This window comes from Arthrobacter ipis (assembly GCF_014694315.1).
Taxonomy (GTDB): Bacteria; Actinomycetota; Actinomycetes; order Actinomycetales; family Micrococcaceae; genus Arthrobacter; species Arthrobacter ipis.
The window spans coordinates 115343-161652 of record NZ_JAAOXD010000004.1 but is presented as its reverse complement, the minus strand read 5'-3'; the positions used below and the strand labels follow the sequence as shown (position 1 = coordinate 161652).

Here is a 46310-nt window from a genome sequence, read left to right as displayed (position 1 = left end):
CCCATATCCCGGAGGATGTCGAGCCCGAGTGGCGGCTCCTCCTGGCGGCCATGACGGCGCGGAACCCGGAGGACAGGCCGTCGACCACCGAGGTGAGCCAGGCCCTGTATGAGCTGTCCCTGAGCAGCCGCGGAAAGCACAAGGTGGACGCCACCGTCATTCCCGCCGACGAGGCAGCCCGGATGGAGGAAGTGCGTCGCTACAGCATCCTCGACACTCCCCCGGACGGCGCCTTCGACAGACTCACCGCGTTGGCTGCCAGGCTGTTCTCGGTGCCGGTGGCCATCGTGTCGATCGTGGATCATGACCGGATCTGGTTCAAGTCCCACCACGGCCTGGACGTTCAACAGATCAGCAGGGACCCGGGGCTCTGCGCATCGGCGATCCTGCAGGACGATCTCTGGGTGGTGGAGAACGCACCGGAGGACCCGCGGGCGCTGCTCAATCCGCTGGTCGCCGGCGAATTCGGCCTGAAGTTCTACGCCGGCGCTCCCCTCAAAACGCGGAACGGCTACAACCTGGGCACTCTCTGCATCCTGGACTTCGAACCCCGCACCATGACCGACTCGGACAGTGCAAACCTGCGGGACCTGGCCGCGGTGGTCATGACAGACCTGGAGCTGCGGCTTGAGGCGGCCTCCGGGCTGCCCCGCACCGCTTGATACCGGCGTCGTCACGTAAGGTGTGCACAGCGCCGCCGGAGCGGCCTATGTGAGGACATGCGCTTTATCGACGGCGGTCCCAAGCTTTCCCTAGGCTCCAAGCCCAACCATGGGGGCAGTCTGAAAGCGCAATTGGGGGCGAACATGGACTTGCACTTCAGCTTAACCTCGGTCCCCAGCACACTGGGAGGTCGGGCGTGGCTATTCTGGACATCCATATCAACGACGGATTCGTTCCCATGGTGGACGGATCGCTGGTCTACCACCGTGGCTTCGGGGACCGCCGTACCGCGGTTAACGATCAGAACCCAGCATTGGCACTGAGCCCGAGGGTCATCACCGCCAACGGAAGAGTGGTGGCCAGCAGGACCTACCCGCTGGGCGCCCCGCTGCCTCCACACGGGAGGCCCCAGCCGCTGCGGCCGGACCCTGCGCTCCCCCGACAGTTCCTTGCCCGACGCGGGTACTGGGCCAGTTTCTTTCCGCCGCGGACGCTGATCGCCGAGACGGGCAGCACCGTCGAGATCATGGTGCACAACAACCTCGCGCAGCCGCACGAGATGCGGTTCCACCGTGCCGGGGCAGGCGGGGCCGACGTCGGATCCGGACCGGTAGCGCCGGGGAAATCCAAGCTCGTGCGGTTTCCCGCACCGCGGCCGGGAACTTACCTGTACACGGACCCGGGCAACCAGCCGGTGGAACGGACCCTTGGCCTGTACGGCGGCCTGGTGGTAATCGATCCCCGCAATGCATGGCGGCTTGCCCCGGGCGCTGCCGAGTTCGAGCGCCAATGGCTGTGGCTGTGCCACGACGTGGACTCCAACTGGGCGCGCATCGCCTCGAGGGACCAGACAGTCGATCCGCTCGCCACCCCCGCGGTGCCGGACTACTTCACCATCAACGGGTTCGCCGGGTTCCAGTCATTGGCCGTCACCACTGATCTGGAGTTCAACGAGCGGCGGCACGAGGACACGCTGCCCTCGGGCCATCCGCGGGAGACCGATGTGCGCAACTTCAGCGCCTCCCCGGCGGCCGGAGCCATCCGCACCGGGCACCTCATGCGGATGCTCAACGCCGGGATAGTTGACCATCAGCTCCACTACCACGGCAACCATGTGTGGACGGTGCGCGCCAACGGCATTGATTTCCCACGGTCGCACGGCCGGGTTACGGCCCAGGGCGACGTCGTGCTCCAGCAGTGGGAGGACACCATCCAACTGCAGCCGCTGGAACGCAAGGAGGCCATCCTGCCGGTCCGGCGGCCGCCGGAGGTGATCGACCAGGTATGGAATGCACGGAACGAGGACTGGACCTACCCCATGCACTGCCACGCGGAGCCGTCGCAGACAGCCCGCGGAGGGCTGTACCCGGGCGGGCTGGTGGCGGACTGGGTGCTGGCCGCCCAGCCCGCCCCGGTGCAGGGGACGCCCCCTACGGCCGCGGATCCGCACCACACCTTCAGGAGCCAGGTGGACTTCTCGTCTGACCAGCCCCATGAGGGCAGCCCGGAAACCGAGTTTCCGCTGAAGCCCGACGTGTTCCTCGAGATGGACTTCTTCAACAGGAAGTTCGTGTTCCCTGACGGCTCCGAGCATGAGATGTGGAGCTTCGAGGGAAACGATTTCGGGCGCCAGATCCCCGGGACCACGGTGCGGATGCAGGAGGGCCAACTGTTCCAGTCCACCATCAAGCCCAGCAAGAGGGTGCACACCATCCACTGGCACGGCATCGAACCGGACCCGAGGAACGACGGCGTGGGCCACACCTCCTTCGAGGTCACCGGGCACTACACGTACCAGTGGAGGCCGGACGCTGCAGAACGCGGCAACCCCAACCGCGGAGCGGCGGGAACCTACTTCTACCACTGCCACGTCAACACCCCGCTCCACGTCCAGATGGGCATGTTCGGTGCGATCGTCGTCGATCCCCGACCCAACCCCGCTGCACCTGCTCCGGCCGGCACCCGCCGCCATACCTTTGAAGGTCCGCTGTATGACATCGCCACCGAAACCCTCGTTGCGCCCTACTCCCTCGACCCGAGGTGGCATGAACTGAACCACGCCGCGGGGCTCAACGGCGAGGACGCGGGGCTGAACCGCTTTGAGCCGAGGCACTTCTTCCTCTTGGGCGGCAACATCCCCAACCGGCCAAGGGGCGACGACATCGTCTGGGCCGTCTCCCAGATGCGCGCCAACGTCGTGCGGAACGGCAAATACCCGACGCTGGTGCGCATGGTGAACGTCGACTACTTCCCAACCCTGACAAGGATCACGGACGCGGCCGGCAGGGCCGCCAAGATCGCCGAACTGATCGCCCACGACGGCCGGCCGTTCTGGAACACCCCCAGCCCCACCGCCCCCGCGGTGCAGCCCTCGACAGCCGGCCAACCGCTCCTGACCAACATCATCAAGTCAGGCGCCGCCGAGAAGTTCGACTTCCTGCTGCGTCCTCCTGCCGCGGGAAAGTACACCATCAGCATCGATTTCCTGCACTGGATCACGTCGGAGGTGCTCGCCACACGGACTGTCACAGTCACGGCTGCCTGACCGGTCCGTTCGGACCGGTCGTCAAAGCTCGACGGCGGGTGGACGCCAGCGTCGCCGGCCGCCCGTCGTCGGGGTCACCAGCTAACCGCCAACGTGGTGGATGGTGAACGCGCAGAGGAAGCCCACTGCGGCCACCAGGCCGGTGAGGTTGTGGTGCTCCTCGAAGGCCTCGGGGATCATCGTGTCCGCGAGCATGGCCAGGATCCCGCCGGCGGCGACGGCGGTGATGAAGGCGACCATGCTGTCGGGCGCGGTCTCGAGCGCCGTGTAGCCAATCAGTGACGCGAGCCCGGAGAGCAGGGCGATGCCGCCCCATACGCCGAAGACGTACTTGGCACCGCGGCCGGCCTTCTTCATGCCTGCCGTGCTGGACAGCCCCTCCGGGACGTTGGAGATGAAGACGGCGGCGAGCATGGCCGGGCTCACCGAGCCTGCGGTGATGAGGCCCAGGCCCAGGACCACCGACTCAGGAATGCCGTCCAGGAGTGCCCCGACGGCGATGGCCGTGCCGCTGCCCGGATCGTCCTTTTCGGAGGGCTGCTGGTCCTTGGAGCGTTTCCGGTGCTTGGCCCCGGAGCGGGCCAGCAGCGCATTCGCGCTGACATAGACCACCGCGCCGACGAGGAAGCCGAAGACAGTGGGCCAGAGTCCCCCGCCCTGCACAGCCTCGTCCACGAGTTCGAACGCCAGCGCGGAGATGAGCACGCCGGCGCCGAAGGCCATGATCGAGGAGACAAGCTTGGCGGGGATGTTCCACTTCCAGGACAGTCCCGAGCCGAGAACCAGCGCTCCGCCGGCCAGAGTTCCCCAAAACAGCGCCTGGGCCCACATGGGCATGGATGTCCGCCTTCCCCGGCCGCATGGCCTCGATGAGCTTCGTTGAGCTGAAGGGGCGGCCTTGTTCAGCTACGCCCGCCCCAGTCCACAAGCATTCTCGCAGACGCGAAGTATGAACCCGTGGCGGCAGGCCGCAGACGGGGCAGGTCAGTTATCGCCCGTCAGTTGCGGGGGCGGAGCCGGTGCCAGCCGCGGGTGATGCTTGCCCAGATCGCCCACATGGTTGCCGCGGCTGCGGCGAGTGTCAGTGCAGCGGTGACGGTCTGGCCAGCCGCGACGTACCTGATGGTCAGTCCCGTAAGGTAGGCGAGCCCGACGGCGGCCGCCGCGCCCAGTGCGAACAGGACCAGCCCCGCTGCGGTGCGGAATGCGCGCTTCGCGGCTCCCGGTGTGGCGGCCGCGTTCGGTTCTACGCGCTCAGCGTCTGAGCGCCTAATTTCGGAGCGCTCAAAGTCGGGGAGCTCAACCTCGGTCCGGCTCAGCTGCAGCATGTCAGCGCTGCCGGCCCGGGCGGTCCCGCCGCCGTCGGCAATCAGGTGCGGGCCGCCGTCGGATATTTCAGCTTCCGGGCCGGAGTCGGTGCGGACGCGACGGCCACGGCGGCGCTTGCCGACCGCCGTCGTCGGCCCTTCCCAGGCCTCGGCCAGAGTGGTGAAGCCGCGGCGGGCGGCGATGGCGAGGACGATCTGGGCGCAGGCCAGTGCGTGTGCCCGCGGCTCGTGCCGCTCAACGGGCGGAAGTTCCAGCGCGGCCAGCGCGTCGCTGAGGCGGGGCCGCGGCTGGGCCAGGTGGTCCTCCGCGAGGTGCAGCGCGCAGTAGAAGTCCTTGGCCGGCAGGTCCAGGTGTTGGTGCTCGGTGGCTGTGCGCATCACGGAGGCGTCGTAGGCGGCATCGAAAGCCACGATCGGGTCCTCGGAGACGAACTGCAGAATGCCCTCGAGTGACATCTCCCAGTCGGCGGCGTTCTGAACGTCCGGTTCTGTGATGCCGTGGAGCTCCACGTTGATGGGATCGAAGTCGTCGATGCCGGGCGGTGGCTTGATGAGCCACGACGCCGTGTCCACGATGTGCCCGTCCCGGACCTTCACCAGGCCGACGGCGCATGCCGAGCCGCGGTGGCTGTTGGCCGTCTCGAAGTCGATGGCCGTAAAACTGATTCCTGACATCCTTGCCTCCCCAGGGCATTGCACGGGAGGTCCCAAGCGCCGTTGCTTGTGACCTCCCGCACATGACTTCGTTATTCTTGCAGAATGGATGCCGGATTACGTTCTCTCTGCGGAAATGTGACGTGCAGCATTCAGCCAATGGAAGGGCTTGCCGAAACTACCGACCCGGGTTCGGATCCACACCCTCGGTGGTCCCCAATCCGCCGTCGTTCTCCGCACCGGCAGCGCCCTGGCCGTCGAACGTCGGAGTTGCCGCCTGCGTGAGTGGCTCATCGTTTTGCGGTTGGTCCTTGTGTCGGGCTTCCTGAAGGTGCTGTTCCAGTTTCTCTTCCGCGTCCCGGCGCCGCTGGCCGACGGTGCGCATCTGCTGGGTGGTGGGTGCCGCATGCGCGTGCAGGTGCGGCCCATGGTCCGGAAAAAACTCGCTCATAGTTGAATCGTCCCACCGGACGGGCCGGGTGACTACCCATCTGAAGCCACCCGCGCGCTGGTGAAAAATTCCGCCGTTGCTGGCCGCAGCGCGGCCTGCCATTCTGGGTAAATCCCGCTTCCGACGGCACCGAAAGCCAAGACCATGCCCCTCTATCTATCCAGGTTCAGTTACACCCCGGAGACCTGGGCACGGCTGATCAGCAACCCGGAAGACCGACGAAAGGCCGCACAGGCCTACATCGAATCGGTCGGCGGGAAGCTCCACGGATTCTGGTACGCCTTCGGAACGCATGACGGCTACAACCTCTGGGAGGCTCCGGACAACGTGTCCATGGCGGCGGTAGCACTGGCAATCAGCGGAGGCGGAGCGCTGGGCTCATTCGAAACCACAGTGCTCCTGACGGTCGAGGAAACGATGGACGCAATGCGGCAGGCAGCGCAGATCAAGTACCAGCCTCCCGGCACCCCACAGCAGCCCGAGGTAACCGTCGACTGAGCCCGGCGCCGTAGGTGGAGCAGGCTCAGCGCTCCGGGTTCAGGTCCTTGCGGAAGATCACGGCGCCGTTCGCGTTGCGGAGGGTGACGGCGAAGACGTCGTCCTCGCCAAGGTCCACATGGCCGAAGTACTGGCTTTCGCCGCTGCGCGGGGACTCGCCGGCGTAGGCGCCGGCCTTGGAGAAAACCACTTCCGGGCCGAAGGTACCGTCCATCTGGTTGGGCCCGAAGCTTCCGGCGTTGATGGGCCCGCCGACGAACTCCCAGAAGGGGTCGAAGTCCTGGAAGAGGGCGCGCTCCGGCGAGTAGTGGTGGGCGGCGCAGTAGTGCACGTCCGCGGTGAGCCACACGATGTTTTTAACCCGGTTGCGCTTGAACGCGGACAGTACGCGCGCGATTTCAAGCTCCTTGCCCAAGGGAGCGCCGGCGTCGCGGTTTGCGAGCGATTCCTGCGCTGCGGGCCCGTCCGGGACGATGATGCCGAGCGGGAGGTCCGCGGAAATCACCTTCCAGGTGGCTTTGGACTTGGTGACTTCACGGATGAGCCAGTCGGCCTGCTCCTGGCCGAGGATGTGGGTGAGGCGCGTTTCCTTGCCCTCGGTGTTGGGGTCCTTGAAGGTGCGCATGTCAAGACAGAAGACGTCCAGCTGGGGGCCGCGGGAGATCTTGCGGTAGATGCGGGCCGGTTCGAATCCGGTGCTGCCGTCGCTGAGCTGGGCGATGGGCTGGTATTCCTGCCAGGCCTGGCGGCCGCGGGCGGCGAGGACGTCCACCCGGCGCTCGGTGTAGCGGGAGTCGGTGAGGATTTCGCCGGGGTACCAGTTGTTGGTGGTTTCGTGGTCGTCCCACTGGGCGATGACGGGAACCTCGGCGTAGAGGGCGCGGATGTTCTTGTCCACGAGGTTGTAGCGGTGCCGTCCCCGGTACTCCTCGAGGGTTTCCGCAACCTTGGAGACCTCTTCGGTAACGAGGTTGCGCCAGATCTGGCCGTCGGGCTCGGTGACCTGGGCGGCGATGGGGCCGTCGGCGTAGATGGTGTCGCCCGAGTGGATGAAGAAGTCCGGATTGGTGGCGAGCATGGCCGCGTACCCGCGCATACCGCCGATCTCCTCGTTGATGCCCCACCCCTGGCCGGCGGTGTCGCCGGTCCAGACGAAGTTCTGGCTGCGCTTCGTCCCACCGCTGCGGGACCAGGGACTGTTGGCCTTCGAGCCGGGCGGAGTGCTGAATGAGCCACGGGCGGTCTCGCCCGCGTTGCCGTCGGGGTCCTCGAAGTGCATGGCGAGGGCAAAGCGGGTGCCCGACGGCAGGTCGCGGGCGCGGATCTTCGAGGTGAAGTCGGTGGCATCGCTGGCTGTGGTGCCGCGCAGCACGCGGCTGAAGGCGCGGCTGCCGCGGAGTGCGCACCCGTCCTCGTCCACCGCCAGCAGGTTGGCCACCAGCCGGCCTGCGCCTGACGCGCGGGACCAGAGGACGCCCGAGTTGGTGGTGACATCTCCGGTGGAGATGCCGGACGGCAGGGTCAGCCGGTTGCGGACCAGTGGAACCGCGGACGGCCGGGCGGCGTGGGCGGGGACCACCAGGGAAGGCGCGACGGCGGCGGCACCGGCAGCGGCGATGGCACCTTTGAGGACGTTTCGGCGGGAGAGTGCAGTCATGAGGCCCATGCTCGACGGGCAGGGTTACGGGCTAGCGACGGCGGGGTGAACGGGATGAAGCACGGCGGTGACAACGCGATCGAAGTCCTTGACAAATAATGAAATTGTCTTCCCATGCTTGAGAAGAAGGGTCTAATATCCTGCACCTAGGCATTAATCAAAGAAGATAATGCCGAGAGCTGACCCTTACTTTGAGTTTGGGAAAATGAGTGGGAACTAGACATGCGGCGCTTTTCCCGTGGCAACTCATGTGCGGCTTCCCAATGGAAGAACCGCTCCGACCTGATATTCAATGCTGAGTTTCACGCCCCTAGCTTCCAGCGCGCAATTGGTCCGTATTTGGCGTGCGCGCTTTCGCAAACAGATTAGGAATAGAAATTGCCATGAAAAAGCTTATAGTTTTTGCTGCCGTTTTGCTTGGCTTAGTTATGGGCAGTGGGCCTGTTACCGCGGCCCCGCCTGCGCCGGCGGACGTCACCTTTATCAACAGGGACTGCGGTTTCCGAGTGGAGGCCACGGTTACGGGCGGGTCGGGTGTAAACGAACTCCCCGGCGGGGCCGCGATCATCACTGCACCTAATCAGCGGGTGACCCTCACAAACGTCAGAACTGGAGAAAGCGTGACCTATGTGATTACGGGAGCAACCCACATTGACACAAGCGACCCGGGGCTGTTGACCGTGACGTCTACCGGAAGAAACGTCCTCATCGTCCCTGAGGGTGATCGAGAAGGACTGTTTCTCACCCAAGGGACAGTAACCTTCGTATTGGACGATAAGGGACGTCAGGTCAGCGCATTTGAAGGACCTGGGCAAGTTACTGACATTTGCGCTCTTCTTGCGTAATTCATAGAACCGAAGTGCTCCTTGAGCGAAAACGGGTGGCTGACATTCGTGCCAGCCACCCGCCGTCGTGCGTTCTTGAAAAAAGGAACCTCAGCGCGACGGGACCTCATCCACGAACGCCACCGGCGCTACGGCTTGCTGGTAGAGCTTGAGGGCGTCGGCCACGGCGAGGTTGCCGAAGCTCAAGGACAGTTGCAGACCTTCCAGCTGGGCATTGGCACTCTCGGCGGCACTGACCTTCTCGCCCAGCGCGCGGGAGTTCGCGAAGTTCGTGGCCAACGCGGCGGCGACGGAGAAAATCACGGCTGCCAAACAGAGGAACCGCCACACTACCGAGTCTTCCTCCAGCCGGAAGATTCCCTGAATTGCCTCGGTGAACCCGGTGCCTCCAACGGCCGGGCCGGCGGTAAGCATGGCGGCCAGGGCGCTGCCCACGATGCTGATGTTCGAAAGCCTGTTCCGGCGCGGCCGCTCTCGCCCCAAGTAGGCGCGGATGGCCTGCTGCTTCTGGTCAATGCGATCGGACAGCCGTTGACGTGTATCCGCGGATTCGTCCATGGTCTGCTACAGCCTTTCTCCCCCCGGTCGACGTTTGGTTCAGGATCCCACCGCCCTGAAATCCGGTCCAGAGTCGGGAGCTTCGGGGCGAGCCCCGGCGGCGCCCAACGGAATGATCCGCCAGTTCGCCGGAACGCATCGGCGACGCCGGAAGCTTCCGTCATCCGGGCAGGTCTCCCTCGAATTCGTGGAGTGGTGCGGGGCCAAAGCACCGCCTCGACCGCGTCGGACTAGGGAGACAACTCTGTCTCCCTGTCGGGCGCAGGCAGGCTTGTGTAGCTTAATCCCACGGGACTGCAATGGCGCAGCCTGAGCTGGGGCACGGGATGAGAGGCGACGACTATGGCAAAGACGACCGGAGCGGCACCAAAGCTGGCCAGGGCATTGGCCATCGTCCTTGGCACCGGGGAGTTCGGGACGGGAAAAGCGGGCGCCGACCAGATACCCGTCCGGCTGCGGGCCTGGGATGGCTCGGAAGCCGGTCCCCCTGACGCCCCTCTGATCGAGTTCACCTCCCGCCGGGCGCTGCGGCGGATCCTCTGGTCGCCCGGGCAGCTGGGCCTGAGCCGGGCGTACGTCGCCGGTGAAATCACCGCCCACGGCGATATCTTCGAGGCCTTCGCCGCCCTGAGTTCCGCCGGCAAGTTCGCCGAACCGGGCCCGTTCAGCCCGCCGACGCCCCGGGAAGTCTGGACACTGCTCAAAACCGGTATCCGGCTCGGCGCACTGGGCCGCAACCCCGCTCCCCCGCCGGAGGAAGCGAAGGTGGAAAAGCACGGCCGCAGGCACTCGAAGACACGGGACGCCGCCGCGATCTCACACCACTACGACGTCGGCAACGACTTCTACCGGCTGGTCCTGGGCCCGTCGATGGTGTACTCCTGCGCAGTCTGGTCCGATGAAAGCAGAAGCCTGGAAGAAGCCCAGGAGGAGAAGCTCGACCTGGTCTGCCGCAAGCTGGGCCTGCAGCCGGGCCAGCGCCTTCTGGACGTCGGTTGCGGCTGGGGCAGCTTCGCCCTGCACGCCGCCGAGCGGTACGGCGTCACCGTTGTGGGCATCACCATCTCCACCGAACAGGCCGAGCTGGTCCGCAAGCGGGTGGCCGAGGCCGGACTGACGGACCGAGTGGATATCCGTGTCCAGGACTACCGCGACATCGACGACGGCCCGTTCGACGCGATCAGTTCCATCGGCATGTCAGAGCACGTGGGCCGCGAGCAACTGGATCGCTACGTCTCCCAGCTCCACGGCCTGCTCCGTCCGGGCGGTCGCATGCTTAATCACGCCATCTCCTGGAATGCGGGACCCACCGAGGACGATCCCGATTCCTTCATCCCCCGCTACGTCTTCCCCGACGGCCAGATGCTCAGCCTCTCCGAGGTCATGACGGCGCTGGAGGGCGGCGGCTTCGAGGTGCTCGACGTCGAGGCCCTCCGCCGGCACTACGCCCTGACGCTGCGCGCATGGGTCAAGAACCTGGAGGAGAACTGGGACGAGGCCGTGCGGCTAACAACTGACGGCCGCGCCCGCATCTGGCGGCTGTACATGGCGGCGAGTGCACTCGGCTTCGAAGGCGGCCTGACCGGCGTGAACCAGGTGCTGGTGCAGAAGCCGGGCGGCCAGGAGCCGCCGCTTCGGCTGAGGGAATGGCTTGCCGGCTAAGCCTCTCGAAGCCAAGAAGCCCGGTCACGCGAGATCTCGAAAAGCTCGATCAGCGGCTGCGTCGAAACCAAGAAACCCACATAAGGAGCAAGGACAATGGCTAACATTCTGATGGTCGTCTCGGCGGCCGATTCGCTGACCATGAAGGATGGCAGCCAGCACCCCACGGGATTCTGGGCCGAGGAACTGGTGGTGGCGCACCGGACCCTGCAGCAGGCCGGGCACAACGTGGACTTCGCCACGCCCGGCGGCGTCAAGCCCACCGTCGACAAGCTCAGCCTGCAGGCGGACATGGTGGGCAGCGAGGAGCGGGCGGAGGACTTCCGCACCTACCTGGAGATGATCGACGTCGACCTCTTCGCACCGCTGGTGCTGGCCGACGTCGACATGTCCGGGTATGACGCCGTGGTCCTGCCGGGCGGCCACGGCCCCATGGCGGACCTCTTCCAGGACAGGGATCTCGGCCGCATCCTCGTGGAGGCCGACGGCGTCGGCAAGATCATCGCCCCCTTCTGCCACGGCCCGGCGGGCCTACTCAGCGCCACGGCCGACGACGGCGCGTTCGTTTTCGCGGGCCGCAAGCTGACGGTGTTTGCCAACTCCGAGGAACTGGGCGGCGGTACCGGGGAGAACACGCCGTGGCTGGTGGAGACGGCGCTGCGGGAGAAGGGCGCCAACGTGGAAACCGGACCGGACTGGGCAAGCCACGTGGTGCGTGAGGGCAACCTCATCAGCGGCCAGAACCCGCAGTCCAGTGAGGACGTGGCCAAGGAGGTTATCAAGGCCCTCGTCGAGTAGGTCAGACAGCAACGCGGGGTCCGATATCGCCCGATCGCGGCAACGGATTGGGCGATATCTGACCCCGCGTTGGATTAGAACGGTTGGATTAAAAGGCCGGCGCCCTCAGTCGCTCATGCCGGGCTGGACGCGCACGAAGTCGACCTTGTTTCCGGGGTTGGTCCGGCTCTTCTGGTAGCGCGAGAAACCCTTCGCGTCCAGATTGTTTTGTTCGCGGAACTCGGCCAGGGCTTCGTCGTAGGCCTGGTTGAGCCGCTGGCCGGAGACATTCTCCACCGAGCCATCGGAAAAGGTGATGGAGACCAGGACGCTGGCCGGGAAATGCCTGTTCATCCGGATGAAGCCTTCGGAATCCTGCTGCAGATTGATCAATGTGTTCCGCTTTCTTGTCGAGAAGTACCAGTCTGCCGCACTTTGCCCAGCAACAGACAAAAGTACGACGGCGGGAGGCCGGCAGATCTGCCGGCCTCCCGCCGTCGTACTTAAGACAGTGGCGCTAACCGGCCAGCCCGGCCACGGCAAAGATGGCTGCGGAGATGCCGAAGCCCATCACGCCGATCAGGGTTTCCATGACGGTCCAGGTCTTCAGCGTGGTCTTGACGTCCATGCCGAAGAAGCGTCCCACCATCCAGAAGCCGGCGTCGTTCACGTGCGAGGCAACGACGGATCCGGCGGCACAGGCGATGACCAGGGCGGCCACCTGCATGCCGTTCATTCCGCCGGCGGCAACACCGGGGGCAATAAGGCCGGCGGTGGTGGTGAGGGCCACGGTGGCGGAACCCTGGGCGATGCGCAGGATCGACGAGATCAGGAATCCGGCCAGGATGAGCGGGATGCCCATGTTGCCCAGGACGTCGGCCAGCGCGTCCCCGATGCCGGAGGTGCGCAGCACGCCGCCGAACATCCCGCCGGCGCCGGTGATCAGGATGACCGAGCAGACCGGGCCCAGGGAGGTTTCGAGCAGGTTCTCGATGACCCCGTTGTGGATTCCGCGGCGGGCGCCGAGGACGAACATCGCCACGAAGACCGTGATGAGCAGAGCCACCGGGGTCTCGCCCAAGGTGCGCAGGATCTGGAACCACTGTTCGTTCTTGGCGGACGCAGGCAGCACGCCGGAGGAGGCCAGGGTATTCAGGCCGGTGTTGATGAAGATGAAGAGCAGGGGCAGGAGCAGCAGGCCCATGATGGTGCGGAAGCGCGGCGGGTGGGATTCGGCTTCGGGGGTGGCGTGGCCGAGGAGTTCCGGGACCGGGAGGTGCAGCTTCTTTCCGGTCCACAGGCCGTACAGGTAGGCGGTGAGGTACCAGGTGGGGATGGCGGTGATGAGGCCGGCGATGGTCACCAGGCCGATGTTCGCTTCAAAGAAGGCCGACGCCGAGACCGGGCCCGGGTGCGGCGGCAGGTAGATGTGCATGACGGAGAACGCGCCGGCGGCGGGGAGGCCGTAGCGCAGCACTCCCCCGCCCAGGCGGTGGGCCACGGCGAAGACCACGGGGAGCATGACCACGAGGCCGGCGTCGAAGAAGATGGGGAACCCGAAGATCAGGGAGGCCAGGCCCAGCGCGAACGGTGCGCGCTTCTCACCGAAGATGCCGATCATGTAGTCGGCCAGCACCTTCGCGCCTCCGCTGGTTTCCACGATGCGGCCGAGCATGGCGCCCAGGCCGACGAGCAGGGCCACGGTTCCGAGGGTCGTCCCGAAGCCGTTGATGAGCACCGGAACCACCTGGTTGGCGGGGATTCCGGTGGCGAAGGCCGTGGCGAGGCTGACCAGGATCAGTGCCAGCAGCGCGTGCATGCGCAGCCTGATGATCAGGAACAGCAGGACGCCGATCGCAACGGCCGCGATGAGCAGCAGCGGTCCTGCGCCCAGCGTTTGTGTCCATCCTTCGATGGTCATGGTTCTCCTTTGAAGCAGATTTCTTGGGGGGGTGGGTGCCGCGCCTACGGGCGGCATCCCGTGGTGCAGTTAGTTGGCGCCGTGCGCCTGGTTGGAGGGGCGCTCCTTCGCGGGGAGCTGCAGCGCGGCCAGGATGGCGGCGATGAGTTCCTCGGGCGAGCGGGTGATGTCGAGGCGGAGGCTTCCGGTCTCAAGCTCTTCGGCGGTCAGCGGTTCCAGGGTGGCCAGTTGGCTGGGCAGGAGCGTGGGCGGCATGAAGTGGCCTTCGCGTCCCTGCATCCGCTGGCTGATCAGCGCAGCGTCGCCGTGCAGGTGGATGAAGAGCACGCGGCCTTCGGCTTCGGCCAGCAGCTTGCGGTAGCTCTGCTTGAGCGCGGAGCAGGTGAGCACGGTGCTGTGGCCGGAGCGCGCCTGCCCGGTCATCCAGCTCTGGATCTGCTGCAGCCAGGGCCAGCGGTCCTCGTCCTGCAGGGGAATGCCCTGGCTCATCTTGTCGATGTTGGGCTGCGGGTGGAACTCGTCCGCCTCCGCGCTTGCCCAGCCGAGGTGCTTGGACAGGGCTGCGGCGATCGTGGACTTGCCTGAACCGGCAACGCCCATCACCACCAGATGCGTGGCTGGATACTGCATGTTTACCTCCGAAGAAGACGTCTTTGGCTTGTGGAAGAAGCTCAATCTGCAGCCCGGTTCGAACTGCGCTGGAGATAAGGTATCACCAATTGAGCTGAAAGATACTATCTTTGAGTGTCACAAGTCATACCTTTGCCGCCTACTTCCGGTACTCTGGAGGAGCGCCTCAGCGCAGAGGAAAGGCAGGATCATGTCGACGGCGACAGAAGACCGCGCGGATAACGCGTACGACGGCGGGTCGTCACCCGCCATGCACGAACGCGTCCTTGACGCTGTGGGCGTGGCTATCGCCTCCGGCGCACTGGCGCCGGGAAGCCGCCTGACCCTTGAAGGGCTCCAGCAGGAGTACGGCATATCGCGGACGCTGGCGCGGGACACCATGAAGGTTCTCGAGTCGATGAACCTGGTCTACTCACGCCGGCGGGTGGGGATCGTGGTGCAGACCCCGGACCTCTGGAATGTCTATGACCCCAAGCTGGTGCGGTGGCGCCTCGCATCCGATCGCCGGGCGCAACAGTACGCCAGCCTCACGGAGCTGCGCATCGCCGTTGAACCTATTGCCGCTGCCGGCGCCGCACGCCGGGCCAGCGCCGCGGAACGCAGCCAGCTCGTGGCACTGGCCGCGGACCTGCGCCGGTTGGGTGAGGCGGGAGAGCTCGAGGGGTTCCTGGCGGCCGACATCGCCTATCACCGGCTGCTGCTGAAGAGCTGCGGCAATGAGATGTTCTCGTCGCTCGAAGGCATGGTGGCCGAGGTCCTCACCAGCCGCACGCATCAGGGACTCATGCCGTTCAAGCCGCGGCCCGAGGCCCTCGACGCCCACGAAGAAGCGGCCGCGGCGGTCGCGGCCGGGGACGCGACGGCGGCAGAGAGCGCCGTGCACCACATCCTGGACGAAGTGCGCGAAGCGATGGGGCTGCATTAGGCGCTGGTTGAGCCTGGCCCCGCTGGTTGCGCCTGTCGAAACCAGATGGCATGTTCGCGGCCTACAACCCGGACCTCAAATGCTCTAAGTAGCCCGGGATAGCGGTAGGCCGGCAGTTCTGTCGGCCTCCCGCCGTCGTTCTCCCGGCCCTACCAGAGCCGGGCGCTTGAGTAGGGCACGCTGGGCAGGTCTCCCGCGTTCCACGACTCATGGGAACGAACACTCGGATGGTGTCCCCGGCCGTCGGTGAGGACGGAGCGGACGGTGGCGGTGACAGCCCAGAGTCCGGTGAGAAGCAGGATAACGAGCAGTGCCATGATGTTTGTGCCTCGAGTGGTTGTGTGCGGATGGGGTGATTTCAGTGTCCGCGGCCGCCGTGTGAGCAATCGTGTGAACGCCCGCTGACGCCGCGTATCGCCGGGACTAAAATGGCGCGTATGGCCGACAGCACCATTCGGCTCCTCGGTCCGCCGGCGATCGAGTCCACTGGCACCCCTCCCCCACAGCCCAGGGGCCGCAAGGCCTGGGCCGTGCTGGCCTACCTTGCGCTGCAGCCGGACGGCACCGGACGGTCGCGGCTGGCAACGCTGCTTTTTCCGGACGCAGCCGACCCCCTCGGCGCCCTGCGCTGGAACCTCTCCGAGTTGCGGCGGACGCTGACCGGTGTAATGCTCGACGGCGATCCGCTGCGGCTGGCGCTCCAGCCGCCGTGGCGCTGCGACGCCGTCGAACTCGTCGGGGCGGGTGCCATCCCCCGCCCCGACCCGCACAGCCTTAACGGCCAACTGCTGGAGGGGCTGTCCTTCGCCGATTGCCCAGTGTTCGATTCCTGGCTAGCGGACCAGCGCTACCGGCTTGAGAACTGTGCGCAGTCCCTGCTGTACGAGTCCTCGGTGTCCGCACTGGCTTCCGGTGATCCCCGCGAGGCAGCGGAGCTGGCTACCCGGGCGCTGCAGCGGGACCCGTTCCACACCGACTGCAACGCCGTGCTGGTCCTGGCGCTGGTGGCAATCGGTGAGCACCGGCATGCCCGCGAGCACGTAGCCAAGTGCGCCAACCTTTACCGCGACGAACTGGGAATGCCGCTGCCGCCGGAAATCCGCCGGGCATTGTCGGGTGCGGCCCCGGAGACCGACCCTGGGATTCCCGCCACAGTGGCCACGGTGCGGTCCTATCTCGACGCCGGCGGCGCCTCGCTCTCGGCCGGAGCCGTGGACCGGGGTCTGGATCAGCTGCGGCTCGCCGTCGTCCTGGCCCAGCGCACCCCTGACCGGCACCTCCTCGCCGAGTCGCTGGTGACGCTGGCCGGGGCGATGATCCACCAGGCGGGCGGCCGCGGGGCGGAGGTGGCGGATTTCCTGCACCGGGCGCTGTCGGCCGAGGCACCTACGGCGACGGCGCCGTTGGAAAAGTACGACGGCGCGTCCCCCACTACGGCGGCCGCTTACCGGGAGCTGGGGTACCTGTCCGTCCAGCGGGGCGTTCCGGACCGCGCGGCGGGCTGGCTGGAGCGGGCCGGTGCGGCCGCCGCGGGGTTCCCTGAGGAGCAGGCCCGGGTGCTGGCGATCCAGGGAATGCTGGCGTCGGACACCGCACGTTATGGCGACTCGGTGGAGGCGCTGACCGCGTCCGTCAGGCTGGCCAGGGAGGCACGGAACCGCCGGCAGTTGGCGTTCAGCAGCGCGCTCCTTGGCCGGGTGTGGCTGCTCCGCGGCGAGCTGGAACCGGCGGCGGAGGCCCTGGACCGCGCACTGGGGTGGATCCTCACCGAACACTGGACAGCCTTCGAGCCGTTTGTGGCCGGGGTTCGCGGCGAAACGTACCTGGCCGCGGGAGACCTCGAGGCCGCCGCCGAAATGATCGACCGGTCGTGGGTGATGGCGGACCTGGCCGGGGACCACTGCTACATGGCTCTCGCCGCGGGGGCAGAAGCGCGTCTGTTCCTCGCGCACGGCGACCTTGCCGCGGCACAGCACTGGGTGGACCGAGGGATGGAGCCCAAGCCTTGGTACCTCTGGTACTCGGCCCGGCTGCTGGACGTTGCGGCGGAGGTGGCCATCGCGGCAAGGTCCGAGCGGGCCGCCGAAGTGGTTGAGCGGCTCGGGGCGCTTGCCAGCCGGAGCGGGATGCGCGAATTCGTAGTCCGGGCGCAGTCCCACCGCGCCCTACTCGGTGACGAGGCGGCGGCCAAGGCCGTCCCCTGGTTGGCGAAGGAGATCGACAGCCCAGCGCTGACGGCGTTTCTGGCAGCCCGCGGCCAGCTCTGACAGCCGTCCCGCTGGTTGACCTGTCGAAACCACGGGCACCGCTGGTTGAGCTAACGCCCGCTGGTTGAGCCTGTCGAAACCGAGGGGATCAGCCCGCCTTGCTCAACCGGCGGCGACAAGCTCAATCGGCCGCGACCGGCTCAAATCACCGCCTATCCCCCGTTGAGCATCCCCTGCACCTGAAGCAGGAACTTTCGGCCGCCGTCCATCAGCACCGGACGGTCGAAAAGCGGTCCCCGGGAGCCGTCAGTTGCAGGCAGTCCAGGGTCCAGCGGCTGTGGAGGTACATGTCGTGGCCAAGGTCCAGCGGGATGGGAGCCCCGTTCCTTGTCCGGAACCCTTCAACGTTGAGGGCGTCGGCAACCACCCGTGCTCGCTCGTCCCAACGCGGCGTGGTGCCATCGAGCAACCAATGCACCAGAAGGCCGTTCACCGTGACTGCCGCTTGCTCCGGGAGGATTGCCGACGGCGTCGGCGAGATAATCCCATAGGGGACGGCCGCCGTCGTACATTTTGCGGCCGGCGGGCGTGAGCAGCAGCCGGCCCTTTGGACTTCCGGAGGAGTTTCCAGGCCTGCAGCTGCTCCCGGAGCCGCAGGACGGGCGGAGTCTGGACCTCGCGGTTAGCCTTGCCGGGCCATCTGTCACCGAGGCCGAGGGCTTCAAAGGTTTCCCTGACGAAGGCCGGTTTGAGGTAGCCGTCCTGGGTCAGCGGCAGTCCGTCGGCGGGAACCTGGGCCAGGAAACCAGTGGACGGAATGGACGACGGCGTCGATCTCGCCGTCCGTGGGCGGCTCAGGCCACAGCTGCAGGGCGAGCTCGTCCAGGCGGGCGTTGAGCGCGCTGGCGTCGAACACGGTCGGCGCAAACGTTGTGGCGTCCTCGCCGGTGGCGTACTTGTACCAGCCCGCAACATCCTCGTATTCCGGGTGCCCGGGATCGCCCAGGACTTCAACGATCCGCCGGTAGCCGGATGAACCGCCTGAATCTTCCACCGGGCCGCGGTTGGCGCCGTCTGTGCAGCGCACGGTCTTCTCGGGAAGCTCTGCGGGCCCCATCAACTCGACGGTGTGCGTCCAGGCATCACCGAAGTCGTATTCGTATTCGAAGTCGGAGGGTCCGGTCTTCTATGCATCCAGAAGTTCGAACAGCGCGACGCGCGACGCCGGCTCAGCATCGATGTCGTCGGCCGCTTCGTCCGGGCCAACGATGACGCGCCGTTCTCCGCGGAGGTCAGTACAGCGGATCCCGTAGAGGTGCCGGTTTTCCCACCCGAAGGCGGCCTGAAGGACACGGTGGAATTCCGGGACGGTGACGGTTTCCGGGAGCTGCAGCCGCCGCCAGATCTCGGGTTCGGTGCCCTCGACGCTGATGCGCAGGTCGAAGGCGGGGACGGCGTCGGTTGATTGCATGATGGCCATTGTTCCAGAGCCCGGAGGGCGGGGCACCAGCGTTCCAGCACAGCCGGGTTAACAAAAGCAGGGCCCGTCATAAGACGGACCCTGCTCGAAACCTAACGGTCCCGGTTCTCTAGAAAATTAGAGAGCCTGGATGTTGACGGCCTGGGGACCCTTGGGGCCCTGCTCGGTTTCGAAGGAAACCTTCTGGTTCTCTTCGAGGGAGCGGAAGCCGCCGGAGTTGATCGCGGAGTAGTGCGCGAAAACATCCTGCGAGGAGTCATCGGGGGAAATGAAGCCGAAGCCCTTTTCAGCGTTAAACCATTTGACGGTACCAGTAGCCATTATTTTTGTCCTTCGTGAAGGTGGAGGAACTGTCCCGACTTTCGGGTCCTCCGGTGTGGGGTGTTCAAAACCGCTACTTCAGAAGAACGCGGACTTTCGACCGCGCGTACTGCCTGAACTACACAATGCAAACACAACAACGAAATCAACTGTACAGGACAATTACCCGGCCAGGTGACAAAGTTGAGCCAACAACCTTTCAAGACCCAGCCAGGCCCGTCGGCGGAACCTACTCCTGCCCGCTCCCGTCCAGCGCCGGACTGTACGCCGTGTACCCGCGCCGCAGCCGGACCGACCGGTCGCCGAGCACCGCGATGTCCTCCCACATCACAAAAAAGGATCCGCGGTGCCGCCACCGCAGCAGCTGAGGCAGCGGCCACGGCTGCGTGAGACTGTTCCGCTCGTAGCCCATGAACGACGACCAGCTGTGCGGGCTGACCACCAGGCCCAGCAGCCGGGCGTCGGCCATCAGCCGGTGCGGGGCGCCGTCCACCACAAACCGGGCGTCGGCCACGCGCCCCAGCCGCACGCCGTCGTCGTCATGCACCGGAGTGCCCAGCAGGTCACCGAGGATCACGGCGGCCTCCCGGAATCCGGGCGATGATCTTGTCGCGGACCCAGCGCTCCACCCAGTCGGCGTCCAGGCCCTGGCCGCTGACGCCGAGCTGGACCACCACGCCGACGCTTGCCACGTCCGTCCACGGGATCCGGATCAGACGCGACGACGGCGGCCTGCCGCCGAAGATGCGCGTCCCCAGGACGGGACCGGTCAGCAGTGCGGTGAGAACCGGGGCCGGTGTTCCTGGAGGGATCACCGTCCCCATCGGAGTCTCAGGTTCGCCCTCGGGAGCGCCGAGTTCGAGGTCGTCCACGGTGGTGACGGGGACGCCGCCGCTGTCCAGGACCTGGCGGTCCAGCAGGTGCAGCTGGGCGTCCAGAGTCTGCCCGGCGACGGGAGGAACCGGGGCCAGGGGAACAGAGCCCAGCGGGCGGGGCGTTTTCATGCGCCGGCTCCTGTCACGATCATCAGGGGTATGGCCGCCAAAGAGGCCACGAGGATCACCACGAGGTAGACCATGGCCACCACGTTCACGCCCCGGCCGTTGACGTGTTGGCCCATGTACTGCGGATCGTTGGCGACGATCAGGATGGGCAGGTACGTCAGCGGCAGCGCCACGGCGGAGAACACCACGGAGTATTCGGTGACCAGCACGGGGTCCACGCCGGTGGCCAGCACCCCGAGGCCCACCAGCAGGCAGATGATCATGGCCAGATGGAACCGTGCCGCCTGCGCCGGTGCACGGAACTTGCCCCAGGACCAGCCGAAGAACTGCGCCAGTGTGTAACCGCTGGACAGCGTCGTCTCCAGGGCGGCGCCAAACGTCGCGGCCACAATGCCCAGAAGGACGACGGCGAGCCCCAGTTTCCCGGCGCCCTCCGCCACCGGGAGGATCACCTGGGAGAGGGACGTGACGGAGATTCCTGCCGGCAGGAGCACGACGGCGGCGCACCCGGCGATCGCGACGGACAGCAGCCCGCCCAGCGGGAACCCCACCAGGACGTTGATCCGCGACTGGATCAGGTCCTTGATCTTCCACCCTTCCTCCACAGCGCCGGAGGAAAAGAAGAACACCTCGTACGGTGTCATGGCGGCGCCGAACAGGGCGATGGCGAAGTACCAGTAGGTGGCGCCGGTTTCCTCGGCCGGGACGGCGGGGATGGCCTGGCTGGCCAGGTTGCCCCAGTCCGGCTTGAGCAGGAACAGTGCCACTGCGAACACGATAAGGGTCAGGCCCAGGAGCCCGGTGACGTTTTCCATGATGGAGAACTTGACCCGCCAGATCACCAGCCACACCGCCACCGCCGCCAGAGGAATCCAGAGCAGGTAATTGACGCTGCTGGCCAGCTGCAGGGCCAGGGCGATGCCGCCGATTTCCGCGGTCACCGTCATCAGGTTGATGAGGAAGGAGGCGGACAGGTTCGCCAGGCCGGCGCGCGGCCCCAGCCGTTCGCGGATCACCTCGAAGGTGGCCCGCCCGGAAGCGGCCGCCACCCGCCCGGACATGTTGGCGAACACGCAGATCCCCACGACGCCAACCACCACCACCCAGATGAGGGACAGTCCGAACCGGGATCCGACGACGGCGTTGGTCACCAGGTCGCCGATGTCCACAAAGCCGCCAATGGCGGTCAGAATGCCGAGTGCCACGCCGAGCAGGCGCTTCATTTCCCGCCCACTTTCGACTTGAGCTGAGACAGCGCGTCCTCTGCCGCGGCGAGCGCCTGCTCCCCGTCCGTAAGGGAGGGCCCGCCGTCGTCGGACGATACGGCGTTACGCGCGGTGGTGAGGCCGGCGGCCGAACTGTCCAGAACCTCCAGCGCATCCTCCCGCACCTGCCGGTCCTCGGGCGAGGCGGGTGAGAGACGCAGAACGGTGTCCCGGCTGGTCTGCACTTCCTTGAGGGCGTCCTCGAAGGCGGTGGAAGTGGCGGCGCGGGTGAGCTTGCCGTCTGCGTCCTGCCGGATGGCGAGCCGGGCGGTGGCGATGGCGGAGGCGCTGTCCTCGGCGGCCGTGGACACGGTGTCCGTGACAGTGCCTGAGCAGGAGGTGAGGACGGCAAGCGCCCCGAGGCAGGCAACGGCGAGGAGTGCCCGGCGGCCCGTCCGCGCTCCGGCTGGCCTGGTCAGCACCTTTCCTCCAGCCTCCGGGGCAGGCCCGGATCGTCCGAATCGCCGCACTGCAGACAGCCGCGCATTTAGTTGCCTTGAGCTAGGTATAGCACTGCGGGCCGGCAAACAGCAGAGTGGGGGGTGGTGAAGTTGGCGGGGCTCCCCGGCAGCTGGGCCGGCTCGTGACGGTGGCCGGGGCCGGCGGCCGGGCGTATGATCCGGGGCATGGGATGGCGCACGGACATCCCCACATATTCTGCACGAGCCCTGCTACCCGGAGGCGCACCGATGGAAATGCCCAAAGCGACCGAGGCTGACAAGGAGCACTTCCGGGCCGTGGTGCCTGACCATCCGGAGGTTGTCATCAAGCCGATGTTCGGCAACCTCGGGGCGTTCGTTAACGGCAACATGTTCGCCGGGCTGTTCGGGCCGACCATCGGCATCAAGCTCTCCGATGAGGACCGGGAGGCGCTCGAGTCCGGGGAACGCACTGTTCCCTTCGGTCCCCCCGAGCGCCCCATGGGCGGGTACACAGGTCTGCCGGAGATCTGGAACGAAGAGGGCGAGGGCGACGACGCGCGGGCCAGGGCCTGGACGGAAAAGGCGTTCGCGTATGTAGCCAGCCTGCCGCCGAAGGCCGCGAAGGAGCCCAAGCCGAAGGCCGCCAAGAAGTAGCCGCGTTCCCTCCGCCTGCTAAGGGCCCAGGCCCAGCACTGGAGATTCGTTGCGGCCTGACAGGGTTTTCTCAGCCCAGTGGCTGTTGGGGCGGCCCCGAGAGTTGTGTAGCAAGGCCCGAGAGCAGGATGCTCAGTCCTTGATCAAGCTCAACGTCACCGTCATACTCGGCGAGGACCGGGCCCAGTGCACGTAGGTGCGGAAATTCCTTTGCCGGCAGGCGGTGCAGACCGAGGCGGAGGACGGCTTCGTTCTCGTCCGGGTCCACGATGTATTCCTGGAGTTCGTTGAGGATGTGGCCGTAGAGGAATCCGTAGTAAGCGCGATAGACGTGCAGGGCGTCGGCTGGAGAAAAGCCTGCCGCTATCAGCAGGGCCAGTATTTGTTCGAGGGGGCGCAGGGTGCCCAGCGGACGCAAGCCCAGAGGAGTGGACAGAGGCCTGGTGACCAGCAGCGGCACGACGTTGGGGTGCCGCAGGGCCAGAAGCCGCAGATCGTGCCCGATCCGGCGAAGCTGGGCCTGCCAGTCGCGATCATCGACAAAGATGGCCAGCTCATTGAGCACCCTTTCAGTAACCCCGTCCAGCAGGGCAGCACGGTTGGCTGCGTAGCGGTAAAGGCTCATGGGGTCCCGCCCGAGTTCCTGGCCCAACCGGCGCATAGTGAGGGCCTCCAGCCCCTCGGCGTCCACCAGTTCCAACGCGGCAGAAAGGACGACTTCCCTGCTCAGGCGGGCCTTCCGAGGACCTGAACTGTTGGTGGTGCCATTTGGGGAGGTCATAGCTGAACGTCCTGTTGATCGGCGTCATCCCCTAATGCAAGGGATGACTAAGTTTGCTTATCAATGAGTCTACGGCTAAAGTCTACATCGTAGAGAAGTTGTCGACATGGTTTCAGTAGAGGGATCAGAGTTTGCATAGCCGTCCAGGCTGCTCACATCACCTTCAGGAGAACCACATGACTGCTCAAACCCACACCGGGAACTCCAGCACTGTCCGCAACGCCAATGACATCAAGATCTCCACCCGGACCCTTGAGTTCGCTGTCTACGCCGCGGCAGTTATCGCCACCATCATTACCGCTGCAGTTGTTGGGGACAATGCAAGCGAAAACGGTGTCGACGTTTTCAATGCCAATGACGCGATGCAGTACATCACCTGGCTCACCGTTGGTCTGATGATTGCCCGTGGCCTGGCCAAGGCCGGCAACCGCGCCCACAACAACCACGGCTAAAACGCACCTTCCCGGCACGCAGTCGGGAAATGATTGATCCTGGCGCAGCATCCTGACCGGTGCTGCGCCAGAGTCATCTGCTTCACCTATGTACTAGCCTGCCGGAGCATCACTGAGGTCATGGTTCCGGCAGTACGCTCAATGCCCCGTGCAAGGCATTTGAGTTTCAGCCGCTGTAGCCGAACGGCGGACACCCGCACCGTAGTGAAAAGAGCCATCATGGCACATTCACAGTTCGACCAGTTCCTCAGCGAAGCCACCTGTTGTGACCGGGAGTCCGATTCGGCTCTTGACGGGGATTCCTTTTACGGCCTGTACACCAGCTGGTGTTATCTGTCGGGTAACGCTCCGAAATCGGAGCACGCATTCTGGGCCGCTATGAAACAGCGTGTCAGTCCCGGCCAGTGCCTGACCATGAAGGGCCCCGCCGCCGCGGACTTTATCCTTTCCAGTTACCAGGCCGTGGTCTGAGCCTCCGGATATGACCACAACCTCGAACACTTACATCCCTCGTGGTGCTCATCAGCCGCGGGGGAAGCAACCCTGGTGCCCCGGGTGCGATACCGACATTCATTTGTTGGTGGAATCCCCGGCCGTCACTGACGGGCGGACCGGCATTCTGGCCATCGCCCTCCACTGCTCCAATTGCCGCCTGTCCAGGGTCTTTGACACCACCGCGGAATACATCGCCACCGTTCCTCCCCGTTCGGCGTCAGAGCATGAGGATCTCGCTGCCGGTGCGGGTTCCAGATGGAGCTGCCCCGCTAAACCACCACCGGCCCCAGCGCCCTTGCGACGGGATCAACTAAAGGATCAATCATGACGAACACCCTTCACACCAAACCCCTAACCACCGCCGTCACGGGGAAAAAGACTCCCATCTGCATCGAGACTTTTGACCTCACACCGGAAGGCCTCGCCGACGCCCCGGCCCACCAAGAGGACCTCGGAAGCATCGTCCATACCGGAAACAGCTAAACACCGGCCCAGCTCGCGAGTGGGGCCCCACTGCTGACCGGCCACCCCAGGACGTCCCCGAAACGCCGGACGATGCCTCCCCGGCCCCGGAACGGTACACCGAATAATCAGCAAAACACAGAACCCACGGAGCGCGTAATGAGCACTGCCCGGACCTTCGAATCAATCGTTGTTATCTTCAACCCCAACAGCACCGGTGATGCGCCCAAACTCGCCGAGGAGCTCAAAGCCAGCCTTGCGGACCTTCTTCCATACGCTGCCGACATCGCACTCCAACCCACAGCCCACGCCGGCCATGCCGTCGAACTTGCCCGTGAAGCCGCCGGCGGCGGCCGAAACGTGCTCATTGTCTCTGTCAGCGGGGACGGCGGATACAACGAGGTTGTGAACGGCGTGATGCAGGCTGGCAACCCGAACGCGGTTTGTGCCGTCATGGCAGCAGGCAACGCCAACGACCACCGCCGCACCACCCGCACCCAACCGCTCGAGGCAGCTATCGCCGGCGGCAAGGTGCGGCACATCGACCTCCTGAAAATGACAACAGGCGCGAACACCGACGCCCCCATGGAATACGCCCACTCCTACATCGGGTTCGGCCTGACACCGGTCATGGCCATCGACCTGGAAAAAGGCAGTAAAGGCGCCCTGAAGGAGATGTTCTCCGTGATGCGCACCTTCTCGAAATTCAAACCATTCGAGATCCGGCAAACCGACGGCAAGCGCCGCAAGTTTGACAGTCTCGTCCTGGCCAACATCGCCGAAATGGCAAAGTACGCCACCCTCAGCGAGGCGGACGACGCGGCATCGGACGGGAAGTTCGAAGTAGTGATCTTCCCCCACAGGTCAAAGCTCCGCGTGCTGCTGACCGCACTGCGGGCCACCACCCAGGGCCTGGGGGACCAACCCAGCGTGAGCAGCTACCGGTTCACAACCCTCAAACCCATCCCGTACCAAATCGACGGAGAAGTGCAATCTGTCGAAGCAAATACCGCGGTCACCATTGAATGTGCACCGGCCGCCCTCGCGACGCTAGGGTAACCGCACCACCCCTCCACTTGGCAGACCGTGAAAGGACATCCGGTGCAAGCCAACAACGATCAATCCCCGGGCGATGTACCGTCTCGGATACCCCAGGGGTGGACACGCCGACGGGGTGCCCCGAGTGTCGTCACCACGGGATCGCTGACCTCCCGCGTCCACTTCCTGGCGGGCCCCCAGGGTTCCTCCGGTCCTGTCTTCGTGTTGCTGCATGGCATCGGCATGTCGCACCGCTACTACCGCAAACTGCAGGCTCTCCTTGCTGTACACGGCGATACCCTTGCTATTGACCTGCCAGGTTTCGGTGGAACACCCACCCCGGACCGGCAACTCAGCGTCGCTGACTACGCGGTCCATACCGCCGCAGTTCTTGAGAAAATGGGGGCTGGCCGCGCAGTGGTGGTGGGCCACTCCATGGGTACGCAGTTCGCAACTGAGCTCGCTTTACAGCGGCCCGACCTGGTTTCCCACGTCGTACTTCTGGGTCCGGTAGTGGATCCCGAACGCCGTACCGTTCTCCAGCAGTCCCTCTCACTGGGGCTTGATGCTTTGGTGGAAAGTCCCGTAGGGAATGCCATCGTGTTCAGCGATTACGCGCGTTCCGGGATGCGCTGGTACCTCACCGAACTTCCCGTCATGATGACCTACGACCTTCAGGCCCGGCTTGCCCTGGTGAGCCAGCCCGTGCTGGTAATTCGTGGTTCACGGGACCCGGTGGCGCGCCGCACCTGGTGCCACAAACTCACCGCCACCGCGCCGAATGGACGCTTCCTGGAAATACCCGGGAAACCACACATCGTCCACTATGGAGCCGCTGCCAGCACCGCCGCCGGCATCCTCTCCCTGAGCAAGCTAACCGCCCAGGAGTTGTCCGGTGAGGACCGCGCAACCCACCAGTTCTTAGTCGCCCCGGACCGGATGTGCCAACCAAGACCGTCGCATTTGCACGACAGTGACGTGCTTCAATCTGACTCAGGACAGATGGGATCCTTCCCGTCACCACTGCACGAGACAGAAGGGATGCCCGGCCGGGTCCAAATAGACGCGGAACGCATCAGTACCCCGTTTGAGGGACGTGGCTCCAGTCTCAAGAACCTGCCGCTCTGCCTCGTCGAGGTCCTTCACGCGCACGTCGAGATGCACCTGCTGTGGAACCTCCTGCCCTGGCCACTGTGGCGGCCGGTAGTCCTCCACCCGTTGGAACGCCAGCGCAGGTCGATCCTCGGCGTCACCGATCGTTATCCAGCCGGAGTCATCCTGAACTCGGATCATTCCCAGTAATTGCTGGTAAAACGTAGCAAGCGAATCAGGATCCGCGCAGTCAAAGACAGTGGCATGCCAGGAACCAATCATGGCCCCAATTATGGTTCTGTTGCTTCGCCTGCGCCATGGTCAAGAGAGGCCGGTCCCGGTCGTCCCAGAACTCCTGTGTGTACTCAACCAGCATGATGCCCCCGTTCTGCCGTTATCCCTGCGTTTCAACCGGTGCGGGGGCACCAACGGCTGAGTCATCGAGCCCGTGCCGACGTGCGCCTAGGACGCGTTCGGACACTTTCGCCTCTGTTGAGGCCGAGAAGGGCCCACGCCATCCTTCAACGGCCCAGGCAGTCTCCTCCTCGATGAGGTGTGCGTTGATCATCATTCCCGCGGAGGTGCCTTCGGCCGCAGCCACGATGACCTGCGCCGCGATGTTGGAGACGTTGCCCGCGACGTAGACACCCGGGACAGCCGTCGTGCCCATGGGGCCGGGTTCGAGGAAGCTTGCCATCCCGGACGGGTGCTCCTGCGTCGTAAGTCCGAGGGACTCGAGCAAACCCGCTCGGGCCTCCATCTTCGGCCCCACGACGAGGGCCTGCAGGTCGAAGCTGGCGCCGCCGGTCACCGTCACGCCATTGAGGACGCCGTCCGCCGCGTCCACCGAGGTGACCGCCCCTTCGACCACCCGTACGGATCGTGCTGCGAGCTTGTCCCACTCTTCCTCCGTGGGTGCCACGGTGTCATTGAGGAAAAGCGTGATGTCTTCTGACCACTGCCGGAACAGGAGGGTCTGGTGGACGGAGAAGGGGTTTGTACCGAGGACGCCGATGCGCTGTCCGCGAATCTCATAGCCGTGGCAGTAAGGGCAGTGCACGACGCCGGTGCCCCACTGCTCGGTCAGGCCCGGAATTGTGGGCAGACCATCGACGAGACCGGTAGTCAAAAGCAACCGGCGCCCGACCACCTGGCGTCCGTCAGCCAGCAGCACCTCAAAGCCCTCGGCGGTTCGCCGGACAGTAGTGGCTTCGGCGCCGATGATCGTTGCACCGTAGGACTCCGCCTCCGAACGTCCAGAGGCGAGCAGAGCGAGGGGGCTCATTCCCTCCCGGGACAGGAAACCGTGAACGCCTTGGGCCGGAGCATTCCGCGGCGCCCCAGCGTCAATTACGACGACGGATCGAAGCGCGCGGCCGAGGGTGACGGCCGCACTCAGCCCCGCAGAGCCGCCTCCAACGATGACGACGTCATATCGCTCACGAGGGGCCCGAACTTTGACTGACATAGTGGTTCTCCTTCTGTTCTACGGGTACATCCACCATCGAGCAGCAAGTCAAGAAACTGCAACTGAATTTGCCGGTATGGCAAACTGGGCGTATGACCTCAGACCTGGATGCCGTCCTCGACGCCGTAGGACCCCGCCTGCGCGCCCTCAGGGGACAGCGCAACCTGACGCTCGGTGACGTGTCCGCAGCGTCAGGCATTTCCGTGAGCACACTATCCAGGCTCGAGTCGGGCCAGCGGCGCCCGAACCTCGAGATCCTGCTGCCTATCGCCCAGGTGTACGGGGTGCCGCTCGATGATCTCGTTGGAGCCCCACCGACCGGTGACCCGCGCATCCACCTCCGCCCCATCAAGCACCACGGGAAGACCGCCATTCCGCTAACCCGGCGCCCTGGGGGTGTGCAGGCGTTCAAGATGGTACTCGAGGGCACCGCGCGCCGCACCGAGCCGGATCTGCAGGTCCACGAGGGCTATGAGTGGCTGTACATCCTGAACGGTTCGCTGCGCCTAGTTCTGGGTGACAAGGATTTCGTACTGGGGCCAGGCGAGGCGGCCGAGTTCGACACCCACACGCCGCACTGGTTTGCCAGCGCCAACGGACGGTCGGTCGAATTCATCAGCCTGTTTGGTCAGCAGGGCGAGCGCATGCACGTCCGGGCCCGACCGAAAACGTCCTAACGCGCAGCCGGAACAGACTGCTCTCCTACTGCAGGCCATAGACTTCCACGAGGCCACAGGCCGCTGGCCCAGCCGCGCCGCGGTCAGCGCAGAAAACATCGGTAAATAACGTCCCGGGTGAGGCCCTTGCCCACCGTTCATTCCGCACTCTAAAATTAGATAAGTTAGTTTTAGAAGGTGCATCATGGAAACGACACATCCGCAAACAGTGCCCAAGCAGCAGGGCGGCGGTTGAGATGGACTGGCAAGGCTGGGCGCTGTTCGGGCTGCTCGCCACCACGGCCCTAACCGCGGTGATGATTGCCTTCCAGATGGCCGGCTGGACCCGGCTCGACCTGCCCCTGGTCCTGGGCAGCCTGGTCAGCCCGGATCCGGACAAGGCGCGGATCGCCGGCTTCTTCATCCACCTCGCGGCAGGCCAGGTCTTCGCGCTGGGCTACGCGGCCGTGTTTGCGCTGCTGGGCCAGGCAACGTGGTGGATCGGCGCCCTGCTGGGACTCCTGCACGTCGCGGTGGCGCTGACCGTCATCCTGCCGCTGCTACCCGGCATCCATCCCAGGATGGCCAGCACCAGGGCGGGTCCGGCCAACCGGGCAGCACTCGAGCCTCCCGGTCTGCTGGGCCTGAACTATGGAATCCAGACTCCGGCGGTGGCCGTGGCGGCCCATCTGGTTTACGGCTCCCTGCTCGGGCTGCTGCTCACGGCCGGCTGACCCAGTGAGAAAAGGCGGACGCACCATGGAAGCCAGGCACTCCCCCGCCCTTGCGGACTACGGACTGCTGGGAGACACGCGCACGGCCGCCCTGGTCTCGGCTGACGGCGGCATCGACTGGCTCTGCGCGCCCACCTTCGACGGCGATCCCGTCTTCGGTGCCCTGCTCGGCGGCCCGGACGCGGGCACCTTCCGCGCCGGTCCCGCCCGGCCCGCCGAGCAAATCGTCCGCCGCTACCGGCCGCACTCCGCCACGCTCGAAACGGTCTGGGCCACCGACGGCGGCACGCTGACACTCACCGAAGCGATGGTGGCGGAAGTCTCCGGCAGACTACTGCCCACCACCCTCCTCATCCGGCGGCTGGAGGCCGACGGCTCTACGGCGGAGGCCGCCGTCGAACTTAACCCCCGCTTCGGCGAGCGCCATCTCCGCCCCCGCGTCCGGCAGGACCGGCACCTGGTCTGCGAATGGGGCGCCCTGGCCATGTCGCTCGGCGTCAGCGGCGGGGTGCGGGTGGAGCCGGGTACGACGACGGCAATCACCGTTGAGCCCGGGCGTCCCGTGGTGATGGTGCTCGCCCTGGCGTACACGGAACCCCTGGTGTGGGTCGATCCTGAAACCGCGTGGGATCTGGTGGAGGCCGACGAAGCCCGCTGGCGGGAGTGGGCGTCCGGCATCAGCGAGGACGTCCCGTTCCGTGAAGCAGTCCTGCGGAGTCTGCTGACGCTGAAGCTGCTGACCTATTCCCCCTCGGGCGCGCCGGTTGCGGCCCCCACCACGTCCCTGCCGGAGGACCCGGGTGGCATACGGAACTGGGATTACCGGTACGCCTGGCCGCGGGACGCCAGCATCGGCATCGCCGCCTTCCTCGGCCTGGGCAAGGACGGCGAGGCCCTGAACTTTTTGAACTGGCTGCTGCACGCGAGCCGGCTGCAGCGGCCCCGGCTGCCGGCGCTGCTGACCCTGACCGGAGGGCACGTCCCCCGCGAGCGCACGCTGGAGAGCTGGCCCGGCTACGCGGGCAGCGCTCCGGTGCGAGTGGGCAACGGAGCCGCGCACCAGCACCAGCTCGACGGCTACGGCTGGGTCCTTGACGCCGCGTGGAACCTCGTCCGGCAGGGGCACCAGCTCAATTCGGAGACGTGGCGGGCCATGCGCAGCTTTACCGATCTTGTGGCGCGGCGCTGGCCGGAGCCCGATGCCGGTATCTGGGAAATCAGGGCTGACGCGGCGCACCACGTGCACTCCAAGATCATGGGCTGGCTGGCCTTGGACCGGGCGCTTCGGATCGCCCGGAGCCACCGCATCAGTACCCGGCGGCGGCGCCGGTGGGAAAGCGCGCGGGAAGCACTCGCCGCCGACATCAGGACCAACGGATTCGACGCCGCGAAGAACACGTACACCCGCTCGTACGGCTCGGGTGATCTCGATTCCGCACTGCTGATCCTGCCTGTGACCGGCTTCGAGCCACCGGACTCGGACCGCCTGCGGGGCACGGTGGATGCGGTGTGGTCGGAGCTGTCGGCCGGCTACCCCTTCCTGTACCGCTACCCGCCGGGCCAGGACGGGCTGCCTGGCGATGAGGGAGCTTTTCTGCCCTGCTCTTTCTGGCTCGCCCAGGCCCTCGGGCTGACGGGACGGGCGCCGGAGGCCAGGGAATTGTTCGGGGCCCTTCTTGAGCACGCCAGTCCGCTGGGCCTGTTCAGCGAGGAGATCGATCCCGGCTCAGGGGCACTGCTCGGCAACTATCCACAGGCGCTGACACACGCCGCGCTGGTCCAGGCAGCGCTCGCCCTCCGGGACGTTCGGCTGGTTGAGCCTGCCCACCCGGGGGTTGAGCATGTCGAAACCGAGCCCATCGAAACGCGCGCCGAACCCGCTGGTTGAGCCCGTCGAAACCGGGCTTGCCGAAACCAAGGCCGCAGTCAGGGCGCAGGTTGGCCCTCCGCGGCCGGTTCCTCGTCCGGCGGCACGTAATCGCCGTGCCGGTGGACGATCTTCCACTCCCCACCTTCCCGCCGATAGACGTGGGTGACGCGGAGCTTGGTTGACTGGGCCGGCCCGCCGTCGACTGACAGGTCCGCCCGTTCGAAGCCCACGGTGTAGGCGAGGTCCCCGCTGGCTCCGGCAGCCAGCAGCTCGAAACTGTAGGCCGTCCAGCTTGTCCAGCACGCTGCGCAGGTGCGTCTTGACGGTGACCTCCGGGACGAAAAGACCCTCGACCATTTCCCCGTTGGTCAGTCCCTTGGCGGCGAGGAGAAACACATCCCAGAAAATGACGGCCGCCGCCAGGGCGCCCCAACGCCGTGCAAACTTCATTACTGGTTCCATGAAGCCAGAACATTCATTCCGAAGGCCAGTCATAAACGACACGACCGTGTACGGAAGCACCGCCGTCGGGAAAGCGGGCCAGGAAACTGAACTTGATGCAGCCGCGCCGGGGCGGTCAACGCCCCATTTGGGTGGAAGCACAGCCAAATCTGGCAGACCCCGCAAGATTTTCCCAGTGCGTCCGGCAGACACTAGGGCCCGTTGTACCTCAGGTCTCTGCATCTCCGAGGGGGAGAACGGACTCGCGGCTGTCGGTCGCGGGTCCACTGTATGTCAACCCATAGGATCGCAACGGCTGGAGGAGACAATGACGTCTCGCAGGGAAGTTTTGAAACTGGGTGTGGCCGGCGCTGCCATGACCGGGATGTTGGCCGTCAGCGCTCAGGCGGCGGCGCCCACAGAGGCCATAAGTCGGAGTCAGCTTGCACCGCAGAACACGCCAGTCCCTTACAGGGGTGTCTTCCGGCGGCCCCCGGAGCTCGTGCCCTTCCAGAAGGGCTTCGATGGCGGCGACCCGCGGAGACCTTTCGAGCGGTACGCCCTCACCCAGAAACTCGGACAGGCTCGCTTCCTGCCAGGCCTCACCACCACTTTGGCCGGGTACAACGGCATCTTCCCCGGGCCCACCATCCGCGCCAGGCAGGGCACCCGGATCGAGGTGCGGATCCGCAACGCCTTCCCGCAGCAGGGCCTGGTCCAGCCGGGCCCGTTCAGCACCTCCACGCACCTGCACGGCTCGGCGTCCCTGCCCCAGTACGACGGCTATGCCAATGACATTACCGTTTCCGGCTTCTTCAAGAACTACCACTATCCCAACAGGCAGGCAGCGCGGACCCTTTGGTACCACGACCACAAGCACCACATCACCGCCCAGAATGTGTATTCGGGACTGGCCGCGTTCTACCCGCTGTCCGACCGCTTTGAGAAGGCGCAGCTGCCACAGGGCGAGTTCGACGTGCCGCTGATGCTTTCCGACGCACTGTTCCAAGCGGACGGCTCGCTCGGGTACAACGACAACGGCGAGAAGGGGCTGTGGGGTGACGTGATCCTGGTCAACGGGGTGCCGTGGCCCACCATGAAGGTCAAACCACGCATTTATCGTTTCCGCGTGCTCGACGCATCGATCTCACGCTCCTACCGGCCTACCCTGTCCAACGGTGAACCCGTCCACATCGTTGGCACCGACGCCGGCATGACGCCGGTGGTCCAGGCCGTTTCGTCGTGGCGGATGGGCACTGCGGAGCGCACCGAAATTTTGATCGACTTCCGCAAGTACCGGCCCGGGCAGACCGTCGACCTGCGCAATCTCAGCAACAAGAACAACATCGATTTTCCCAACACCGACAAGATCATGCGGTTTCAGGTGGTCGCCGATTCGGGCTCCGGGGCAGGCTCCATCTCCTCCATCCCGTCGAGGCTGGACAACGGAGGACCGCCCAGGGCGTCCCAGGGCGGCATCGACACGATGAGCCTGACCCCGCAGATGGCCACGGTGAAGAGGCAGCTCAGGTTCGAGCGCCAGAACGGCCTTTGGACCATCAACGGGGTCATCTGGGACGACATTGAAAGGTCCGGGTTTACCAAGCTGTTCGGCAACCCGCAGCCCTTCGCCGTCGAGCAGTGGACCATTACTAACCAATCCGGAGGATGGTTCCACCCGGTACACATCCACCTGACCGACGCCAAAATCATCGCCCGCAACACCAACGGCGGCAAACCATTCGCCTGGGAGCTCGGTCCCAAGGACGTCTTCTACGCCGGTGAGAACGAGTCCATCACCACGCTGATGCAGTTCGACGCCACCGCGAAGGAGGGCGGGCGGTACATGATCCACTGCCACAACCTCGTGCACGAGGACCACGACATGATGGTCCAGTACGCAGTAGGTGATCTGCGCACTAACAACCCGATCACCGCCGACCCGCCCAAGCGCGACCCCCTGCCCGTGAACGCCTTCCCGCCGGTGTACCGGCCGCTGTTCCCGCCGGGGACGTGAGGAGGAGCCGCTGGTTGAGCCTGTTGAAACCGAGGCCCGCAGATTGAGCCTGCCCGAAACCGGGCCCGCAGACAACGCCCGTCCCGCGCTTTAGAATGAGGATTCACAGGCAGGTGCGCAGGCGCTCCTGCCTCGTCCGTGGCGGTGTGAGGCTGCCTTGGACGGATCATGAATGGGGACGATTGGTCATGAGTGACGGCGCACCTGACTCCGGATCAGAACCCCGCGCCGTCCCGCCGCGAAAGCCGCCAACTCCCCCGCGTATCGGAACACCAACGGAAAGCCCGACGGCGGCCATCGGGCCGCCGGCCCCGCCCACCATGGCGGTGGCGAGCCGGGAGGAAGGACCCGCGCTCGACAACTACGGGGAGTTCATCGCGCGGCTGGACGCAGCGGCCGGCAAGCTCACTCCGCGGCGGGATGCCCTGGCCACGGCCCTCGGCGCTGCGGAACTGCTCCTCACCCAGAACCAGGCAGGCCTCGAGCTGTGGGGCCAGCGCCTCTCGCTCATCAGCCAGCTCCTGGCCCGGCACAACGGAGCCCATGAGGCGCGCAGATACAGCACCCTGAAGGAACTTCATGACGTTGCAGCCAAGATGGAGCGGATGTTCACCAGCCGCACTCAGCGCATCCAGGGGGTCTGCCATTCGATCCGGGCCCGCCGGGACCAAATCAACACCTCGCTTTTCGAGCTGGAGAAGAGCAGAGTCAAGCTCACGTCGTCGCGGATGCTCGCGCTGGAGCGGGACAATCTGCGCAAGGTTGCCAATGATCTTGCCGTCTCCCCGGACGGCGCCAGCCTCGGTTTCCCGGATCCGGGCCTTCGGGAAAGTCTTCGGGAAGCGCGGGAAGCAATCATGCTGGCCGAGGCACTGCTGGAAGTGAAAGGGAACTGATCATGCCAACTCCACGGACCGAATCCCGGGAAGTCTGCAGCTTCACCAGCAAGCAATGGACGGGCAGGCCGGGCGAGGAAGCGGGCGCCATGTTCGGCGGGTTTTCCGTCGTCGGGTTCGTTGTGTGCCTGATCCTGATGCTCATTGTGCCCGGCCTTCGGGACGTCGGCGCCACAATGCTGTTTGTTGCGCTCTTCGCCACCGCCTTCACGGCGCTGGGCATCCGGGCCAAGAGTTCGAGCGAGCGGGCGTTCCTGCAGCGGCTGACCGGGACCGTCAACGACGTGATTCTTGAACTGACGGCGGACCGGGCCCAACAGCTTTCGGCTGACCGGCTCCGCTCACTGCTCCTCGACGGCGGGAGCCTGCCACTGTCTGTGAACGGGGTGTCCGGCCTGCACCTGAAGGTCATTCCGCCGCGCTCACCGAAGGCGAAGCAGAATGCGAAGCCGAAAGCTGATGCGGTCACCACGACGCGGATGGTCATCGCAGCGACGCCGCCGGATTACGGCATCCGCAGCTTCGACCGGCTCCTGGAAACGGCGACCACCGATCCCGGTTTCAATTCGGCTGCCCCGTAGCTCAAGAGCCAGAACACCGCCGGAAGGCGCGCCCGGCCAGGCCGGACGCGCCCTTCCCTTTGCGCGGAACCCCATGCAATTTGCGCGGTATCCCCCAAGCCGGGGTTCAGTCGACGAGCACCGGAGGCTCGAGGCGCTCCGGGGACTCGACACGGTCCGGCGCCTGGGCGGAGCGCTTCATGGAACGGTGGTGCAGCCAGTTCCCCGCCGCCAGGACGGCCACTAGGGCGAACGTGCTCAGGAGCTGGGGACGGGAATCCTCACCGATGAAGCCCACCGTGAAGATGGCCGCCAGAATGAGCAGGCCAAGGCCCGTCAGCCAGGGGAAGCCCGCCATCCGCAGCGGAAGGAAGGTTCCTTCACGGTCCGCGCGGAGGCGCAGTGCAAGCTGGGCGAGCAGGGCGGAAGTCCACACCAGCAGGGACGTCGAGCCCACGATGTTCAGCAGGAGGGGAAGGACCTTCTCCGGGAAGGCCACCTCGAGCACGGCCGTGACGACGCCGAAGGAGACGCTGGCCAGGACTGCCACCACCGGGACCCGGGACTTGGACAGGGCGGCGAGGACGCGCGGCGCTTCACCGCGCTCGGCGAGGGAGAACGCCATCCGGGAGGCCCCGTAAAGGTTGGCGTTCAGGGCAGAGAGCAGTGCTGCGACGGCAACGAAGGTGATGGCGGTGGCTGCGCCCGGCATGCCTGCGGCATCCAGGACGGCGGCGAAGGGGCTCTTCAGGCCCGCCGACCCCACGGGAACCACGGCCGCGATGATGAAGATCGCGCCGATGTAGAAGATGAGGATGCGCCAGAGGACGGTGCGGACGGCCATCCCGACGCTCCGGGCAGGATCCTGGGTTTCGGCTGCGGCCACGGAGACAATCTCGGTGCCGCCGAAGGCGAAAGCCACCACGAAGAGCGCCGTGGCGATCCCGGCGAAACCGTGCGGGGCGAAACCGCCGCCGCTGAAGTTGAAGTTGGCCAGGCCCGGCGACTGGACACCCGGCAGCCAGCCGAACAGGAGGGCGACGCCGATGAGGAGGAACCCGACGATTGCGGCCACCTTGAGCAGCGCGAACCAGAACTCGAATTCGCCGAAGTTCTTCACCCGGGTGAGGTTCACGGCGGTGAGCACCGCGATGAACACGAAGGCCATCAGCCATACCGACAGGGCGGGGAAGATGGTGGAAAGCAGGCCTGCCGCACCCAGCGCTTCAGCCGCGATGACAACCACCAGCTGCAGCCACCAGAGCCAGCCCACGGTGGCACCGGCCACGGGCCCGAAGGCCCGGGCGGTGTAGACGGAGAAGGCGCCGCTGTCCGGGTTGGCGGCAGCCATCTCACCAAGGGCCCACATCACGAGGATGATGAGGGTGCCGGCCACCAGGTAGGAGATCAGCACCGCCGGGCCGGCGGCCTGGATGCCGGCGCCCGAACCGATGAAGAGGCCCGCGCCGATCGCGCTACCGAGTCCCATCATTGTGAGCTGGCGGGGTTTCAGCGCGGCGCCAAGCGCCGGGGCAGACGTCATTGTCTGTTGTTCCATGGGGAGTCCTCTGTGTTGTCTGTCGAACGGGTAAAGGTGGAACGGGTGGGGGTTTCAGCCCGCGTGGGCTGCCGGGACGGCGATCAAAACCTGGAGCACGCGGTCGTTGGAGGCGGGGTCGGCAACGGTGATCCGGATTCCGTCGCCCTGGTAGGCGCGAACCATGATGTCCGCCTGGTCGAATGCGGCCACGAGCCTCGCCGTGAGGTCATCGCCTGCCCGGATCCACAGGAAGTTGCCTTGGCTTGGCTGCAGCTTCCATCCTTGGGCCTCCAGCCGTGCGGCCAGCCGCGAGCGCTCTTCCTTGACGACGGCGACCCTCGCCTGCATCTCGTCGTCCGCGTCCAGCGAAGCGATGGCAGCCTTCTGGGCCAGGGCGGTCACCGAAAAGGGAATGGCGGTCCGGCGCAGTCCCTCCGCGATCTCCGCCGCGGCCACGGCGTACCCCACGCGCAGGCCGGCCAGCCCGTAGGCCTTGGAGAACGTGCGCAGGACGCAGACGTTCGGGTACTCGCGGTAGAGCGCCAGGGAGTCGGGCCCGCTGCCCGCCTCGGCGTATTCCACGTAGGCTTCGTCGATCACCACGAGGATGTCGGAGCGGACGGAGCGGAGGAACGCCTCGAGGCGTTCATGGCTGATGGGGACGCCCGTCGGGTTGTTGGGGGTGCACAGCAGGATCACCTTGGTCCGTTCTGTGACGGCGGCGGCCATGGCGTCGAGGTCGTGGCCCTCGGCGTCGTCCAGCGGGATGCGGACGGGCCGGGCACCTGCCAGCTCCACCAGGATGGGGTAGGCCTCGAAGCTCCGCCACGCGAAAATCACTTCATCTCCGGCGTCGCAGATCCCGGTGATGATCTGCTGGAGGACGCCGACGCTGCCGGGTCCCACCGCGACTTCCCCGGCACTGACGCCGAAGTGCCTGGCGATCCGTTCGCGGAGCTCGACGGCGGCCATGTCCGGGTAGCGGTTCATCCTGCCGGCCGCTTGTGCCACCGCAGCGGCGGCCGCGGGCAGGGGTTCGTAGTGGCTTTCATTGCTGGCGAGTGCCGCGATGTCCGCGCCGGCGCTGCGCCGGCCCGGGACGTAGGACGGCAGGCCGGAGACCGCTCCCCGAAGGACGGGGTGCGCGGTTTCGGCTGCCGCCAGGATCTGATCAGTGGTCATGAGGCTTGATCATGGAAGTGACCCGGGCCACATTGCAAGATACTCTTGGTCCCTTGGGATTTCTGCTCAACTTCTAATGTCTGTGGTGAAAATATGACCATTCCGAATCCCCGCACCTTCGATTCCCTGGACGCCAGGATCATCCTCGCCCTCGACAAGGACCCGGAAGCCAGCGCCCTGGCACTTTCCCGGACACTCGGCGTCGCACGGAACACGGTGCATGCGCGCCTGGCTAGGCTTGAGCGCGGCGGGGCACTCAGGTCCTTCAGCCGGAGGCTGGACCCGGCGGCCTTCGGCTACGGCCTTATGGCTTTCCTTTCCCTGGCCATCAGCCAGACCCGCGCGGGCTCGGTGGAACACGGGCTCGAAGCGATTCCGGAGGTCATCGAGGTGCATGCCACCACGGGGGACGCCGATCTTATGGCGAAGGTGGTGGCCCGGGACACGGCCGATCTTTACCGCATCACCAACCAGATCCTGGAGATCGAGGGGATCCAGCGGACCAGCACGGCCATCTCAGTCCTGGAACTCATGCCGCCCCGCTTCGACGGCCTGCTGAACCGGCTGTCCCAGCAGGAGAGCCGCCCGCCCAGCTAAGGGTGCCGTGACCAGCACCCCATTGGGCATATTTTCAGTGCGGCTCTAGGTTTACCGACAAATATCCCACCAGAAATCTCGTCTCTTGCTTATCGGGAGTCAGGATCCGACGATTCCTGCATGACTTCACTTACAGTGTCCGGCCGGGTGGCACAGGTTCTCAGCAGCTATGTCAGCGACGTGTTCGGTGTGATGGGCAACGGCAACGTCTACTTCCTGGACGCCGCCGAGAAGGAGGGCCTCCGCTTCACCGCCGTACGCCATGAAGGCGCTGCCATAGCGGCGGCGGACGCCTACTACCGGGCATCGGGTCGCCTCGCCGCGGGGACCACCACCTACGGTCCCGGTTACACCAACGCCCTGACGGCCCTCGCGGAAGCGGTCCGGGCGCAGGTCCCCACCGTGCTCGTCACCGGGGACGCCCCAAGCAGCGGCGCCCGTCCCTGGGACGTGGACCAGGCGGCAATCGCCGCCGGGCTGGGTGCGGTGACCTTCACGGTCACCCGTGAGGCCGCGGGCTCCATCACCCAGCAAGCGGTGGAGTACGCACTTGCCCGGCGGACCGCCGTCGTCATCGCCATTCCGTACGACCTGGCGGCCGTGGAGGCGGCGGACGAAGAGCTTCCCGCGCCGCCGGCGGCAGCTGCCGTTAGGGACGACGCCGACGGCGGACTCGGCCGGGCGGCTGAACTTCTGGCCGGCGCGGAGAGGCCGCTCATCCTGGCCGGCCGCGGTGCGCACCTCGCCGGAGCCGGCCCCGAACTCCGGGACCTCGCCGACCGCCTCGGCGCTCTCACGGCCGGGACGGCACTGGCGCTGAACCTGCTGCAGGGCGAGGGTTACCTCGGCGTCGCGGGCGGATTCGGCACGGATACCGCCGCCGGGCTCATGCGCGAGGCGGACGTGGTGCTCGTGGCGGGAGCAAGCCTGAGCCCCTTCACCATGCGCTTCGGACACCTGATCGGCCCGGACGCCACAGTGATCCAGATCGACGCCGGCATGGAGCCGACGAACCCCCGGGTGGACCTGTTCGTCAATGCGGACGCGAAAGCCGCCGCGGGCCGGATCCTCCGCCTGCTGGACAACGCCGCCCTCTCCGGGGCCGAGGCATCGAAGGCCTGGCGCGCGGAAGCAGCCAGGCGTCTGGCTGAAGGACCCTGCCACCACCCCGGCACCGCGGAGACCCCGGACGGCCGCCTTGATCCCCGCGCGCTTGCCACGGCACTGGATGCAGTCCTGCCGGAACGCCGCACGGTGGTCCAGGACGGCGGGCACTTCCTGGGGTGGGCACCCATGTACTGGCGCATCCCGCGCCCCCAGGACCTGGTCATGGTGGGAACCGCCTTCCAGTCGATCGGGCTCGGCCTGGCCAGCGCCGTGGGGGCCGCCCGGGCAGTGGACGATGGCAACACCCTGGTGCTGGCCGCGGGCGACGGCGGATTCCTGATGGGCCTGTCCGATCTGGAGTCGCTCGTGGGTGCGGCGAGCAGCGCCGTCGTCGTGATCTACAACGATGCTGCCTACGGCGCCGAGATTCATCAGTACGGCTCGCAGGGCCTGACCGAAAAGCCCATGCTGATCCCCGAGGTGGACTTCAGCGGAATCGCCCGCGCGATCGGGGCCGAATCCGCGATCATCCGCAAGCTGTCGGACCTATCCGCGCTCACGGACTGGATTGACGCCGGCGCCAAGGGCACCTTCGTGGCCGACTGCCGCATCACCTCCAGCGTCCGGGCCCCGTGGCTGAGCGAATGGATGAGGGCGAAGGAGACGGCTGCAAAGGAGACGGTCGCCAGCTAGGCGCCTCAGCTGCCTTTCTTCAGTTCCTCGGCGAGCATCACGATAATCCCGCTGGGGCCGCGGAGGTACGAGAGTTTGTAGAGGTCCTCATAGGTTCCCACGCCGCGCAACGGATAGCATCCGTGCTTTGCAGCTATCTCAAGGGCCTCATCGATATTGTCTACCGAGAAGGCAACGCGGTGCATGCCGATGTCGTTGGGACGCGTCGGCTCCGACTCGATCGCCTCGGGATGGATGTATTCGAAGAGCTCAAGTTGACCATGACCGTCTGGGGTCTCGAGCATCGCGATTTTGGCGTGGTTTCCGTCAAGTCCGACGGCGGTATCGGTCCAATCGCCGCTGACTATGTCACGGCCGACGACCTTAAGACCGAGATCGGTGAAAAAGGCGATTGCTGCTTCGATGTCGCGGACAGCGATACCCACGTTCTCAAGTTTGATGGCCATGGGTTGAAAGCTACCAAGGCGGAGCAATTAGCTCCAGTGGCAAGGCTGGTAGGAAACGACGATCCCTGGGGAACGCCTTGGTCATGGTGAGTCTCATGGGCGAGTTCTGCCCAGGACAGGCCCTTGAGCTGGGTGAAGAGACGGTCGACATCCCAGGCGGCGCGGCAGTGGATATCAATCAACTGTCGGGTGGGCAGGGGCTACAGTCAAGGAAGGATGAGAAGGCCGACGCCGAGGTGGGGCGGGTGGCTGGAGAGAGCAGGAGGGCACATGGCTCGGAAGGATTTTGATCCGGCACAGATGTCATCGCGGGATTTTTATCAGTTGTTGACAGCGGTGGTGGTTCCGAGACCGATCGCCTGGGTGTCCACTACCTCGGTGGAGGGTGTGGACAATCTGGCGCCGCACTCGTTCTATACGGTGGCGTCTGTGGATCCGCCCATTGTGCAGTTCACGTCCGTGGGCGAGAAGGATTCGTTGCGCAACATCGAGGCGCAGGGCGAGTTCGTCGTGAACCTCACCCCGGCCTCCCTGTTTGAAGAGGTCAATGCCACCGGGACGGACTTTCCGTCAAAAACGAGTGAGTTCGACGCCGTTGGTTTATCCCGGGAACCGAGCGCTGTGGTGCGTCCTCCGCGGGTGAAGGATTCGCCGGTGGCCTTGGAGTGCCGGTTGCACAGCACCTTGCCGGTGGGCAATTGCACGCTGGTGTTTGGCGAGGTGGTCTACGCGGTCGTGTCCACGCGCGTGCTGGAGGGTGACCATCCGCAGATTGATCTCTTGGAGCCTTTGTCCCGGTTGGGGCGCAATGAATGGGCGACGCTTGGGCCGGTCCAGGAGATCCGCCGCATCCGGGCAAAGGACTGGCCGGGTCACTTTGGCCGGGCTGGCCGGGATGAGTGAAAGGGGACAGAGTCTGAGGCTTAAGCTCCCTTTGTCCTGGCTTGGACCAAGTTGGCGAAAGGCAGCTTTCCGTAAAACCTGACGAACTCCGCGTGGTAGGCGGCTTCGGCAGGATTCAGCTCCTCTGCTGCCAACTCCTTCCACGCAATGATGAGCGATTTGGCGTCGGCGAGTTGCCAAATGAGCCGCCCGTCCCACTGGCCGACTGGCTTCCCGCGGCCGAAGTCAGTGAACTCTTGAATGTGCTTTCGCAGTCCGCGGTTGCCCGTGCTTCCCAGGCTGGCTTTTCCGATGTAGAGGACATCCGCGTTCTCGATCCACTTCGCCTCCAAGGCGGGACGGGGCAGGGAGGGATCCCGCTTCTTGAAGCGGGCGCCCAAGCTTTTGGCAAGGAACACCCGCTCGAAGCCCTCGGGTTTGAGCACCACGTAGAGTCCAGGGGCCCGTGGAACCCGGTTGATATCCAGCTGATCAAATGGTCTGAATCCAGTGAAACCCTCGTCCTTCAGCGTCTGCTTATTGATCGGCAATGCGCGTTCCTCAAGTTCTCGGCGATAGACGGACCAGCTTACGGGCAGGCCTGCGAGATGGATAATGGTCGGATCCGACGGCGATAGTAGGGTGCGGGGCGAAGCAGACGGGCAGGCTTGAGGTGGAAGGGGGAACCGTGCGGGAGTTTGGCAACAAGACCATCCGTCATCCCGAACTCGGCGACCTCACCCCCCGAAGAGAAGATCCGCATCCTCAGCTCGTGGATCCAAACCCCCGGCACCCGCGAAGGGGCTGCTGCTAACCGCACCGAACCTTGACCCTGCCTGCTTGGTACATTAGCGAAATACACCTTGGGGGCGGCGGGGCACTCCCCTACTGGACCACCGACTCGGGCGCCTGCGCGCCAACCCGGGGATCGGCCTGGCGGTGGACAAGCAGCCATTCGTCGCCCTCCCGGCGATAGATGTTCGTGGTGCGCAGGGCGACGTCGTCCAGGTCGGCCCGTCCCGCAACCCGCACCCTGTACCGCTCGATCAGCACCACGTAGGCAAGGTCCCCGACGACGGCGGTGGCCTGGTCTTCCATGGACACCACCTCACCGTCACGGTAAATCGCCGCTGCCTTGGCGATGCTGGCCGCGACGTTGTCCCACCCGCGGGAAACGCCGCCGAATGGATTGGCCAGCGTCACCTCGTCGTTCTGGGCGAACAGCGCCTGACAGGGCGCAGGATCCCCCTTCACGATCTCGGCAAGCCCGGCACGCAGACGTTCCACCACGCCATCAAAGTTCGAAGCAACCATCACCCTCACCACTCCCACGGGACCACGCCATCTGGCGCTGAGCCCAGTATGCGCCTCATGGTCCTGGATAGCGCCTCCTCGTTGGTAGGCCACAGTCAGCGCACAAAGACGGGAACGACGGCGGCTGGCTCAGGCACATCTGACGGGCACGTAAGCACGTGCGAACGGCAGCCGCCCGTAGCCGCGCGCAGAGGCCAGCCGGTCAGGCGAGCCGTTCCTGCAGTGCCTGAGCCATCCCCCGCTCAAGGATGAGGTCGACGGCACGGGAAGTTTCTGTTGCAAGCCGTGCGACCGCTGCAGCGTCCATCGTGGCGGGCAACGGAAGGCATCTAATCACGCCCGTGATCCACCCGGGAAGATCCTCACGGTCAAAGGTGCTTCGCAGCAATTGCACGGCTCTCGCGTCGTCACGGGGCTCGAACTGCGAATTTTCCGACCGGCCGCTGTAAAGCACGAGGAGGGCGGCCAGCGAGAGGACTGTCAGCGGCGCGTCGGCATCAACCGCCCACCGCTCCAGGACGACGGGAAGGTTGCGCGTCGCCCACTTCGAGAGGGCGTTGAGCGCGATGTCCCCCAGTTGGTGCTGCAGTGAGGGGTTGTAGAAACGTTCGAGAATCTGCTGGGCAAAGGCCTCCAGCTCCTCGCGGTCCCCTTTAATGGTGGGCAAAACCTCGTCGGCAACCAGGCGGCTGATCAGAGCCTCCACCAGCGGAACGGCGAAAGCGTCTCGCACGGTCTGGCAACCGAGCTGGAGCGCGATGGCCGACATCGCTGTGTGGGCGCCGTTGAGTATCCGCACTTTCTTCGCTCGGAAGGGACGGATGTCGTCCATGAACAGGACATTGAGACCCGCCTTGTCCAGCGGCAATACCTCGCGAATCGCCGGGTTGCCGCCGATCGCCCAGACGTAGAAGTGCTCAGCCTTGACAACGAGCTCATCGGCGAACCCGATCTCCGCCTGCACAGCCTCGATCTCCCCCTGAGGAAATCCGGGAACGATGCGGTCCACCAGGGTGTCGTAGAAGTGGCAGGCGGTCCGCACCCATTCCTCGAATTCCGCCCCAAGGTCGTTGTCGGCTGCGTGGCGCAGCACATGCTCCAGCAACGTCGAGCCGTTGTCCTCGATGAGCTCACAGCACAGGAAGGACAGTCCTGCTGCCGGATCACCGCGGAAATGCTCGAACCGCCGGTACAGGAGTGCCGTGACCTTGGCCGGGAAGGACTGCGGGGGCCGTGCGCTAAGGTCGTCGCCCGACACGAACTCGATGCCGGCCTCGGTGGTGTTGGAGACGATGACCCGGAGGTCGGGGCTGATGACCAGCCGATCGTAGTCCTCGAACTGATTGTGGGCGCTGAGCACGGAGCGAACACAGGTGACGAGGTCAACCTCCTTGACGGGGCGGCGGTCCTTGATGCCCTCAAGGTAGACGTGGAAAAGGCCGTCCTGCTCCGCAAGCTGGCGGAGGGCGTGCGAGGGGCGGTCCGTGGCCTGTATGACGGCCACGCCGTCGCGGGTCACGCCGGCCTCGTTCGCCCGGGTGATCATCCAGTCGACGAAGGCACGCAGGAAATTCCCGGCCCCAAACTGCATGATCGTGATCGGAAGCTCGGGCCTTGCGGCCGTCGTCGAATCCAGTTTCTTCATGGTTAGTCCTCGTTGCTCGGCAGTTTCGTCGTATGTCGTGGCAGCGCCGGTCACGTCACTGCCCCCAACTGCCACGGAATGAACTCGTCCTGGCCGAGGTCCAGCTGCTCAGAAACGGACTGTTCCCCCGAGGCGACCGCAATGATCTTTTCGAAGATCTCCTCGCCCACACTGTTGATCGACGCGGTTCCGTCCACGATGCGTCCGGCGTTGATGTCCATGTCCTCCCGCATGCGGTCGAACATCGGGGTGTTGGTTGCTACCTTGATCGACGGCGTGGGCTTGCCCCCCAGGACGGAGCCGCGTCCGGTGGTGAACACCACCACCGTGGACCCGCCCGCGATGATGCCAGTTACGGACACGGGGTCGTAGCCAGGGGTGTCCATGAAGGCGAATCCGCGTGTGGTGACCGGCTCGGCGTACTCGTACACGGCAGACAGTTCGGCGGTGCCGCCCTTGGCCACCGCGCCGAGCGACTTCTCCAAGATGGTGGTCAGCCCGCCCGCCTTGTTGCCGGGAGACGGGTTGTTGTCCAGGGAGCCGCCACCGGAGGTCGCGTAGTCCTTCCACCACTCGATGCGCTGCAGGAGCTTAAGGCCCACTTCCTCGGACACTGCACGCCGTGTCAGCAAATGTTCGGCGCCGAAAATCTCCGGAGTCTCGGCGAGGATCGTCGTGGCCCCGTGGGCGACGAGCATGTCGGAGGCCACGCCGAGGGCGGGGTTCGCGGTGATCCCGGAGTACCCGTCGGAGCCGCCGCAGTTCATCCCCAGCACAAGTTCGGAGATGGGAGCGGGTTCGCGGCGCAGTGCATTCACGTGCGGAATCATCTCGTTGATGGCTTCCACCCCGGCACGGACCGTTGCACGGATCCCGCCGCTGTCCTGGATGACCAGCGTGCGCACCAGCTTCTCGCTTGGAAGGTCCAGCCCGTCCAGCAATGATGTCGCTGGCAGCATCTCGCATCCCAGACCCAGCACCAGCAGTCCGGCGATGTTGGGATGGTTGGCATAGCTCCGCAGCGTGCGCCGCGTCAGCCGGGCGCCTTCACTGTCGGCGACCAGACCGCACCCCGAATCATGCGTCAGGGCTATGACCCCGTCGACGTTCTCGTAGCCCTGCAGGGCTGCTGCCGTGAATTGCGCGGCGATCATTCGGGCCGTCGACGCCGAGCAGTTCACCGCGGTCAGTATGCCGATGTAGTTGCGGGTCCCCACGCGTCCGTCGCCGCGGTGGTACCCCTGGAACGTCCGCGCCGGCCCGTCCGGTGCCGCGGGCTGCACGCGGGCGGTACCGAACTCGTGCACTCGATCGGCGTTGTCCATGCCGAGGTTATGCGTATGGACGTGGTCTCCGGCGGCGATGTCCCGGGTGGCCCGGCCGATCGACTGGCCGTATTTGTGGACCTGCCCGCCGGCGGCGAGGGGTCGCAGGGCGAGCTTGTGACCGCGGGGGACGCTTTGCCGCACGAGAAG

General features: G+C 65.7%; 47 protein-coding genes and 3 pseudogenes (1 of these 50 cut by a window edge). 24 read left to right on the top strand and 26 right to left on the bottom strand.

The genetic code is table 11. From position 1 onward, the window contains the following. Both G9E11_RS12735 and G9E11_RS12730 read left to right on the top strand, forming a co-directional pair. Positions 1–662: GAF domain-containing protein (locus G9E11_RS12735; RefSeq protein ID WP_190606285.1), on the top strand; the 662-nt coding region annotated here is incomplete at its 5' end. A 197-nt stretch (positions 663–859) separates the two neighbouring features. Further along, the gene (locus G9E11_RS12730) at positions 860–3208 is read left to right on the top strand and encodes a multicopper oxidase domain-containing protein (protein WP_190606284.1); all 2349 of its coding nucleotides are present in this window, start codon (positions 860–862) and stop codon (positions 3206–3208) included. Positions 3209–3289: 81 nt separating this feature from the next. Here G9E11_RS12730 and G9E11_RS12725 read toward each other — a convergent pair whose 3' ends face one another. The 3 genes from G9E11_RS12725 to G9E11_RS12715 all read right to left on the bottom strand — a co-directional run bounded on the left by G9E11_RS12725 (position 3290) and on the right by G9E11_RS12715 (position 5641). Continuing rightward, positions 3290–4045: a ZIP family metal transporter gene (locus G9E11_RS12725; protein WP_190606283.1), complete on the bottom strand. Its 756-nt coding sequence runs from the start codon at positions 4043–4045 to the stop codon at positions 3290–3292. Positions 4046–4206: 161 nt separating this feature from the next. Beyond that, positions 4207–5211 carry a 3'-5' exonuclease family protein gene (locus G9E11_RS12720; protein WP_190606282.1) on the bottom strand — a complete coding sequence of 335 codons (1005 nt, stop codon included), beginning with the start codon at positions 5209–5211 and terminating at the stop codon, positions 4207–4209. 157 nt (positions 5212–5368) lie between these two features. Beyond that, positions 5369–5641, bottom strand: a complete 273-nt coding sequence (locus G9E11_RS12715) for a hypothetical protein (RefSeq protein WP_190607123.1) — start codon at positions 5639–5641, stop codon at positions 5369–5371. A gap of 144 nt (positions 5642–5785) precedes the next feature. Between G9E11_RS12715 and G9E11_RS12710 the strand changes: the two genes are divergently transcribed. Then, positions 5786–6139, top strand: coding sequence for a GYD domain-containing protein (locus G9E11_RS12710; protein WP_190606280.1), 354 nt, complete (start codon positions 5786–5788; stop codon positions 6137–6139). 25 nt (positions 6140–6164) lie between these two features. Here the strand turns inward: G9E11_RS12710 and G9E11_RS12705 are convergent, their stop codons facing one another. Continuing rightward, entirely contained in the window at positions 6165–7805 is a 1641-nt protein-coding gene (locus G9E11_RS12705; RefSeq protein ID WP_190606278.1) for an alkaline phosphatase D family protein, read from the bottom strand. A 374-nt stretch (positions 7806–8179) separates the two neighbouring features. Here G9E11_RS12705 and G9E11_RS20870 point away from each other — a divergent pair, with 374 nt between their 5' ends. Then, positions 8180–8641 (top strand): hypothetical protein, encoded by a 462-nt coding sequence (locus G9E11_RS20870; RefSeq protein ID WP_190606276.1) that lies wholly within the window; start codon positions 8180–8182, stop codon positions 8639–8641. A 90-nt stretch (positions 8642–8731) separates the two neighbouring features. Here G9E11_RS20870 and G9E11_RS12695 read toward each other — a convergent pair whose 3' ends face one another. After that, complete coding sequence (locus G9E11_RS12695) at positions 8732–9199, bottom strand: hypothetical protein (protein WP_190606274.1); 468 nt, start codon at positions 9197–9199, stop codon at positions 8732–8734. 342 nt (positions 9200–9541) lie between these two features. On the opposite strand from G9E11_RS12695, the gene G9E11_RS12690 reads away from it, so the two are divergent. Together G9E11_RS12690 and G9E11_RS12685 are read left to right on the top strand one after the other, a co-directional pair. Next, the gene (locus tag G9E11_RS12690; RefSeq protein ID WP_190606272.1) at positions 9542–10861 is read left to right on the top strand and encodes a class I SAM-dependent methyltransferase; all 1320 of its coding nucleotides are present in this window, start codon (positions 9542–9544) and stop codon (positions 10859–10861) included. 96 nt (positions 10862–10957) lie between these two features. Beyond that, positions 10958–11659, top strand: a complete 702-nt coding sequence (locus G9E11_RS12685; protein ID WP_190606270.1) for a type 1 glutamine amidotransferase domain-containing protein — start codon at positions 10958–10960, stop codon at positions 11657–11659. 105 nt (positions 11660–11764) lie between these two features. Here the strand turns inward: G9E11_RS12685 and G9E11_RS12680 are convergent, their stop codons facing one another. The 3 genes from G9E11_RS12680 to G9E11_RS12670 form a co-directional block, all read right to left on the bottom strand. Beyond that, positions 11765–12031, bottom strand: coding sequence for a hypothetical protein (locus tag G9E11_RS12680; protein ID WP_190606269.1), 267 nt, complete (start codon positions 12029–12031; stop codon positions 11765–11767). A gap of 124 nt (positions 12032–12155) precedes the next feature. Beyond that, positions 12156–13559, bottom strand: a complete 1404-nt coding sequence (locus G9E11_RS12675; protein WP_190606267.1) for a GntP family permease — start codon at positions 13557–13559, stop codon at positions 12156–12158. Between the two features lie 69 nt (positions 13560–13628). After that, positions 13629–14189 (bottom strand): gluconokinase, encoded by a 561-nt coding sequence (locus tag G9E11_RS12670; RefSeq protein ID WP_190606265.1) that lies wholly within the window; start codon positions 14187–14189, stop codon positions 13629–13631. A 190-nt stretch (positions 14190–14379) separates the two neighbouring features. On the opposite strand from G9E11_RS12670, the gene G9E11_RS12665 reads away from it, so the two are divergent. After that, positions 14380–15114 (top strand): FadR/GntR family transcriptional regulator, encoded by a 735-nt coding sequence (locus G9E11_RS12665; RefSeq protein ID WP_190606263.1) that lies wholly within the window; start codon positions 14380–14382, stop codon positions 15112–15114. 149 nt (positions 15115–15263) lie between these two features. Here the strand turns inward: G9E11_RS12665 and G9E11_RS12660 are convergent, their stop codons facing one another. Then, positions 15264–15431: a hypothetical protein gene (locus tag G9E11_RS12660; RefSeq protein ID WP_190606262.1), complete on the bottom strand. Its 168-nt coding sequence runs from the start codon at positions 15429–15431 to the stop codon at positions 15264–15266. 120 nt (positions 15432–15551) lie between these two features. On the opposite strand from G9E11_RS12660, the gene G9E11_RS12655 reads away from it, so the two are divergent. Continuing rightward, positions 15552–17381 (top strand): AfsR/SARP family transcriptional regulator, encoded by a 1830-nt coding sequence (locus G9E11_RS12655; protein WP_246468923.1) that lies wholly within the window; start codon positions 15552–15554, stop codon positions 17379–17381. Between the two features lie 661 nt (positions 17382–18042). Here G9E11_RS12655 and G9E11_RS21125 read toward each other — a convergent pair. From G9E11_RS21125 to G9E11_RS12620, 6 genes and pseudogenes are all read right to left on the bottom strand, one after another. After that, a pseudogene (locus G9E11_RS21125) lies at positions 18043–18792 on the bottom strand (plasmid pRiA4b ORF-3 family protein). Positions 18793–18918: 126 nt separating this feature from the next. Next, the gene (locus tag G9E11_RS12640) at positions 18919–19122 is read right to left on the bottom strand and encodes a cold-shock protein (RefSeq protein WP_190606256.1); all 204 of its coding nucleotides are present in this window, start codon (positions 19120–19122) and stop codon (positions 18919–18921) included. A 229-nt stretch (positions 19123–19351) separates the two neighbouring features. Continuing rightward, the gene (locus tag G9E11_RS12635; protein WP_190606254.1) at positions 19352–19699 is read right to left on the bottom strand and encodes a PRC-barrel domain-containing protein; all 348 of its coding nucleotides are present in this window, start codon (positions 19697–19699) and stop codon (positions 19352–19354) included. Next, positions 19686–20126, bottom strand: coding sequence for a hypothetical protein (locus G9E11_RS12630; RefSeq protein WP_190606252.1), 441 nt, complete (start codon positions 20124–20126; stop codon positions 19686–19688). Before G9E11_RS12630 ends, G9E11_RS12635 begins: the two co-directional genes overlap by 14 nt. Further along, positions 20123–21349 carry an Nramp family divalent metal transporter gene (locus G9E11_RS12625; RefSeq protein WP_190606250.1) on the bottom strand — a complete coding sequence of 409 codons (1227 nt, stop codon included), beginning with the start codon at positions 21347–21349 and terminating at the stop codon, positions 20123–20125. Before G9E11_RS12625 ends, G9E11_RS12630 begins: the two co-directional genes overlap by 4 nt. Continuing rightward, positions 21346–21813: a hypothetical protein gene (locus tag G9E11_RS12620; RefSeq protein WP_190606248.1), complete on the bottom strand. Its 468-nt coding sequence runs from the start codon at positions 21811–21813 to the stop codon at positions 21346–21348. Before G9E11_RS12620 ends, G9E11_RS12625 begins: the two co-directional genes overlap by 4 nt. Before the next feature lie 267 nt (positions 21814–22080). On the opposite strand from G9E11_RS12620, the gene G9E11_RS12615 reads away from it, so the two are divergent. Continuing rightward, entirely contained in the window at positions 22081–22467 is a 387-nt protein-coding gene (locus tag G9E11_RS12615) for a TfoX/Sxy family protein (protein ID WP_190606247.1), read from the top strand. A 70-nt stretch (positions 22468–22537) separates the two neighbouring features. Here the strand turns inward: G9E11_RS12615 and G9E11_RS12610 are convergent, their stop codons facing one another. Next, a complete protein-coding gene (locus tag G9E11_RS12610; protein WP_190606245.1) occupies positions 22538–23248 on the bottom strand; it encodes a TetR/AcrR family transcriptional regulator C-terminal domain-containing protein in 711 nt (236 codons plus the stop codon). 176 nt (positions 23249–23424) lie between these two features. On the opposite strand from G9E11_RS12610, the gene G9E11_RS12605 reads away from it, so the two are divergent. From G9E11_RS12605 to G9E11_RS12585, 5 genes and pseudogenes are all read left to right on the top strand, one after another. Then, entirely contained in the window at positions 23425–23700 is a 276-nt protein-coding gene (locus G9E11_RS12605) for a hypothetical protein (protein ID WP_190606243.1), read from the top strand. Positions 23701–23919: 219 nt separating this feature from the next. Next, entirely contained in the window at positions 23920–24171 is a 252-nt protein-coding gene (locus tag G9E11_RS12600; protein ID WP_190606240.1) for a hypothetical protein, read from the top strand. 348 nt (positions 24172–24519) lie between these two features. Beyond that, positions 24520–24678, top strand: coding sequence for a hypothetical protein (locus G9E11_RS12595; protein WP_190606238.1), 159 nt, complete (start codon positions 24520–24522; stop codon positions 24676–24678). Between the two features lie 138 nt (positions 24679–24816). Beyond that, complete coding sequence (locus tag G9E11_RS12590; protein ID WP_190606236.1) at positions 24817–25716, top strand: diacylglycerol/lipid kinase family protein; 900 nt, start codon at positions 24817–24819, stop codon at positions 25714–25716. 27 nt (positions 25717–25743) lie between these two features. Next, positions 25744–26511, top strand: a pseudogene (locus G9E11_RS12585) (alpha/beta fold hydrolase); the annotation flags it as partial. A gap of 201 nt (positions 26512–26712) precedes the next feature. Here G9E11_RS12585 and G9E11_RS12580 read toward each other — a convergent pair. Both G9E11_RS12580 and G9E11_RS12575 read right to left on the bottom strand, forming a co-directional pair. After that, entirely contained in the window at positions 26713–26988 is a 276-nt protein-coding gene (locus G9E11_RS12580; RefSeq protein ID WP_311764378.1) for a VOC family protein, read from the bottom strand. A gap of 193 nt (positions 26989–27181) precedes the next feature. Then, the gene (locus G9E11_RS12575; RefSeq protein ID WP_190606234.1) at positions 27182–28255 is read right to left on the bottom strand and encodes an NAD(P)/FAD-dependent oxidoreductase; all 1074 of its coding nucleotides are present in this window, start codon (positions 28253–28255) and stop codon (positions 27182–27184) included. Positions 28256–28347: 92 nt separating this feature from the next. Between G9E11_RS12575 and G9E11_RS12570 the strand changes: the two genes are divergently transcribed. The 3 genes from G9E11_RS12570 (at position 28348) to G9E11_RS12560 (ending at position 31533) form a co-directional block, all read left to right on the top strand. Then, positions 28348–28932, top strand: a complete 585-nt coding sequence (locus tag G9E11_RS12570; protein ID WP_190606232.1) for a helix-turn-helix domain-containing protein — start codon at positions 28348–28350, stop codon at positions 28930–28932. 236 nt (positions 28933–29168) lie between these two features. Beyond that, positions 29169–29645 (top strand): hypothetical protein, encoded by a 477-nt coding sequence (locus tag G9E11_RS12565; protein WP_190606230.1) that lies wholly within the window; start codon positions 29169–29171, stop codon positions 29643–29645. Between the two features lie 25 nt (positions 29646–29670). Continuing rightward, on the top strand, positions 29671–31533 hold the full coding sequence (locus tag G9E11_RS12560) for a glycoside hydrolase family 15 protein (RefSeq protein ID WP_190606228.1): 1863 nt from the start codon (positions 29671–29673) through the stop codon (positions 31531–31533). 38 nt (positions 31534–31571) lie between these two features. Here G9E11_RS12560 and G9E11_RS12555 read toward each other — a convergent pair. Further along, positions 31572–31790 (bottom strand): annotated as a pseudogene (locus G9E11_RS12555) (YybH family protein); the annotation flags it as partial. Positions 31791–32458: 668 nt separating this feature from the next. On the opposite strand from G9E11_RS12555, the gene G9E11_RS12550 reads away from it, so the two are divergent. The 3 genes from G9E11_RS12550 to G9E11_RS12540 all read left to right on the top strand — a co-directional run bounded on the left by G9E11_RS12550 (position 32459) and on the right by G9E11_RS12540 (position 35450). Further along, positions 32459–33973, top strand: a complete 1515-nt coding sequence (locus tag G9E11_RS12550) for a multicopper oxidase family protein (protein WP_311764362.1) — start codon at positions 32459–32461, stop codon at positions 33971–33973. 188 nt (positions 33974–34161) lie between these two features. Continuing rightward, positions 34162–34869 carry a hypothetical protein gene (locus G9E11_RS12545; protein ID WP_190606226.1) on the top strand — a complete coding sequence of 236 codons (708 nt, stop codon included), beginning with the start codon at positions 34162–34164 and terminating at the stop codon, positions 34867–34869. 2 nt (positions 34870–34871) lie between these two features. Continuing rightward, entirely contained in the window at positions 34872–35450 is a 579-nt protein-coding gene (locus G9E11_RS12540) for a hypothetical protein (RefSeq protein WP_190606225.1), read from the top strand. Positions 35451–35556: 106 nt separating this feature from the next. Here G9E11_RS12540 and G9E11_RS12535 read toward each other — a convergent pair whose 3' ends face one another. Both G9E11_RS12535 and hisC read right to left on the bottom strand, forming a co-directional pair. Further along, positions 35557–36987 (bottom strand): amino acid permease, encoded by a 1431-nt coding sequence (locus tag G9E11_RS12535; RefSeq protein WP_190606224.1) that lies wholly within the window; start codon positions 36985–36987, stop codon positions 35557–35559. Between the two features lie 54 nt (positions 36988–37041). After that, positions 37042–38151, bottom strand: coding sequence for a histidinol-phosphate transaminase (gene hisC / locus G9E11_RS12530; protein ID WP_190606223.1), 1110 nt, complete (start codon positions 38149–38151; stop codon positions 37042–37044). A gap of 93 nt (positions 38152–38244) precedes the next feature. Between hisC and G9E11_RS12525 the strand changes: the two genes are divergently transcribed. After that, positions 38245–38748: an Lrp/AsnC family transcriptional regulator gene (locus G9E11_RS12525; protein WP_190606221.1), complete on the top strand. Its 504-nt coding sequence runs from the start codon at positions 38245–38247 to the stop codon at positions 38746–38748. Between the two features lie 120 nt (positions 38749–38868). After that, positions 38869–40548 carry a thiamine pyrophosphate-binding protein gene (locus tag G9E11_RS12520; RefSeq protein WP_190606218.1) on the top strand — a complete coding sequence of 560 codons (1680 nt, stop codon included), beginning with the start codon at positions 38869–38871 and terminating at the stop codon, positions 40546–40548. A 5-nt stretch (positions 40549–40553) separates the two neighbouring features. Here G9E11_RS12520 and G9E11_RS12515 read toward each other — a convergent pair whose 3' ends face one another. Continuing rightward, positions 40554–40994, bottom strand: coding sequence for a VOC family protein (locus tag G9E11_RS12515; protein WP_190606216.1), 441 nt, complete (start codon positions 40992–40994; stop codon positions 40554–40556). 95 nt (positions 40995–41089) lie between these two features. Between G9E11_RS12515 and G9E11_RS20865 the strand changes: the two genes are divergently transcribed. Together G9E11_RS20865 and G9E11_RS12510 are read left to right on the top strand one after the other, a co-directional pair. Beyond that, positions 41090–41284 carry a hypothetical protein gene (locus tag G9E11_RS20865; protein WP_218625941.1) on the top strand — a complete coding sequence of 65 codons (195 nt, stop codon included), beginning with the start codon at positions 41090–41092 and terminating at the stop codon, positions 41282–41284. Continuing rightward, on the top strand, positions 41265–41897 hold the full coding sequence (locus G9E11_RS12510) for a flavin reductase family protein (RefSeq protein WP_190606214.1): 633 nt from the start codon (positions 41265–41267) through the stop codon (positions 41895–41897). Before G9E11_RS20865 ends, G9E11_RS12510 begins: the two co-directional genes overlap by 20 nt. 20 nt (positions 41898–41917) lie before the next feature. Here G9E11_RS12510 and G9E11_RS12505 read toward each other — a convergent pair whose 3' ends face one another. The 4 genes from G9E11_RS12505 to G9E11_RS12490 form a co-directional block, all read right to left on the bottom strand. Next, on the bottom strand, positions 41918–42427 hold the full coding sequence (locus G9E11_RS12505; RefSeq protein ID WP_190606211.1) for a hypothetical protein: 510 nt from the start codon (positions 42425–42427) through the stop codon (positions 41918–41920). Positions 42428–42761: 334 nt separating this feature from the next. Next, positions 42762–43190 (bottom strand): YybH family protein, encoded by a 429-nt coding sequence (locus G9E11_RS12500; protein ID WP_190606209.1) that lies wholly within the window; start codon positions 43188–43190, stop codon positions 42762–42764. Between the two features lie 202 nt (positions 43191–43392). Further along, positions 43393–44835 carry a tagaturonate reductase gene (locus G9E11_RS12495; protein WP_190606207.1) on the bottom strand — a complete coding sequence of 481 codons (1443 nt, stop codon included), beginning with the start codon at positions 44833–44835 and terminating at the stop codon, positions 43393–43395. A 50-nt stretch (positions 44836–44885) separates the two neighbouring features. Further along, positions 44886–46310: the 3' portion of a UxaA family hydrolase gene (locus G9E11_RS12490; protein ID WP_190606206.1), read on the bottom strand. It continues 129 nt past the right edge of the window; only the last 1425 of its 1554 coding nucleotides appear in the window; the start codon falls outside the window, past its right edge — the gene reads right to left on this strand; its stop codon occupies positions 44886–44888.

Excerpts from the sequence above, each read along its gene's own strand:
- hisC (WP_190606223.1), bottom strand. The coding sequence starts at position 38,151 with ATGACCACTGATCAGATCCTGGCGGCAGCCGAAACCGCGCACCCCGTC.
- G9E11_RS12605 (WP_190606243.1), top strand. The coding sequence starts at position 23,425 with ATGACTGCTCAAACCCACACCGGGAACTCCAGCACTGTCCGCAACGCC.
- G9E11_RS12580 (WP_311764378.1), bottom strand. The coding sequence starts at position 26,988 with ATGATCCGAGTTCAGGATGACTCCGGCTGGATAACGATCGGTGACGCC.
- G9E11_RS12520 (WP_190606218.1), top strand. The coding sequence starts at position 38,869 with ATGACTTCACTTACAGTGTCCGGCCGGGTGGCACAGGTTCTCAGCAGC.
- G9E11_RS12495 (WP_190606207.1), bottom strand. The coding sequence starts at position 44,835 with ATGAAGAAACTGGATTCGACGACGGCCGCAAGGCCCGAGCTTCCGATC.
- G9E11_RS12510 (WP_190606214.1), top strand. The coding sequence starts at position 41,265 with ATGGCTCGGAAGGATTTTGATCCGGCACAGATGTCATCGCGGGATTTT.
- G9E11_RS12565 (WP_190606230.1), top strand. The coding sequence starts at position 29,169 with ATGGACTGGCAAGGCTGGGCGCTGTTCGGGCTGCTCGCCACCACGGCC.
- G9E11_RS12610 (WP_190606245.1), bottom strand. The coding sequence starts at position 23,248 with ATGACCTCCCCAAATGGCACCACCAACAGTTCAGGTCCTCGGAAGGCC.
- G9E11_RS12540 (WP_190606225.1), top strand. The coding sequence starts at position 34,872 with ATGCCAACTCCACGGACCGAATCCCGGGAAGTCTGCAGCTTCACCAGC.
- G9E11_RS12655 (WP_246468923.1), top strand. The coding sequence starts at position 15,552 with ATGGCCGACAGCACCATTCGGCTCCTCGGTCCGCCGGCGATCGAGTCC.
- G9E11_RS12670 (WP_190606265.1), bottom strand. The coding sequence starts at position 14,189 with ATGCAGTATCCAGCCACGCATCTGGTGGTGATGGGCGTTGCCGGTTCA.
- G9E11_RS12500 (WP_190606209.1), bottom strand. The coding sequence starts at position 43,190 with ATGGTTGCTTCGAACTTTGATGGCGTGGTGGAACGTCTGCGTGCCGGG.
- G9E11_RS12575 (WP_190606234.1), bottom strand. The coding sequence starts at position 28,255 with ATGTCAGTCAAAGTTCGGGCCCCTCGTGAGCGATATGACGTCGTCATC.
- G9E11_RS12710 (WP_190606280.1), top strand. The coding sequence starts at position 5,786 with ATGCCCCTCTATCTATCCAGGTTCAGTTACACCCCGGAGACCTGGGCA.
- G9E11_RS12695 (WP_190606274.1), bottom strand. The coding sequence starts at position 9,199 with ATGGACGAATCCGCGGATACACGTCAACGGCTGTCCGATCGCATTGAC.
- G9E11_RS12615 (WP_190606247.1), top strand. The coding sequence starts at position 22,081 with ATGGAAATGCCCAAAGCGACCGAGGCTGACAAGGAGCACTTCCGGGCC.
- G9E11_RS12705 (WP_190606278.1), bottom strand. The coding sequence starts at position 7,805 with ATGGGCCTCATGACTGCACTCTCCCGCCGAAACGTCCTCAAAGGTGCC.
- G9E11_RS12690 (WP_190606272.1), top strand. The coding sequence starts at position 9,542 with ATGGCAAAGACGACCGGAGCGGCACCAAAGCTGGCCAGGGCATTGGCC.
- G9E11_RS12515 (WP_190606216.1), bottom strand. The coding sequence starts at position 40,994 with ATGGCCATCAAACTTGAGAACGTGGGTATCGCTGTCCGCGACATCGAA.
- G9E11_RS12590 (WP_190606236.1), top strand. The coding sequence starts at position 24,817 with ATGAGCACTGCCCGGACCTTCGAATCAATCGTTGTTATCTTCAACCCC.
- G9E11_RS12595 (WP_190606238.1), top strand. The coding sequence starts at position 24,520 with ATGACGAACACCCTTCACACCAAACCCCTAACCACCGCCGTCACGGGG.
- G9E11_RS12725 (WP_190606283.1), bottom strand. The coding sequence starts at position 4,045 with ATGCCCATGTGGGCCCAGGCGCTGTTTTGGGGAACTCTGGCCGGCGGA.
- G9E11_RS20865 (WP_218625941.1), top strand. The coding sequence starts at position 41,090 with ATGGGCGAGTTCTGCCCAGGACAGGCCCTTGAGCTGGGTGAAGAGACG.
- G9E11_RS12640 (WP_190606256.1), bottom strand. The coding sequence starts at position 19,122 with ATGGCTACTGGTACCGTCAAATGGTTTAACGCTGAAAAGGGCTTCGGC.
- G9E11_RS12715 (WP_190607123.1), bottom strand. The coding sequence starts at position 5,641 with ATGAGCGAGTTTTTTCCGGACCATGGGCCGCACCTGCACGCGCATGCG.
- G9E11_RS12665 (WP_190606263.1), top strand. The coding sequence starts at position 14,380 with ATGTCGACGGCGACAGAAGACCGCGCGGATAACGCGTACGACGGCGGG.
- G9E11_RS12525 (WP_190606221.1), top strand. The coding sequence starts at position 38,245 with ATGACCATTCCGAATCCCCGCACCTTCGATTCCCTGGACGCCAGGATC.
- G9E11_RS12600 (WP_190606240.1), top strand. The coding sequence starts at position 23,920 with ATGGCACATTCACAGTTCGACCAGTTCCTCAGCGAAGCCACCTGTTGT.
- G9E11_RS12630 (WP_190606252.1), bottom strand. The coding sequence starts at position 20,126 with ATGAAAACGCCCCGCCCGCTGGGCTCTGTTCCCCTGGCCCCGGTTCCT.
- G9E11_RS12685 (WP_190606270.1), top strand. The coding sequence starts at position 10,958 with ATGGCTAACATTCTGATGGTCGTCTCGGCGGCCGATTCGCTGACCATG.
- G9E11_RS12625 (WP_190606250.1), bottom strand. The coding sequence starts at position 21,349 with ATGAAGCGCCTGCTCGGCGTGGCACTCGGCATTCTGACCGCCATTGGC.
- G9E11_RS12660 (WP_190606262.1), bottom strand. The coding sequence starts at position 15,431 with ATGGCACTGCTCGTTATCCTGCTTCTCACCGGACTCTGGGCTGTCACC.
- G9E11_RS12535 (WP_190606224.1), bottom strand. The coding sequence starts at position 36,987 with ATGGAACAACAGACAATGACGTCTGCCCCGGCGCTTGGCGCCGCGCTG.
- G9E11_RS12570 (WP_190606232.1), top strand. The coding sequence starts at position 28,348 with ATGACCTCAGACCTGGATGCCGTCCTCGACGCCGTAGGACCCCGCCTG.
- G9E11_RS20870 (WP_190606276.1), top strand. The coding sequence starts at position 8,180 with ATGAAAAAGCTTATAGTTTTTGCTGCCGTTTTGCTTGGCTTAGTTATG.
- G9E11_RS12675 (WP_190606267.1), bottom strand. The coding sequence starts at position 13,559 with ATGACCATCGAAGGATGGACACAAACGCTGGGCGCAGGACCGCTGCTG.
- G9E11_RS12720 (WP_190606282.1), bottom strand. The coding sequence starts at position 5,211 with ATGTCAGGAATCAGTTTTACGGCCATCGACTTCGAGACGGCCAACAGC.
- G9E11_RS12545 (WP_190606226.1), top strand. The coding sequence starts at position 34,162 with ATGAGTGACGGCGCACCTGACTCCGGATCAGAACCCCGCGCCGTCCCG.
- G9E11_RS12560 (WP_190606228.1), top strand. The coding sequence starts at position 29,671 with ATGGAAGCCAGGCACTCCCCCGCCCTTGCGGACTACGGACTGCTGGGA.